This is a genomic window from Pseudobdellovibrionaceae bacterium (assembly GCA_020635075.1).
Taxonomy (GTDB): Bacteria; Bdellovibrionota; Bdellovibrionia; order Bdellovibrionales; family UBA1609; genus JADZEO01.
The window spans coordinates 861,641-918,742 of the sequence record JACKAM010000002.1; the positions used below are offsets into that span (position 1 = coordinate 861,641).

Below are 57,102 nucleotides of genomic sequence, written 5' to 3' on the forward strand. Positions count from 1 at the left end.
GATCCGTGCCTTCTTCTTGCCACCCGCTGCCGTGGATTTCTTTTTACGTACCAAAAACCCACTGAGTGTTGGCCCCGAATCTTCCTCCGGAGCCGCATCGAAGTCCCCATCTTCATCATAGGATTCCTCCTCATCGACGGAAAGAAAGCGTCCACCACTGTCAGGGGTTTCTCGTCCTCGCAGCGAAAACCTTGCCCCCCTCGGACCGCCTGCAGCTGCCGTTTGATAGGCATGAACCGGAATTTCTGCACTCTCTCGGGCCTGGGCCAGCTTGCTCTTAAACCACTCAAAGGCGCGGACAACCCAGCCTCCCTCACCGACCAAGTGGTCGGCTCCCCCCTTAGCAATCGCGATTGGTGAACGAAGAAGATCCGAAACTGTTCTCTCCGTGTAAAAGACCATAAGAACTGCCGCCGCCGTCCACAGGATGACTGCGACCCCAGCAAAATTGAATACCCTGACCAAACCTTTTGAGACGACAAGTCCCATCACCCCACCGGACGGAACCTGCTGGGCAAAGAGCCGCGCTTCAGGGAAGTAAAGAGCAATCAAAGAACAACTGGTAACAAAGAGCAGAAGCGCCCAGAGCCAACGAAGTTTACCACTATAGGACTCGCGACCAAGAAAACTCATTGCAGCCTTGCGAAATGCCGCGATCACCAGAATCCAGGATGAGATACCCAACAACTGATAGAGGATGTCTGCGAGAAACGAACCAAAGTACCCGCAGTAGTTTGCAACTTTAATGCTTCGACCAATGGAATTGAAGGAGGGGTCCGTTGGATGGTAGCTCATCAACGACAGAGCCAAAAATAGGCCCAGGGCCAACCAGATGAGGCCCACGATATCACGCCGAAACTTTCTGAATAGGTGATTCATTACAATAGCTTAAGCGACATATTTCAGAAGAGCCAGTCTGGATTTGACTTTTACTACAAAGAGTTTGATGAGTGGAGACACCTTCTGGGCCCGAACCCCGAGTCGCACTATTCTTTTGTCTAGCAAGATGACCAGGAAAGCCGTAATGGAGCAGATCAAAATCAATGAAATCTTTTACTCCATCCAGGGGGAGTCAAGCTGGGCCGGATTCCCCACTGTTTTTATCCGCACCTCTGGATGCCATTTGCGCTGCACTTATTGCGATACCAAATACGCGTACGAAAAAGGTGACATGATGAGCCTGGATGAGATTCTAAGCCAGGTTGCTCGTTTCAACTCCAGGTATGTGTGCATAACAGGTGGAGAGCCCCTGCTTCAAGACAATGCATATCCCCTTATGAAGACCTTATGCGACCAGAATTATCATGTTTCCCTCGAAACAAGTGGCGACATTGATTGTTCCAAGGTTGATCCGCGGGTTAAAAAAATCATTGATGTCAAAACGCCGGACAGTGGCGAACCAAATGCCTTCTCGACTGAAAATTTGAAATTCGCCGATGATGTCAATACGGAATTCAAATTTATCATTTGCTCCGCCGCCGATTTTGATTGGGCCGAGAACTTTGTCCGCGAACACGATTTAAATAAGAATTCAGCCGTTTTATACAGCCCATCATACGGAGATATTTCGGAAAAATGGCTTGCAAAAAAGATTCTTTCTGAAAACTCACCTGCGCGGTTGCAATTGCAATTACATAAGTATATTTGGAATCCGGACACACGGGGAGTATAAGCGGTCGCGTGGGTCTTAAGGTGGTTAATGGGGCTTTTTTGCAAGGGGGGTGAGATTCGCATGGCACCGAATCTCAATAATTCAAATCATCTATTTGTCGCCAATCTTCAATCCGTCAGCTTGGAAAAATTGGTCAAAAGCAAATTGGAAGTGTTTTTTGCCCAGCAGCGTGACGCACAAATTGAACTCAATGATTTCTACAAAATCTACCTAGAGCAGGTGGAAAAACCATTGTTGGAAGAGGCGCTGCGCGCCAACTCTGGTAATCAGGTTAAGACTGCCAAGATGCTCGGTATCAATCGCAACACTCTGAAGAAAAAGATTGATACCTACAGGATTCGGATTAGAAATATCAAACACGCAGAAGCATAGTCATGGGCACCAGCGGGTGCTTCCTCGACATTCAACTTTGATAAGACCCGCGCTCTTTGCGTCTTAGGAAATGTTTTTCCTGGACTACGTTCAGACCAATTTAGCAACTAAGATCGACACAGGTCTCCTGATGTCATGGCATCAACATTTGATTGAGGTTCTACTATGATGGACAAGAAAGTCCCGCCGCAAAACATGGATGCCGAGAAGTCAATTCTCGGTGGTTTGTTAGCAGACCCTGAAGCCTGGGATGAGATTGCAGATCAAATTTCTGAGGAGGATTTTTACAAGCCGGCTCACCGCAAGGTCTTTGCCGCTATTCGTGAGCTGGGCAGGAGAAACCTGCCGGCTGACCTTGTGACCGTGGGCAATTGGCTCATGGAGAAGGGTGAGCTGGAGGCAATTGGGGGCTCGCCCTATTTGGTTGAACTTTTTGAGGCGACTCCGACCACAGCTAATATCACTTATTGGTGCAAGATCGTTCGCGAGAAGGCCCTTTTGCGCAAAGTCATTCACTCGAGCCAGGGCTTTATTGAGAAGGCCTACGATCAGGATTTTGAGGATATTGAGGGTTTCTTAAGTGGAGTCGAATCCGAAGTCTTTGCTCTGGCGGAAAAGAAGCAGGCAAGTGGCCTGGTTGCCGCTAACGACATCGTGAAAGCCAGTCTGGAAAAGCTGGAAGAGCTCTATGCCCAAAAGCTCTCCGTCACTGGGGTTTCCAGTGGGTGGCCCGACTTGGACAATTTGACCAGCGGATTTCAGCCTGGGGAATTGATTATTATTGCTGCGCGCCCCTCTATGGGTAAGACCGCTTTGTGCCTGAACGTGGCCTCCCATGCCGCCCTGACCGACAAAAAGAAGGTGGCTTTCTTCTCCGTGGAAATGGGGAAGGAGTCCGTCATGCTGAGGATGCTGGCAAGTGCGGCCCGTATCTCTTTGAGCGATTTACGGGTGGCTCATATTTCTGATTCGGCTTGGCCAAAGCTGATTAATGCCGCCGCCACCCTCAGTGATTCAGGCCTCTATATTGACGATACTTCCGGGGTCAGCCCATATGAGATTCTTGCCAAATGCCGCCGCCTAAAGGCGAAAGATGGCCTGGATATGATCATCGTCGACTACCTTCAGCTCATGAGCCTCAAGCAACGGGTAGAGAGCCGAGAGCGTGAAGTCTCTGAGATTTCTAAAATGCTCAAGGCCATTGCCAAGGAACTCAAGGTGCCGGTGATAGCCCTTGCCCAGCTCAACCGTGGGGTAGAAGGTCGACAAAACCGGCGACCCATGCTTTCAGACTTGCGGGAGTCCGGCTCCATTGAACAGGATGCTGACGTGATCATGATGATCTACCGCGAAGATTACTATGAAAAAGACAATCCCGACATTCGGGGTATTGCCGAAATCATCATCGGCAAACAGCGTAACGGACCAACTGACACCGTAAAGTTACTGTGGAAACCAGAGTTTGGTCAGTTCAAAAGCTTTGAAGAACAACAGCGAGGCCCAAACCCTCCCCCTCCGGAAAGTCCTAGCCCTGGCGGCTATAGAAGAGGAAACCCTGACAGCGGACAGTCGGGGGCCTCGTCCGGAGGACCCTCAAAACCCCGGAACTTTGCTCCTGGAGCGGAAATCTGAGGATCTCCCTAGCTTTGTGTCCAGAAGTCAGGGCATTTGCCCTGGCTCTCTTGATGTCGCTTTAACCGCCTGATCTAATTGTTTTGTCGTTACTTATGAAGTCTCAAGGAATTGGCCAAGGACGGCCAAAAAATCCCAAGGAGGGGAGACCTATGAGGGGAGCCGAACTTCTAAACGTGGTAGCGGAAGCAACAGGACTACCTCAATCACTCATTGTTAATGAAATTCATCGGTTGGCTGTGAAATCCGGTATGAGCGTCGAAACTCTGACTTTGGACGACCTGCGAGACCTCCTAGCGGAGTACCTACAGGACGTCTTGATTACCGCAAAGTCCCACTACAGCCCCTACCCTTAGGGGCTGCGCCGTGCTTTCCGGGCCCTAGCAAGTTCCAATTCCTGAGCAATTACTGCTCTTCACGCTCAACACTGATGGAGATCTCAGCTTCCAAACCATCACCAAGCTTTACTGTAGCTTTGTGTTGTCCCAAAACCTTGATCACGTCGTCCATGTGAATGTCCCGTTTATCGATGACAAATCCCTGCTTTTCCAGCTCAGCAGAAATATCCGCAGGAGTCACACTTCCGAACAGCTTTTCCGTCTCACCTGCAACACGCTTAAAGGTGACAGAAACACCACTTAAGCTGGACACAACAGCCTGCCGATCACTCATCGCTTTCTTGGCTTTGATTGCAGCAACCTTTTTCAGGTGATTCCATTCTTTTTCACGCTTTTCAGTGGCCTCAACCGCCAAGCGCCGAGGAAACAGGAAGTTACGGGCAAAACCAGTTTTCACAGAAACCAGGTCTCCCACCTTTCCCAAGTCCTTTACATCTTTTTGCAAGATCACTTTCATAACTTACTCCGTCTCTCAAAGAGTCTTTTTAATTTGCGTCATTTTCTTTTTTAAACGATGCCGAAAATCCATCCAGTAATCGATGATGCCTATCACGCTCACCATCAAAAATAGTTGAATAACCATCAACACCAGCCATAGCGTCCGCCAAAAGGGGGACATCTTCATCCAGTCAAAGATGTAAATCACCACGGCCATGCCCTGAAAGAAATAAAGCAGAACACAGATGTTAAGCAGGTTCATCGACAGAACCTGAATCCACTTATATTCCGTCTGGACAAAGCTTCCCAATAAGGAGGCTATGGTAATCCACACAAAAACATCGGGCAGCCTAAACTCCTTCAAATACTGAAGGGAGGTTCCCTTTTCGAGTCCCGCCCATTCCTTGAGTCGAGGCTCCATCACCAGTAGCAGAGCCAGAGCCACCATCATCAGCACAACAAAACCCGAAGGCGCCTGCAGGAGTAAATCCTCCACGCTGACTTTTAAGCCGCCATTCAACAAGGGTGATTGGCCAAAACTCTTTTGGATTGATTCAACCAGGTGGCCATGCCAGCCCTGCCCTTGTCGAACCACCCACATTCCAAAACCAACTCCACCCATCATCGTCGTCAGGGACAGAGCCACAGCCCCACTCGAAAGCGGCGACCATTTATTTTCAAGGAGCTCGCTGTAAAATCCCACCAGCATTGCCAGCAAAACGAACAACAGAGCCAGGGCCTTCCAGCCAAATCCAAACAGCACCAGACCTATACCGACAACCGACACCCAGTAAAGGCCTCTGCCCATCACCAATCGCAAGATCCGGAGCGGAGGAGCCCCGAGGACAACTGTGATCGTTGTCATTACCAAAGCCCAAAGGGCCAGGAAAGAGGATCTAAAAACCACCCTCCTAGATAGAGACAAGTCTCCTCCTCACCTCACTTACTTGCGAGGTCCAAATAAAATTCGGCCTTAGTTTCTGTCTCTGCGAGCAGCGGAAGCCGCCTTGCGGGCTTGAATCTTCGCTTCACGCTCTTTTTCACGATTAGCTGTCTCTTGCAGAGCCGCACGATAACGCTCAAGATATTTTGTTAGGCTCTCACGATCATCCAGGCGCGTATGCATAAAACGCAGAACTTTGTCGTTAATACGCATTGTTCTTTCCAACTCAGATACCACGTCCCCTTTAGCTTCAAACGTAGAGTGGAAGTAAATGCCAAGAGTGGTCTTGTTAATCGGGTTCGCAAGACGACGCTTGCCCCACGTGTCCAAGTGATTGATGCTGCCACCAAAATTCTTAATTGTTTCAGAGTTCTTCTTCATGATGGCCTTTTGATCAGCCTCAGTCGCATCTGGGTGAAGAATAACAACGGCTTCATATTTACGCAGGGTATTTTGAGATGTTTCCATCAGGATCCTTTCGGTTTCGGCCCCCATCGGAGCAAGGATTTACAGGTTTTTAAAAACTGCCCATGTGTATCATGGTTGCCGCCAGACGACAAGAGTCCGGATCAATGTCTCCGGCCTCAACGGAAGGCGGGCTGGGCGCCGTTTTTCGTAGTAGTTCTAGATATTTGGAGTATAATTGGGGTATGAAGCTGGCTTTGGTGGTACTTCAGGGCCCGGTGGCGGGCAAAAAATTCGTCCTCAGATCCGGGCAGATCATTGGCCGTCTGGACGGCGACATCATCTTGCAGGACCCGAAGGTATCGGGAAAACATGCGATTGTGGAGGAGGGTCAGGGAGGAGAGCTCGTGCTCGTCGACCTTGGATCTACCAACGGCATCAAACTCAATGGCCAAAGGGTGCATACTGTAACTCTCAACCCAGGGCTTAAGCTTCAATTAGGTCGCTCCCTCGTCGAAATTATCCCCTACGCCGAAAAGGGGGATATCGTCGATAGCCGGGAGCAATTCAGAGACGCTCGTAAAGCCCCTCGCCCTAAAGTGGAGCCCGCTGCGGAAGAGCCCATCTACAAGAACTTGAATAAAAAGGAGCCCCAACCCGAGCTCGAACCGCTCACCTGGACCGAAATCCTCTATGAACACCTGGGTTCCAAACGTCGAAAAATCAAGGACCGTCCAAAAGTGGTGGCCCCATTTACTCCCCCCATAACCTTGACCTTTTTAAGAGGCTTACAGTTTGAGACTTCATGGGTGCTGGGTTATGGGCCTCGAAAGATCGGCGCCAAATCCATCGATCTCCCCATTTGGGAGGCACAAGCCCCCGATGTTTGTTTTGAAATAATGCCAACTCCTCAGGGACCTGGGTTTAAAACCTCAAACTCTGGTATGGTCCTTCTCAATGATAAATCGACGCCCGCTGCGACCTTGAAATCGGGTGACTTGATCTCTATATTTGATTGCCTGATTGAAGTGGGATTCGATGAAGCGAGTGAGTAAAAATACCGGATATTTTAAGAGCTTTGATGGCACCCGGCTCTACTATGAAGTTCGTGGAACGGGGAAGCCCCTGGTTCTCTGCTATGGAATCGGTTGCCTAATCAATCATTGGCAACAGCAGCTGAAGTACTTCTCCTCTCGCTACAAGGTGATCACCTTTGACTACCGCGCTCACCACCTGTCGGAGGTCCCACAGGACAGAGCCCATCTAAATGTGGATAGCATCGCTCGTGACGTGCGTTGCCTACTGGACCACCTTGAGATTGAAAAGGCCAGCCTGTGGGGCCATAGCTTTGGAGCCCAGGTTATTACTCGAACCTATGACATGTATCCCGAGTCTGTTGCCAATCTTGTTTTTATCAATGGCTTTGTATCCGATCCAATTAAGGGAATGTTCGGCAACGAAATGGCTAGCTCATTCTTTAACGTTTTTAAGTCGGGCTACAAAACCTTACCGGAAACCCTTTCCTACCTGTGGAAAAAAGCCGTTACCAATCCTCTTGCCATTCAGTTTACGGCCCTTACCGGTGGTTTCAACCTCAGCCTGACCAGCCTTAAGGATGTGGAGATTTACGCCCGCGGCGTTGCCTCTATGGATTTGGATTCCTTCATCACCTTATTTGAGTCGATGATGAAGTTTGATGGTCGGCCGGTGCTGGAGAGAATCGAAGTCCCGGTATTGATAATTGCTGGAAGCAAAGACTCCGTAACTCCTCTTCGGTTTCAAGAGGAGATGAATAAAAGAATCCGCAATAGTCACCTGTTAGTGGTCCCCTACGGATCCCACTGTACACTTCTGGATATGCCTGAATTCGTAAATCTACGGATTGAAAAATTCCTCAAGGAAAACACATATTAAAAAAGCGGACCTTTAAGGTCCGCTTTTTGTGAATTCGATGGAGTGAAGCATAGCCGTTAACGGTAGGCAACTGCCTCAATATCGAAGCCGTACTTACTAACACTGCCGTCAGAAGTCATGGTGATCACCATTGTGTCGCCATCAACAGACGGCGAGAAGGTTTCATCACGCGCTCCAGACCACACGCCGACCACATTGCCGGCGGCATCTTTGAAGGTCACCTTGTCATAACCTCTCTCGGTATCAAACTTCAGGAAATAGACGGCAATCTTGGTCGCACCAGGAACGGTGACGGTCCAGGACTGGCTGAAGTTGTCTGTGTATGGGTGAGGTGAAGAGAGCTGATAACTCTCCTGTGCCCAGTTAAAGGGGTCTTCCTGGTCAGGAGGAGGCGTGGTGTTTGTCAAGGCATGGTAGGCATTGGTCATTCCGGCAACGGTCTTTCCACGTAGTCCGCCGATTGGCTTAGCAGTAGCAATTAATCGCTCTTTTAATTGCACAGGTGTTAAGGCCTCATGGGACAACAGTAGAGCCGCCACTCCTGAAACGTGAGGTGTCGCCATCGAGGTACCAGACCAGGACTGGTACCCGGTCGGAGTGGTGCTCAGCACGTTCACACCAGGAGCTCCCACATCGACAGTGGTTTTACCGTAGTTGGAGAAGCCTGCCAGCTGTCCTTGGTTGTCGACCGCGGCCACCGACAAGACGTTGTCGACGTTGTAAGTTGCAGGATAAGTCGGGTTGACGTCGTTGTTCATCGAGCTATTACCGGCTGCTGCAATAAAGATAATTCCGGCATCGTTCGCGCGCTGAATGGACTCTTCAAGAGCACGACTGTAACCGCCGCCGCCCCAGGAGTTGCTCATAATATTGGCGCCCATTTGGGTCGCATAATCGATAGAGGCAATGGCGTCATCCAGACTGCCACCACCTTGAGCGGTCAGGAACTTAACGCCCATGATGCTCACGTCCCAAGCCACGCCAACCAGACCCTGACCGTCGTTTCCTTTCGCGCCGATTGTACCCGAAGTGTGGGAGCCGTGACCATGGTCATCCATGGGGTCGCCGTCTTTGTTCGCAAAGTCATATCCATATATGTCGTCGACAAAGCCGTTGTTATCGTCGTCAACACCAGGAGTTCCGTTGAGCTCAGCTGTGTTTTTCCACATATTGGGTGCGAGCTCGGCGATATTGTAGCCAACACCGGTATCGATCACAGCAACAACAATGTTTTTTGAACCAGTAGAAATGTCCCAGGCCCTTTCTGCATCAACGTCCATTGTAGCAACGCCTTGGCTTCCACTGGAGTCGGCTTGACCGGAATTGATGAGACCCCAAAGTTCAGAAAGCTTTGGATCATTTGGAACCGCATCTATCGTATATATATAGTTGGGCTCAGCGTACTCCACGAGAGGATTCTCAGAGACATTGCTGATAACGTAATCAGCACGCTCTAGGGTTTCCCGCTTAAGTAGAACTGTGTTGGATTGTTTGGAAATGTGGCGAACCACTTCTCCGCCCATAATTTTCGATAACTGACTCAGGGGCAAATGGGTTGCCTTATCTGACTTCAGCTTTACAACATACTCACCAGGAACTGCCGGGTGTTCCGTACTTGCCAGCGCAACTGACCCCATAACGAGGGTTGCCGCCAGCAGAATTCCCTTTCTGCCAAAATATCTTCCTTGATTGGGCATTGAGACCTCCGCAAAATTTTGTTGAGGAAGAGCCTTCCATCCTGGAAAGGTGCCAATTCCTTTGGCAATTCCACCTCTGGTATTCAGTTCCAAAATGGTACCAACAAAGGGAATGACCACGAACGAAGATTTCTCTTGTGCGGAGTGAATTGGACTAAGGTGAAGTCGGCGGGGGCTTTAGCCCTGGAAATCACCCGGTTTTCTTTGAATCATCAAAGTTAAAGGACAATTGCTCGAATTTTTTAGGCTCTGGTTGAGCCTCTTTGGCCGAATCACTTGGCGAAGGCTGAGGAAGTTTTGTCGGCGCTTGTTCCATGCGATTGGCCTGCTGGATCAGGTGGCGAACAAAGGCCTTTTGGGTCCCCAGTGGGGAGTCGGGATTGAATCCAAGTTCTTTGAGCAATTCTCCAATGTGCCGCATGGCGTTCTCCTGATCTTTCTTTTCGGAGTTTGATGCGGTTCACTGAAGCTGATTCACGATGTTGTCGTCGGGGAAGATCTCACACAACCACTGACTCAAATCGAGGTATGTTCGGTTAATGAAGTCTTTTTTTGTGGATAAACTTGTGGGAAATGCTATGTGTTGTGGATAAGTCAGTGGATCAATGTCGATTACTTCCTAATAATCGGGTCTGACTCAATAAGTTATCCTAAATAGAGGTATGGCAAATATCAGCGTTCCAAAATGGACGCACGGAGGAATTCCCGATTCAAAATCGCGATATGCTCCAAGCTGATTTCTTTTGGGCAAGCCGCCGAACAAGCTCCTGTGTTGGTGCATCCACCAAAGCCCTCCGTATCCATTTGGCGAACCATAGCAAGCGCGCGCTTGTTCCTTTCCGCCTCTCCCTGAGGCAGTAGGGCCAAATGAGCCACCTTAGCCGATACAAATAGACTCGCAGAGGCATTCTTACAGGCAGCTACACAAGCCCCACAACCGATGCAGGCTGCCGCCTGGAAGGCCCGGTCTGCATCTTCTTTGCCCACAGGAAGACAGTTGGCGTCTTGAGCTGTGCCGGTTGCCGCCGACACAAATCCACCGGACTGAATCACTCGGTCCAGCGAACTGCGATCCACAACCAAATCCCTCACCACGGGGAAGGCCCCAGCGCGAAAGGGCTCAATAGTAATTGTGTCCCCATCTTTAAAACGCCTCATATGAAGCTGACAGGTGGTAATGGCTCCGTCGGGTCCATGGGGATTGCCATTAATAACCAGGGAACACATGCCACAAATGCCTTCGCGACAGTCGTGATCGAATTCAACCGGGTCTTCACCCTTTTTTACTAGTTCTTCATTCACCACATCCAGCATTTCCAAAAAGGAGGCCTCTGAAGAAACATCCTTAATGTCGTACTCCATAAAGAAGCCCTTTTCCTTAGGACTCTTTTGCCGCCAGATCTTTAGTTTAAGATTCATTGTCGTTTGTGAAGCGCCGCCCACGATTTGCCCCTGTTATTTATAGCTTCGTGTTGTCAGTTTAACATATTCAAAATTGAGTGACTCTTTGTGCAGAGCCCAGTGTATTTTGCCGCCATCCTGATTGTATTCCCAGGCAGAAACATGACAGAAATTCGTATCATCCCTCAGAGCTTCATTTTCAGGCGTCTGGTACTCTTCGCGGAAATGTCCACCACAGGATTCATTACGTTCTCCGGCGTCCTTTGCCATCAGCTCGCCCAACTCCAAAAAGTCGGCTACTCGTGACGCCTTTTCCAACTCGGAATTCTTAAAATTTGGCTCACCAGCTACGCGAACCTCCTGCCAAAAACGATCGCGTAACTTGACGATTTCCTCTTGAGCCTTCTGCAAGCCATCTTTTTGGCGCGACATTCCCACGTATTCCCACATGATCTTGCCAAGGTCCCGGTGGAATTCATCCACCGTCCGCCCACCTTTGATACCCAACATTCGGTTCAATCGCTGAGTCACCTCTTCTTTTGAGGCCTTAAAGGCGTCATGGTTTTCGTCAACCTTTGGAAGGCTCGTCGAAGCCAAAAAATTTCCGATGGTGTAGGGAATGACGAAAAACCCATCCGCCAACCCCTGCATCAAAGCTGAGGCTCCCAAGCGATTGGCCCCGTGATCAGAGAAATTCGCCTCACCCAGGACATGCAATCCTGGGATTGTGCTTTGCAGATTGTAGTCCACCCACAGTCCGCCCATGGTGTAATGAACTGCTGGATAAATCCGCATGGGCACCTGGTAAGGATCTTCACCGGTGATTTTTTCGTACATTTGAAACAAGTTGCCGTACTTTTCAGATACGGCATTTTTCCCCATACGCTGAATGGCATCTCGAAAATCCAAGTACACGGCTACGCCCGTGGTGCCAACTCCACGTTCCTCGTCGACCCGAAATTTTGCCTGACGGGAGGCAACATCGCGAGGCACCAGGTTGCCAAAGCTGGGATAGATTCTTTCAAGGTAGTAATCCCGATCACTATCAGGAATTTGTGAGGCCGGTCTGTTGTCGCCTTTGTTCTTAGGAACCCAAACCCGACCGTCGTTTCGAAGTGATTCTGACATCAAGGTCAGTTTGGACTGATAGTCACCGGAAACGGGAATACACGTGGGATGAATTTGCGTGAAACAGGGGTTGGCAAACATAGCACCTTTTTTGTGACAACGCCACGCTGCCGTTGCGTTTGATCCCTTGGCGTTGGTGGAGAGAAAGAAGGTGTTGCCGTATCCCCCCGTGGCCAATACCACTGCATCTCCAGCATGCGATTCAATTTCGCCTGTGACCAAATTACGAACCGTAATTCCACGGGCCACTCCGTCCACCAATACCAGATCCAGCATTTCCCGCCGTGAATAGAGCTGAACCCGTCCCTCATTCACCTGCCTCATCATCGAGGCATAAGCACCAAGCAATAGCTGCTGTCCTGTCTGGCCCCGGGCGTAGAAAGTTCTCGAAACCTGGGCTCCACCAAAAGAGCGGTTATCCAACATCCCACCGTATTCGCGGGCAAAGGGAACGCCGATGGCCACACAGTGGTCAATAATCTGCGTAGACACCTGGGCCAGACGGTAAACATTACCTTCCCTTGCGCGGAAATCCCCGCCCTTTACTGTGTCGTAAAACAGACGATAAACCGAGTCGCCATCGTTCTGATAGTTTTTCGCCGAATTGATCCCTCCTTGAGCGGCAATTGAATGGGCGCGCCGGGGAGAATCTTGAATACAAAACGATTTCACATTGTAACCCAGCTCAGCCAGGCTTGCCGCAGCCGATCCACCGGCCAAACCCGTACCCACCACAATGATGGTGAACTTTCTTTTGTTGGCCGGGTTCACAAGCTTGAGATCAAACTTGTGCTTATCCCATCTACTTTCAATTGGTCCGCTCGGGATTTTGGAGTCCAGATTAATGCTCGCCATAATTATCCCTTGTAAATAAAGAAAACGTAGAGAGGTTGAGAAACAAATCCAAGTACCACCAGAACTGCATACAAGAAGCCAAGAGCCTTAAACTTGCAGAAGTGCCGTGGATGGTAAATTCCCAACGTCTGGATGGAAGAACTCACTCCGTGGCTCAAATGAAATCCAAGGGCGAGGAGACAAATTAGATACCAGCCGACGTAAAGAGGGTCTTGAAAGGTTTCCACGACCAAGCGATGAAGATCACGGATAATGGTCCCACCGTAGTCCACCTCATAGTGGGGCCCGTATTTGAAAGTTATGAGGTGGTGAATGGTGAAAACCAGGAGAAGAATTCCCTGAGCCCACATGGATCGAGTGGTGAGGCTCGTAGACTTGTCCCCAGTCGCCGTGACCGCGTAGGGAACAGGGCGGGCCTTCCAATTCTCCCTCGTCAGCTTCATGGCCAATGCCATATGAACGACAAATAACCCCACCAAGCCCAGTTCAGCCAAGTAGATAAATGGATTGGAAATTAGGGCATGGCCGTAGTTGTTGTAGGCCTGAGGGCTCACCAAGATGAGCATATTCCCCAACATATGTGAGAGCACAAAAAAACTGAGACCCAAGCCGGTTAGGGCAACGAGATACTTTTTCCCAATTTTGGACCCAAAAAAACAAAAACGCTGCTGCTGCATGAGTCGTGTCCCTGAGTGGAGTTCATTTTAGATGAAGGCTAACTTAACTCCATCAGGAGAAACTGTCCATCCCGTCAAAAGGCACTCAATATAAAAGAAGCGGGGAGTCATTTGGGCCCGGATTGCCTTTTGCCTATCTATAAAATATAAAAATTCAACTTTTCTTAGTGAGCGAGGATGAAATGAAAATCTATGTTTGCATTAAACAAGTTCCCGATACGGAAACCAAAATTCGCTTAAAGGCCGACAACAGCGGGATTGATGAAACTGCCATCAAGTGGGTGATGAACCCCTATGATGAGTATGCCGTTGAAGAGGCTCTTAAGATTAAAGCCGAAGTCCCTGATACCACTGTAACTGTCGTCAGCCTTGGACCCAAAAAGAGAGTCGTTGATTCAATCCGCACGGCTTTGGCAATGGGTGCCGATGACGGGCTGGTGGTGGATGCTCCCGAAAACCTGGATGGTTACCTGACAGCCAAAGCGTTGGCGGCAGCAATTAAGAGCGAGGGCCAACCCGATATGGTGCTGACCGGCAAGCTTGCCATCGATGACAACAACGCCTATGTCAGCCAGGCTCTGGCCGAGTTCTTGGGAATTCCTCATGCCACAGTGATCTCCAAACTGACCCGCGAAGATGGAAAGGTCACTGTTGAGCGGGAAGTCGAGGGCGGTAGTCGTGAGGTTATTCAACTTGTCGGACCAAATCTCATTGCTGCAAACAAGGGATTAAACACTCCTCGTTATGCCAGTCTTCCTGGCATCATGAAGGCCAAAAAGAAGCCACTTAAAGAGCTCGATCTCGCCGGCCTGGGGGTCGATGGCAGTGACGAGCGAATTGGGTTCAAGGATTTTCAAATGCCTCCGGAAAAGCCACCAACAAAGATGATTGATGGGGATGCCGGTCAACAAGCCTCTGAGCTGGTTCGCCTGCTCAGAGAAGAAGCGAAAGTACTGTGAGGTCTGAAATGTCGAGCGTATTAGTATTTTGTGAACACCAAAATGGAAATCTTAAAAAAGGCGCAATGGAGCTTTTGACGGCGGCGACTACCTCAGGGCTTGAGGTTCACTCATTGGTTGTCGGTCCGGGGGCAAAAGACATTGCCAACCAGACTTTTCACTACGGCGCCACCAAGGCTTTTGTCTGCGAGAGTGGTGATTTGACTCATTATAATTCTGAACTCTACACCTCGCTGATGGAGAAGGCCCTTCAAGCCTCAAACCCAAATGTCCTTCTTGCCTCCTCCTCAATGCTCGCTCGGGATCTTTTCCCTCGCGTAAGTGCAAGGGTCAATTCCGGGATCGTGAGCGACTGCACAGAGCTTTCCTTTAGCGGAGGGGATGTAGTCGTGCGAAAACCCATGTATGCTGCAAAGTGTACGGCTGGCGTTGAGTTTAAGAATAGCCCGGTTAAAATGGTTTTAATGAGACCAAACCAGCTTCCCGTCGGAACTCCAGATGCGGGAAAATCTGGCGAGATTGTTAACCTAGAATTGGCTCCAATTGATCTTAAGACGCTGATCAAGGAGGTGGTTAAGGGCACGTCCGAAAAGCTCGACCTCACAGAAGCTAATATTATTGTTTCTGGAGGACGTGGCCTGAAGGAAAAGGAGAACTTCAAGCTACTCGAAGACCTGGCTGAAGTTTTGGGGGCAACTGTAGGTGCCTCTCGGGCAGTGGTTGATACTGGGTGGGTGCCTCACGGTATGCAGGTCGGTCAGACAGGAAAGACTGTCGCACCTAGCCTGTATATTGCCGTCGGTATATCTGGTGCCATTCAACACCTGGCGGGAATGACCGGAAGCAAAGTGATCGTTGCAGTAAACAAGGACCCGGAAGCTCCCATTTTTCAAAAAGCCACCTATGGAATCGTCGGCGACTTGTTTGATGTAGTGCCAAAGCTCACCGAAGAATTCCGCAAGGCACTGCACTAGCTCTTTATGATTCGCCAGTTCTTTTTATCTCGAATGGCCTGGTTGTTTTACCGGGCCCTTTCATGGACCTGGCGAATTCAACTTGTTGAAGATCCGGAATTGATTCGACGCCGACAACAAAAAGAGCCCGCGCTTTTGGCTCATTGGCATGGCGATGAGCTTGCCATTCTCCATCTGGTTGCTCATTTTAAATTGGCGACTATGACTTCAACAAGCAAGGATGGGCAGATCATTGACCTGGTTATTCGGCGTCTTGGCGGTGTAACCTCCAAAGGCTCCTCAACCAGGGGTGCTGTTCAGGCATTAAAGGGTCTAGTTCGCCTGGGTAAGGAGGGTCACCCGATTTCCATGGCTGTGGACGGACCCAAGGGGCCCATTTACCAGGTAAAAAGCGGCGTTTTCGAGTTGTCCCGGCTTCTCCATGCACCCATTTTTCCCATAGGTGTCATTTGCCCTAAGAGGCATCTTTTCACAAAATCCTGGAACCAGACCTATCTGCCAAAACCCTTTTCAAAGGTGGTGATCCTTTTTGATTCCCCACTTCCGCCTGTCGGCAAGGGCGCAGACCCCAGGTCACCTGAGCTAGCGGAACGATTGACTTTGGCCCTCGCTAGCGCGAAGCAGCAAGCCTCTAAATTCATTGCGGACCCTACCCCCTGATGCTAGCGTTTTTTAAGGAGAATAGCGTCTTCAGAAGAGGTTTACTCTATGCTTCATAAGTGGTTTCTCGCATCCATTTTGTTGGCCCTTGTGGCTTCACCAGTGTCGGCCCAAGTCGTGGCAAAGGTTGGCAGTAAGTCCATCACTCTTCAGGACTTCAAGACCAAATACGATGAGGTGAAAAGACAAACCATCAACCCCCCTGATCCAGAACTGTTTTTGGAAGATCTGATTCGCTATGAAATCGGCGTCCAGGAGGCAGAAAAACGTAACCTGAGAAATGATCCTATTGTTCAAGAGCGGATCAACCAGGAAATGTATAAAGCCTTGTTGGAGAGGTCTATCGGGGATAAAGTTAATAAGATTAAGGTCAATGAAGGGGAGATGAAAAAGTTCTACAAGGACAACCCCGAAGTGCGCCTCAGCCATATCCTTATTGAATTCAAGCCCGGAGCCTCTGCAAAAGAAAAGGCTATCGCGGAAAAGCGGGCCAATGACATATACAAGGAAGTCCAAAAGAGTAAACGTCCCTTTCAAGAACTGGTGAAGCTCTATTCCGACGATACCTTGAGCAAGGAAAACGGTGGCGACATTGGGTTCCAATCAAAGGTAACTCTTGTTCCGCCTATCTACGATACCGTATTGAAGATGAAGGTCGGTCAGGTTCGGGGAATCGTGGAAACCCGCTATGGATTTCACATTCTTAAGCTGGTTGAAAAGGGCTCCTATGACAATGCGAACAAACGACAGATTCGGGCGGCTGTTTTCGATAGTAAACGTAAAGATATTTTCGATGACTTTTTTGCCGGACTTAAGAAGAAGTACAAGATTTCCACGAATAAGAGTGCTCTGAAAAAGCTGAAGTGAGGTTTCTTTATTTGAATTGGATTTCAGGACGCCCTGCGCTTGTTGCCGCAGGGTTTTTCATTTTGCTATCGGTGCTTAGCGGTTGTTTTAGCCGCAAGGCCGACATTTCTGATCGAACCATCGTAAAAGTAAACGAGTCGTCTCTGCTGGCAAAGGACTTCGCGGAACTGCTGGCTCACCGCCTTAAGGATTTTGACGCGGTCAGCGTAAAGGATCAGAGGGTGGTTTCCCGGATTCGTGAACAGCTGATCAATGATTTTGTTATTGAGATCGTGACTCTCGACTGGGCGACGGAAAAGGGCATCTTTGTTCGCCGTGAGGACCTAGAGGCGGAGGTCAATTCCATTCGCAGTTACTATCCCGATGATCTCGCCTTTCGCCGGGCATTGAGTGAGCAAAGTCTGACATTTGACGAGTGGAAGGAAAAACTGAAGTTTTCCATGCTGCAGAAGCTGGTTCGGGCGGATCTCAGCAAATCGGTGGAAAAGCCAAAAGACGCGGAAGTTTCTGAATTCTATAACGACCATAAGGATCAGTTTCAGGAACCTGAACAGGTGAAGCTGAGACAAATCGTTCTCGACTCGGAGAGCAATGCCAAGCGTATTTACCAAGAAGTCAAAAAGGGGCGGCCCCTTAAAGAGTTGGCTGCCAAGTTTTCCATTGCCCCGGAGGCTGAAAATGGAGGGGACTTGGGGTGGATTGGCAAAGGCACCCTGGATATTTTTGACGCGGCCTTTTCCATGAAAGTCGGTCAAAAGAGCGATGTGGTGAAGAGCCCCTATGGCTACCATATTTTTGAGGTTCTTGGTAAAAAGCGTGCTGCAGTTGCGCCACTGAAAGATGTTAAGCAACGGATTGAACGTCAGCTACAGGAACAAGCCGAGCAAAAGGTGTACTCCTCATGGCTTGAGGAAAGATTGCGGACGTCGAGAGTTTTTCGGGACCAGGACCTGATCAACTCAATTTCGGTTGAAACAAAGGATGAGTAATGAGAACTCTTTTTTTGCTCTGTTTACTTCCTCTAGCGACTTTGGTTTCGTTGTCGAGTGACGCTCGGGTCATCGAAAAGATTTTTGCCATCGTCAACGACGAGATTATCACCCAAACCGATATGCAGCGATTTCGCTCCAAGCTTTCCTCCGGGGGACTTGTCGATGATGCTGTTATTCGCCTTGCCGACCCGAAGGTTCTCCTTAAGGATGAAAAGGCACTTATCAACCATTTGATTGACGAGCGCCTGCTGGATTCCGAAGTTAAACGGAAAGGGCTTTCTGTCACAGTCGAAAAGATTGAGCAGGAGATTCGCAACATTACCCGCCGTAATGGCATTTCTCGGGCTCAATTGAAATCTGCCCTTGCCGAAAAAGGAGTCAAGTTTTCCGAGTATCAGGATTTCATTCGCACCAGTCTTGAGCGACAGTCTCTTATCGAGAAAGAAGTGAGCTCAAAAATCAAGATCTCAGATGATGATGTCAGCTCTTATTACGTCACCCAGATGGGCGACAAGAATGCCAATATTTTCGAGTTCACATTGGCTCATATCCTTTTTCTTCCAAAGCAGGGGGAAAAGGAGGCTCGAAATCGGGCGAAATTAGTTGAATCAAAGCTGAAGTCTGGATCCATGACCTTTGAAAAGCTGGCCAGCCAATTCAGCGAAGACCCCAACTTTTCTCAAGGTGGCGTGTTGGGAACCTTTAAGGCTGGCGAAATGCTTCCCGAAATGGAGCAGGCCGTAAAGGGAATGTCGGTTGGTGACACGACGGGCATCATTAAAACCCGTGTTGGACTTCATCTCGTCAAATTACTCAAAAAGACCCTTGTCCCCAATCCGGCATTTGAGGCTCGCAAAGAGGAGTTACGAGGATTGCTTTTTGGTCAGGCGTTCAAAAAGCAATTCAGAAACTGGCTGGACGATAGACGACGGGATTCCTTCATCAGGATTAATTGATTGTGAATCGGCCTTTAAGAATCGTTATCACCACCGGGGACGCCGATGGCATTGGCACTGAAATTTCAGCAAAAGCATTAGAAAAGCTTAAGCCGCAAAAGGGCGTTCACTTCATTTTTTGGCGAACACCTCGATGTCCGCCAAAACACCTGAGATTGATCGATAGCCAGTTCTCCCGAATCACTGTTGCGACCTGGCCGGAGGCCCTTAGGCTCGCCCCAGGCAGCCACAAGGAAATCATCGATATCAACTCCAATTTGCGACCACCGAAGTGGGTGGAGCTGGCCGCAAAAGGAAGCCTTTTTGGTCACGTTGATGCCATCGCCACCGCGCCTCTTTCAAAAACCGAAATAGTTGCCTCTGGGTTTAACGTCGTTGGCCACACGGAAATCCTGAAAAAGGTTTCGAGCTCGCCCCATCTTTTTATGGCCTTTGTCGGCAAACACTTCAATGTCCTCCTTTGCACGGGTCACCTAGCGATCAACGAGGTGGCTCCAGCCCTCTCTTCTGAATTGGTGGGGGAAGCCATACTTGCAGCCAATCGCCTGAGAAGACTCCTACCAAAAAGGCAAAAGGACAAACCCATTGCCTTACTGGGTCTTAATCCCCATGCCGGTGAGGAGGGGATAATCGGAGACGAGGAGATTGAAATCCTTGCTCCCGCACTCAAGGATGCGCGGCGCCACAAAATTCCAGTCCAGGGTCCCTTGGTTCCAGATGCCGCCTTTTTTAAGGATAATTGGAGCAAGTACAGCGTCTTTGTTTGTCCTTATCACGACCAAGGATTAATACCTTTTAAGATGATTCATGGCCAAGACTCTGGCGTTCATATCACCATGGGGCTGCCTTTTGTGCGAACCAGTGTTGACCATGGTACGGCAAAAAATATATTTGGTAAAAACCGAGCTAATCCAAGCTCAATGATTGAGGCCCTAAAGTGGGCGATCATGTTGGCGAAACAGGGCGATAACAAACTTTCGACCTAATTGAAGGAGATTTCGATGAAAATGAACAATGTCATTTTCCGCGAGTACGATATTCGGGGTGTCGTAGATTCTGATTTTGATGCCGATTTTGCTCACCATCTGGGCCGCGCCTATATCACCTATCTCTTCCAGGAAAAGGGTCTTAAAAACCCAAAGATTTGTATTGGACACGATGCCAGACTTTCGAGTCCACAACTTGTTAAATCCTTGTCTCGCGGAATGGCAGAGTCAGGAGCTCAGGTTCTCTTACTTGGATTGGTTACCACTCCAGTAACATATTTTAGTACGTTCTCAGTTCCTGATGTGGCGGGTGCCATTATGGTCACTGGTAGTCACAATCCACCCGAATATAATGGTTTTAAGATTTCTGTTGGAAAGTCGACCATTTTTGGCGCCGAAATCAAAAAACTGGAAACCATCATCAACTCGGGAGATTACGTTAGCGGTGATGGTAGTGAATCCACCTATGATATATTTCCGGAGTACGTCGCTCGGTACGAAAGGGAATTTGGTAAGCTTCCAAAGGTTCCTGTTGTGGTTGACTGCGGAAATGGTGCCGCTGGCTCTATTCTGCGCCGACTCTATTCTGCCGTTGGGGTTAGTCCAACGATTCTATTTGAAGAGCCAGATGGTACTTTCCCAAATCACCACCCCGATCCAACTGTTGAGGAAAATCTTACCGACCTGGTTGCAGCCGTTAAAAAAGAAAATGCTTTGATTGGAATTGGTTTTGATGGGGATGCCGACCGAATTGGAGTCGTCGGCAGAAACGGAAGGATGTTTTACGGTGACGAACTGATGGCTCTTGTTAGTCGGGATATCCTCAAGGATAAGCCTGGCGAAAAGATCATTGGTGACGTCAAGTGCTCAGACCGACTCTACCATGATGTCGCCAAGTATGGTGGTAAACCGATTATGTGGAAAACGGGCCATTCCCTGATCAAGGAGAAGATCAAGGTTGAAAAAGCTCCCTTTGGTGGAGAGTTGAGCGGCCATATCTTTTTTGCTGATAGGAACTATGGCTTTGACGATGCTCTCTATGCGGGCTTACGAATCATCGAAATTCTTGGCAAGACCGGAAAATCCATTGAGGATTTGTTGGCAGATTTTCCTCCGGCGTTTAATACTCCAGAGATTCGAATTGATACAACTGAGGAAAAGAAACATCAGATTGTAGACAAATTAAAAGAGAGTTTTGCCTCTGAAAAGCCCGGCATTTCCGTCAATCTTATCGACGGCATTAGGGTGAGCTATCCTTTTGGCTGGGCTCTTGCCAGAGCTTCTAACACTCAACCTGTTTTGGTGTTGAGATTTGAGGCTGACAGCCAGGAACACCTGAATCAAATAAAGAAGGAGTTTGAGGATATCGTACAACCTTTGCTTAAATGATAGATCTGGCAAGGCTTTAAGCGATTTCCTAAAAACAAAATTGTGATGAAATTCAGATACCTGACCGAAAAGACTGTATGGGTTGGGTATTCAAAGTTTTCATTTACGGGTTTCTTGCGACGCTATTGATGATTTCTCATCGGTCTCTGGCTTGTGAGCCGGGGATGGAGGTGCCCGGAGAGTACCTGGTACGCTTCCAAACCTCTTCCTCGTCGTTGGCCCAGGGAAAGGCTGTTGCCGACCCTGCCAGCCTTTTGGCGAGTAAGGGAATCCCCTTCGAGGTTCTCCATTCGGGCAAGGCGTCAAAGCGGGCCATGTCCCTATCAAGCAAGCTCACAGCACCAGCTGTCCGTCCCGCACTTTACCACCTGAAGAATGTTCAGAAGGGAAGTAAGGAAATCTCCGATCTCCCGGGAGCTTTGTCTGTTGAACCCAATTGTTATATTCGTCCGTTTTTGACGACCAATGATTCTGAATATTCAGAACAATGGGCTCATCAGGTGATGGAGTCCGAAAAGGCCTGGGATATTTCCACGGGTTCAAAGGACATTATCGTTGCTGTATCTGACACCGGGGTGGACTACCTCCATCCGGACCTTAAGGACCAGATGTGGGTGAATCAGGCTGAGGCACAGGGGGCTTCTGGTGTCGATGATGACAACAACGGATGTGTTGACGATATTTACGGGTGCGATTTCGCTGATGAAGACGGAGATCCCAAGCCCGCCACCAGCACTGGCGGCGAACACGGAACCCATGTGGCAGGTATTATTGGTGCCGTTGGCAACAACGGGCTGGGGGTCGCTGGGATTAATTGGAATGTTAGAATTATGGCGGTTAAGGGGTTTTCTGACTCCTCTGAGTTGGCCAAGACCGATGACCTGTTGAAAACGGTCTATTACGCTGCGGACAACGGAGCCCATGTGATCAACTGTTCATGGGGTGCTAACCAAAGTCCCTCCTCGGCTGAACGTGACGCCTTCTCCTATGCTCTTGATATGGGAATGGTCGTTGTGGTTGCTGCAGGAAATAGTGCCGCCAACGCCCGGGAGTTCTCACCAGCTGGTATCTCCAAGGTCATTACCGTCGCCTCCTCAAATTCGCGAAATGAACTGTCCTCCTTTTCAAACTATGGGACGGGTATCGATGTGATGGCCCCGGGGGGAGACGCTCCCCAGTTTGGTGGACGAGATGAAAAGATTCTTTCGACTGTTCCCGGTGGCCGCTATGTTGGGCTACGGGGTACAAGCATGGCTGCCCCTTACGTGGCGGGTCTGGCAGCCCTGGTCCTGTCAATCAATCCAGATCTAACAAACAGCGATGTTGAGGACATTATTGTTAAGTCTGCTGATGAATTTTCAGTGACCGTGCCAAGAAGCTCGAACCTTAAATACACCTATGGCCGCATTAATGCTCGCAAAGCCGCCGAAGCGGCCCTTGCCAGTCTTCCTCAACCCGATCCTGTCCCTGACTGTCCTCCCGGGCAGCAGTGTTCACAACAGGGTGGGGGAAATCCTGCCTCTCGCTCCGCCGACGTTTCAAACGCCATTACCTCAGGATTTGGTGGCTGCAGCAACGAAATGCGGGCCAGATCCAATACCAACAAGGCCGAGGCCCCTATGGCTGCTTTTTTCCTGCCCCTGATCATCCTCATGATCCTTCGTCGCAAGAAGTAAGGCGTAAGGTACCTTACGCAGACTGCGGTTCGGATTGTTGTTTATTGAATTTTCGCACGAGGTTGCGGACTTCGACTTCTGCAAGGTAGCGAATGAACTTTTCGAAGTCTTCCTCGTTGATATGCAATCCTGGGACTTTACTCTTTTTGAGTCTGTCTTTTTGCGAGGAAAGAATTTTTCGCCCCTCCGTCAAATAAAGAACATACTTTTGATTGAGTTCCATCTTTAAATAAGCCTTGAACGTCACCGGGTCTTCCGTGGAAAGATCATCAACCTTAATGTTGACCATTTTGTCCACGGCCTTTTTTACCCGGGTTTTATTCTTTTCGCCCTCGAAAAAAGCTACTCCGACTTCAATTCCTTCGTGCTCTCTGACAATTAAAAATTGGGAGTCCCCCTCGGCCAGTTTGAGGAAGTGAATGTCCCCAACTTCCATGACAAACTCCTGATCCAAAGACGCCTGCACGCCCTCCATGGGAAGGAAGTTCATCAATGAATAGCGGAGAGCTTCGAGAAATCCTTGCGTGCCTTTATGATGATGATCTGCCCATGCAACAGTCACAAACCCATGTTGCTTAGAGGAACGATAGGGAATAATTCCTAACACCGGGGCACGCACCAGATATTTGGTATGCTGATTGTTTTCTCGACAAACTTCATCAAGAGCCTTTTTTACCGCCTTGGCCAATCCAATCATGTCTTCAGTTTGAGGGGCAACTGTGGCATCGAGTTCCTTAATCTGAGCCTCCAGTGAGGCCGAGCCGTCAGTGTCCGCTCCCACCATATGGTCTTTACCATCTTTGCTGGATGCACCTTGATAATCTTGATCCCCTGTGGTTCCGCGGCCTGGACCATGAACATCTCCAGATGTCTCTGAGGACTTTTGGTTAGCATGTCCTCCACTGCCCGCCGCAGAGTTCTGCCTGGCCTGATGCGATTCCGCTGTTAGTTGGCCATTTTGACGGGAATTTAGCTCACTGCCAGACCCTTCTACATTTTGATCAGCTCGATGGCTTTCACCCTGAAGTCCATCTTGCTGAGCGCTGTGTTCAGCTCCTAATCCAGTTTCGCCCTCAGTGGCTTGGTGAAGTTTTCCGGCACCGGGTCCCTGTTCTTCAGCCTGTCCTCCTATGCCTTGGCCATCCTCGCTCTTATCAAGAAAGTCTCCGGCCCTGGGTGTTTTGCCCTCTTGCTCGGCCTCCTCCTCTTTGACCGGCTTGATCGCCTTCGGCTGGGAAACTTCAAAAGAGCGTCCAGCTTTGCTACCTGGCTGAGTCGTAGTTCGACCAGAGGCCTCACTGGATCCCGTACCTGGAGAAGTGCCGTAGGGACTTTGTGATCCAGAGGATTCTTGCTCGCGGTGTTCATCTGCCTTTGCTCCTCTTGGATCCTGAGAGCCAGGTCCGCGAGTCCCCTTTTGAAAATGAATCTGGGCCTTTCGCCCAGATAGGGTGCCTCCTTGACTTTCCTGGTAGATGAGGGAATCGCTGTCAGACTCTTCTCCCTCATCACTGTCATCACCTGATTCCGCGAGCATTTTCATAAGGCTTGCGGCATTGGGTTTCTCACCACGAATAACGGCCGGGCCCCTTTTTGCTCGTCGGCCCTCGCCAAGGTTTTGCTGGTGGGAATCGTGGCTACCGCCGGCAACATGGATTGTTCCTTCTTCGCTGTGACCAGCCAAGGTGGGGTCTGACTGTCTCTGCGGCTTGGCCGCATCGTATTCGTCTTTGATTATTTTTTTGATCTGACGATGAATACTTGGTCCACTCAGTTGACCGAAGAACCGATGGGAAACCCTCATGGCATTCAGTTGTCCAACCGAGTGTCCGTCGTTCTTTTCAGCGAAGCCAATACACTTGGTATTGAAGGCCTGGGCAACAATCAATGGTAGCTTGGCAATTTTCGGGTTCGGATGATTCGCAGAAATCAGAACAAAATTTGGCTGATGAGCCACCAATGCTTGAATGGCTTCCGGCAGAGAAGACACGACTGTTGTCGGCCAGTTTCTCCGTGTCAGAAAGGTAGCCGCCGATTCAAACGGCGGCTTGTTTTTAACAACGATCAATACCGAAAGCTCAAGTTTGTCGAGCTCTGCTATATCAGCAATGCCATATTCATCTAAGACAGCCAGTTGAGGATCATGAAACTCCTCAGCGGACTCCTCAGACGGGACATCAGGTTGTTGGTCGTCTTCTTTTTTACTCTCGTCCGACATTTGACCTCTCAGTAATATCAGACATTTCCGTCTCTATCTTGTCGGTAAATGCGAGTAGAAAATCCAACAACCTGGACCTCTCTGAATCAAAATACGGAAGGATGGAATATTCTAGATCGTCCTTTAGTCCGTATCCTTGGCAAAAAAAAAGAGCTCCAGAAGGAGCTCTTTTTTTTCACTCGACCTTTGTCAGGTCGCTGCCCAGAAATTGGAATCAACCAATCTTTCCAACGAGCATGAATGCGATTACAAGTGAGTAGATCACCAGAGACTCAATCAGAACCAGACCGATAATCATGGATACAAACATATTACCTTGAGCCTGAGGATTGCGAGCGATTCCGTCCATAGCTGAGGAACCAATTTTACCTTGAGCCAAAGCTCCGCCCAAAGCAGCCATACCGATCGCCAAGCTCGCACCAATTGCGAAGTAGGCAGAGTTTCCAACAGCTGAAGCCGAAGAAACCATTTCCTGAGCAAACGCCGGCAGAGCGCTGAACAGAGTCGCAAGAAGGATTGCCTTTTTCATTTACCTTACTCCCTTGTAGTTAGTGGTCATGGGAAATCGCCATGGACACATAAATCATCGTTAACATCATAAAAACAAACGCCTGCATAAAGCAGACAAACATACCCAAAAAATAGAAGATAACCGGCACAAAAAAGTACCCGGCCAAATCCAAGAAAATGGAGAGTACCGTGTGGTCACCAACCATATTTCCGTACAGACGAAGTCCTAAACTAAAAGGACGTACTATGTGAGAAATCAACTCAATGATGACCATTAGAGGAGCCATCAAAAGCACAGGGCCCAGGAACTGTTTTAGGTAGCCAATTCCATGCTCTCTAAACCCATAGAAGTTATAAGCAAGGAATGAAAACAAACCGACTGCAATAGTCGTATTCAAATTATCGGTTGCTGGAGTCATTCCTGGAAGCAAACCCAACAAGTTGTTGATCAAGACAAAGAAAAAGATCCCCGCAAACATGGGGGCAAACTTTTTTCCTTCATGGCCAATCACTTGTTCGCTCAGACCAACAACGAATTCGTGAACAACCTCAAAGAAGCCCTTAATCGAAAGCTTGCCAGCCGGAGCCACGGCCCTTTCCCCGGAGCCAAGGGCTAGTCGACCCAAAAACGCCATTGCAATGAGAATTGCAGTTGCCAGAATAGCGGTGGCCACATGAATGTAGTGGTGACCGACGCCAGGAATTAGTTGTGTCCAATTAAAATGTACCATTAAGGTCCCGATTTCTTTCTGACGCTATCAAGAGCTCTACCACCTAAAGCAAACGCGACTGCTGTTATAATCGCGGTGGAAATTCCAATTAAAAATCCAGCCACATCCCAGTGTCCGCTGGTGATGACGTGATAGAGAATCAGCCCTAAAATTGCGTACTTGATTACAATGACACTGACGCCTAATGCAATTGATTTTTTGAGAAATATCTGCTGCCAGGACCATATCAAAAGCACCCAATTCACCCCCATAAGGGCCGAACCAAGAACCACTCCAGGAACTTTTTGCGACGCATCAAGGATCAGGCAAAGGCCTACAATGATGAGGGTGACGGCGATGTGCCAATATAAGACCCTGACTGCAAGTTTCATTGCGGTCCCTTCTGCTGCTGATCATCCATGAAGCGCTTGAGAAGTATGATCAAGTGGTAAATCCACCCTCCGGTGGCCAGAAAGATCATGCCGGCAACGCCCAGCCCCCCCCAGCCATAGATTTCATCGATTTTTTGGCCAATATAGAGTCCAGCCAAGACCACGCCGACGAGCTCAAAGCCCATGCCGGTAAAAATTAAACCCTTGGATTTCATGCTTCAATCCTTACTTGGTCAATCCCTTGGCTCCGGGAAGATTTTCAATGCGCTCCCTCAACCTTTTGATTCGAAGTTCGATGAATTCTGGTGATGGATGAGTCTTTTTGACCTTTTCCAACACCGCCACAGCCCTGTCAAACTCGCCCTTTTCCTCGTAGGCTACGGCCAGGGAAAGGGGAACATTTTCACGCAGAGACTCTTCAGGGTAGTTTTTCATCAAATCGATAAAAATATCGGTGGCTTCCTCAAGCTTCTTTGTGGTCAGCAGGATGTTACCCCTAAAGGCTAAGTATTCGAATTTGTCTTCGTCGTCACTCACGAGTTTTAGAAGATCTTTTATCTCTGACGATGCCTGATAGAAGTTATTCAAATAAAAATACGATTTGGCGATATTAAAACGAAAGAACTTCTCTTCATCTTTGGAATGGGGGAGATACAAAAGTCTGCTGTATTCACGAATGGCGCTAGCATAATCCGAAATCTTCTCAAAATAGACTGAGGCAATTTTTTTCTGGGCGTCTATCCGCTCAACCTCATCAGATGAATACAATATAAGATGGCGATAGAAACTGATCGCGGTGATAAATTCTGCCGTTTCCAGATGTGCTATCCGCGAACCCCGACGGGCAGCCTCAAGTGCTATCTCCGTACGCGGGCGGCTCTTTACGGCACGATCAAAATGTTTCAATGCCTTGGTGAATTGCTGTTTTTCCGCAGCCTCTTCGGCTCTCTGAAATTCCAGAGTTTGATAATTAAATCGGCAGCCGGACAGGATAAGGGCAGATAAGAGCAGAATGACAGGCCAACACCTTATGGGGTTGGCTTTATTCTTCGTCTTCCCGGTCATCTTCACTCACGAGAGCCAAGCCAGTTACATACTCACCATCCTTCAAGTTGATGAGTCTAACACCCTGAGTGTTTCTTCCTAAAACAGAAATGTCCGTCGCCTTCATACGGATTGCCTGACCCTCATTGGTCGTAATAATGACCTCATCCTCATCCTTAATGGACCGGGCAGCCACAACCGGGCCCACTTTATCGGTAATTTTCTGGGTGATGACTCCAACCCCACCCCGGCTTTGCACCCGGTACTCAGGTAGGGCTGTACGTTTGCCGTATCCACCCTCAGTGACGATCAAGATGGTTTCGGTGCATTCTTTTTCAATGACTTCCATGCCAATGACACAATCCTCTTTGCCCAGGGTGATTCCCTTTACTCCGCGAGCTGAACGACCCATGGGTCTGACGTCACCTTCGTCAAATCGAATCGACATGCCTTCCTTTGTAACGATAAACACGTGATGGCTACCACCACTAATCTTGGCATCAATCACATTATCCTCAAGATCTGTGGTCAGGGCGATAATGCCTGAAGGTCGTGGACGGGAATAAGAAGAAAGCTGGGTCTTTTTGATAATGCCCTTTTCCGTCAATAGAACAACAAAGCTGTTCTCATCAAATTCCTTCACCGGCAAAAGAGCCCTGACCCGTTCACCACTCGAAAGATTGACTACGTTATTGATAGCCTTTCCCTTGGTGATTCTGGATCCTTGAGGAAGTTTGTGAACTTTTTGCCAGTAGACTTTTCCTCTATCGCTAAAGGTCAACAATGTTGTCAGAGTGTCTGCTGTAAAGATTCTCCACACAAAGTCCTCTTCGCGGGATCCAGCGCCCTTTAAACCCTTACCCCCACGCTTTTGCACTCGATACTCATCAATGGGAATGCGTTTGATATAGCCACCGAAAGTCATGGAAACGACCATTTCCTCATTGGCGATTAAGTCCTCATCCTCAAGCTCTTCGCCACTGGATTCAATTTTAGTCCTACGAGGGGAGCCAAAGCGCGTCCTAATGTCATCCAGCTCCTCGGTGATAATTTTGTAGATCTCGGCAACATCACCCAAGACCTTCTTAAGCCAAGCGATTTTCTTATTCACTTCCTCAAGCTCATTGACGATCTTGTCACGCTCAAGTCCAGTTAGGCGCTGTAGGCGCATTTCCAAAATCGCCTGGGCCTGTTTCTCAGAAAACTGAAACTTGTCCATTAAGGCCTGGCGGGCTATTGATGCCTCCTTGGATGCGCGAATGGTCTTAATGACTTCTTCGATCTGATCCAGGGCCTTCTTCAACCCTTCCAAGATATGAGCTCGCGCTTCGGCCTTCTTTAGCTCGAAAATACACCGACGAGTCACCACATCTTTACGGTGCTCAATAAAGGCCTCAAGCATCGCCTTAATGTTAAACTGCGTTGGCTGATTGCGAGCGTCCAAGGCCAGCATGATTATTCCAAAACTAACCTGGAGGTTGGTAAACTTATAAAGTCTGTTTAAGATGACCTGGGCATTTTCGTTTCGCTTAAGTTGAATGACAATTCTCATTCCCTCACGGGATGATTCATCTCTAATATCCGAAATACCCTCGACCCTTTTGTCTTTAACCAAATTGGCAATACTCTCTATCAGTCTTGCTTTATTCACCTGGTAGGGAATCTCAGTAACAATGATCTCTTCTCGATCTTTTTTCAGTTCAATCTCTGCAACAGCCCTTATGGTTATGACACCACGGCCCTTTTTGTATGCTGAGTGGACTCCTTGGGTTCCAGCAATCACGCCCGCCGTTGGAAAATCCGGTCCGGGTATAATCTTTATTAGCTCGTCAATTTTGAGCGATGGGTTTTCGATTAACGCCTTACAGCCATCAATCACCTCAGCCAGATTATGAGGTGGAATATTCGTGGCCATACCCACCGCAATTCCCGAGCTGCCATTGACTAACAGGTTTGGAAATTTAGCCGGCAAAACCAAAGGCACGAGCAAAGAATCATCGTAGTTAGGACCAAAAGGGATGGTGTCCTTCTCAATATCCTCGAGTAACTCCTCGGCAAGCGAGGTCATGCGAATTTCGGTATATCGAGGTGCGGCGGCCGCATCCCCGTCGATCGAGCCGAAATTGCCCTGTCCATCTACTAAGGGTTCCCGTAAGGAAAAATCCTGAGCCATCCGCACAATGGTGTCATAAACCGCCATATCGCCATGTGGATGATATTTACCGATGACGTCACCCACAACACGAGCTGATTTTTTATAGGGTTTATCATGAGTGTTTTTAAGCTCGTGCATTGAAAACAAAATGCGACGATGAACTGGCTTCAATCCATCACGAACGTCGGGGAGAGCACGTCCCACAATAACGCTCATCGAATACTGGAGGTAGGCCTCCCGCATTTCCTTGTTAATATCAACATCGGTTAGATTGAGATTTTCAGTATTTTCCATCTATCCAGGACCTTTTTAAACGTCGAGCTCACGCGCTAACAGAGCGTTATCTTCAATGAATTTTCTTCTTGGCTCCACTTGATCGCCCATGAGAATGCTAAATGTATCATCAGCCGCCATGGCGTCATCGATGGTCACTCTTAGCAAATGGCGGTTCTCCGGATTCAAAGTGGTTTCCCATAGCTGTTCAGGGTTCATTTCGCCCAATCCCTTATAGCGTTGGACGTAGCTTCCCTTTTTACTCTCTTCCATGATGAAATCATAAAAAGACACGTAATCATGAAACTCAAGATCTTCGCCATTGCCTTTAAGAGAAATTGGCAGCTTCGCTACAGAATCTAAACTCTGCCAAAGTTCTTTAAGCTCTGCCCATTCAGAAGACTCCGCCAACTCCGTACCCAATGTAGAAAAGAACTTGTGACCAAACTTTACTGTTTCCACAATGGCTTTATGGCTATTGTATTCTTCGTCCTTTTTGGTCTCTACCTTTGAGTCCGTTATACCCAAAGTCGGGTTTGCCTTTGTAACATCTGCAAACTCAGAAAATACCGATTTAATATCGGACTCGCTCCTAAGAATTTCAGCAAGAGTTTTCTTTTGGGCCAGAAGATGGATTATCACCTGACGATCGAAGCGGTTTTCTAGGGCCCGTAATAGGTTGTCCCACTTATGGATCTTGGTAATAAAGCCACGCAGCTTATCTTCCGTCGTGCCTACCGCCAGGTTTTTGATCTCCAAGTTACTCAGAGAACTCTTCAAGAGATGATCCATTAAAGCCTTATCATCTTTCAGATAGGTTTCGGAGTTGCCCTTTTTCACCCGATAAAGAGGTGGCTGAGCAATGTAGACGTGACCATTTTCAACCAAGTCGGGCAATTGACGGTAAAAGAATGTTAACAGCAGGGTGCGAATGTGGGAGCCGTCAACATCGGCATCTGTCATGATGATAATCTTGTGATAACGAAGTTTATTCATATTCACATGATCACGACCAATTCCTGTTCCTAATGCCGAAATCATCATTTTGATTTCTTCATTGGAAAGCATCTTATCGAAACGCGCCTTTTCAACGTTGAGGATTTTACCACGCAATGGAAGAACGGCCTGAGTTCTTCTATCGCGTGCCTGCTTAGCACTGCCACCCGCAGAATCCCCCTCGACCAGATACAATTCGCAAAGAGCTGGGTCGCGCTCCTGACAGTCGGCCATTTTGCCAGGTAAAGTTCCGCTATCAAGAGCGGTCTTTCTTCGCGCAAGGTCCCGGGCCTTGCGTGCTGCTAGTCGAGCCCGCGCTGACTCCACACACTTAGAGACAATGGTTTTAGCCGGACTCGGGTTTCGGTCAAACCAATCAGCGAGCTTGTCGTTAACCAAGGACTCAACGACACCCTTGACTTCGTTATTGCCAAGCTTGGTTTTGGTTTGCCCTTCAAATTGGGGTTCCATCACTTTAACACTGACTACTGCAGTGAGCCCCTCGCGAATGTCCTCACCCTCAAGACTGGTCTTAAGGTCCTTAAGGAGGTTTTTCTGGCTGGCATAAGCGTTAGCTGTGCGGGTGAGGGCACCCTTGAAACCGATGAGATGAGTCCCACCCTCTATGGTGTTAATGTTGTTACAATAGCTGTAGATTGATTCTGAATAAGAATCATTCCACTGCATGGCAATTTCCACTTCAACACCGTCTTTGTCGCCCTTAAAATGAACAACGTCGGAATGCAGGGACTTCTTAGTTTCGTTCATGTACTGGACAAATTGCACCAGACCATCGGAATACTGAAAATCCTGACTCTTACCTGTTCTCTCGTCCAATAGGTGAATATGAAGGCCCGCATTTAAAAATGCCAGTTCGCGAAACCGCTTGGCTAATACGCTAAAGTCAAAAGTGATGGATTCGTCCTTAAAAATTTCCCGATCTGGCTTAAAAGTTGTTTTGGTCCCTGATCTGTCCGTGTCACCAATCTTTTCCATTTCCCCAGAGGGGTGTCCCTGCTGATAGGCCTGACGCCAAATATGACCATCACGCTTAACCTCGACAGCACATCGACTGCTCAATGCATTGACCACAGAGGCACCGACACCGTGTAGACCACCTGACACCTTGTAGCTGTCCGAATTAAACTTTCCGCCCGCATGGAGAACTGTCATTACAACTTCGAGAGCGGATTTCCCGTCCTTGTGTTTATCGACAGGAATTCCCCGGCCGTCGTCCTCGATGGTAATTGAATCATCGGCATGGATGCTGACTTTGATGTGCTTACAAAACCCTGCTAATGCTTCGTCGACCGAGTTATCCACAACTTCGTAGACCAGATGATGGTACCCACGCGAGGTGGTATCGCCAATATACATTCCGGGTCGCTTACGAACAGCTTCCAGTCCTTCCAACACCTGAATGGAGTTGGCATCATACGCTTTTTTTTCAGTCACTTCGCCTACTACCTGTCCCTGTTCAGACACAACCATCTTCCCTTCAACTTGCCGACTCGACAATTTCACCCTGAACAACCTGGTAGACGGCGAGATCCCTATTTCCAAAGTCCAAGGGAAATGAAAGATCTGTGGTGGTCACTAGAATTTGAGATCTAATGCCTCTCAGCGCCTCAATCAGGTTGGTCCGCTTCTGCTGATCCAGCTCAGATAGAACATCGTCTAAAAGCAAAATCGGATACTCTTGATGAACCTTGTAATGATACATGATTTGGGCCATCTTGAAAGACAAAATTAAGCCCCTTTGCTGCCCTTGGGAACAATAAAATCGCGAATCATTTCCACTAAAAAGAAACTGGATGTCATGTTTTTGCGGCCCCACAAGAGATATCCCAGAATCCAATTCGGCATTGCGTAATTCTCTTAGTCGCGACCCGAGAGTTGTGTAAATCTTATCACGTTCAGGTGAGCGATAGGTCTTCCCTGAAATCACGTAATCCACGGAAATATCCACATTTTGTGAGGGAAATAGGGTTGCCATGGTTTCTCCAAGATCTGGAAGGATAGCCTGAATAGCCTCCAATCGCGAAACCGTCACTTGAGTCGCCAGGTCCAAGAAGTTTGGTTGCAAGGAGTCGAGAACTCGGTGGATTTCGCTCTGGTCAGCAAGTAGGCCTTTTTTGCTATCTCTCAACCAGCGATTTCGCGAGCGAAGCGCTCTCTGGTATTGTTCAAGGATGGTCGCCTGCCTAGGAGAATGAGAAATCACCAAATCATCGATCAGTTGGCGACGGGCATCGGGGCCTTCTTTGATTGCGCCCAGACTTTCGGGGCTGAATAAAACGCAGGGAAACCTGGCCATAAGGGCCGCTTTTGTGCAGCGCTTGTTGTTGATAGAGAATTGGCGCCTTTTGCCCTCAATGACCAATTTTATTTCATCGGTTTGTCCGCCTTTTCCTTCGACGGAAGCTATAATGGTAGCTGAGGGTAACTCGGATCGACCCAGCCATGAATTGGTATCGCCGGGTCGAAATGATCGTCCCCGACAGAGGAGATAAATGGACTCCAGGAGGTTGGTTTTCCCCTGACCGTTCTCGCCCAACAAAATATTCACTCCCGACCTAATGGGTAGATTGAGAGTGGCATAATTGCGAAAGTTTCGGATTTTGAGTCGATGAACAACCATTTATATTCGCATTGGCATTACAACGCATGTATAGCTGTCATCATCTTTCGGACGCACAAGTCCTGGCGAGAGTTGATCATTGAGCTGAATCTGTACGGTCTCGTCGTTCATGCTGCTTAAGACATCGAGGATGTATTTGGCATTAAAGCCAATGCGGATATCTTTACCGGCATAATCAACATCGATGGTTTCTCTTGCGTCACCCAATTCCGGATTATTAGAGGAAATTTCCATTCGTCCATTGGTCAAATTCAGGGTCACACCTTTGGATTTCTGGTTTGAAAACAATGAAACCCTCTTCAGTGAGGACAAAAGTGCGTCCCTCTTAACCGACAGCCTTTGATTCAAGTCCCGTGGAATAAGCTGTTGATAATTTGGATATTTTCCTTCAATAAGGCGGATCATTAGAATCGTGGTCCCACTGCGCACAACCAGTTGAGCACCTTCGATAGCCATTTCAATTGGCTCATCGACGTGGTCCAAGAGCTTGCGAATTTCATTGAGTCCCTTGCGAGGAATAATCACTCCGTTCGCACTTAATTTGTCGGCTTCATCACCAGTACTGCGCTCAATCAAACTAAGACGGTGTCCATCAGTGGCCACCATACGGAAGCCCTTACCACCGTCTTCATCGAAACGATGGAAGTAAACACCGTTAAGGTGATAACGTGTTTCGTCGTTGGAAACACTGTAAATGGTTTTTTCAATCATCTCGGACAAAACCTGGGAATCAATCTTCACGAAACTTTCTGTCGAGTAACTTGGGAATACAGGATACTCATCAGGTGAAATTCCAACGATGTTGGATTCAATTTGGTTTTGCCTGATATGAAGCCAATTGTTCTCACGTTTTTCAATTTCAATTGGCCCTTCAGGCAGTTCCTTAAGAATATCAAAAAGACTCTTAGCATTAACTGCAACACGTCCAGGTTGCTCAACAACAGCAGAAACTTGATCCGTAAGACTCACTTCCAAATCCGTAGCGAAAATTTTGAGTCGATCTCCCTCAGCATCCAAAAGCACGTTGATGAGGATGGGCATGGCGTTACGTTTTTCTACGATGTTCTGTGCTCTTGAAAGAAGGGTCACGAAATCCGCTTGTTCAATTTGCAATTTCATTGGCCTCAATCCCCTCTTAAATAACTAGTAAGTTTATATAATTAAAAACAAGTAGTAATAGTAGGGCTGTGAATAACTCATTTAATAACCTAAAAGCCCGAGAACATTTAACTTTCGTTGTGGATAAGTACCTAACAATTGTGCCGGATTAAAGTCATTCTTTTGTTGATAAGATTTTTTCCCCAGCTTTCTCACAAACATCCGCACAAAGTTATCCACAATACCTATTCACAGCCCTGTGATATTGTGGATACGCCCCTCTAAATCTTCGATATCTCTCTTTAAATCCGAATCCTTTTGGAGGTGGAGATTAATGCGCCGGATTGCATTAATCACAGTCGTATGATCTTTGCCACCCAACAGTCGACCGATCTCAACTAAGGATTTGTCTTGGTGCTTCTTAATCAACCACATCGTGACTTGGCGCGCGACAACAATGGGTTTGGTTCTTGTTCGCGACTTGAGATCACTGATTCTGACCTTAAAATGATCACTCACTAGCTTCATAATGTCTTCGCTGGTCAAAGTTGCAGTATCGTCATTGACGGCGAGAACCTTTTTGGCCAACTCAAGATTGATCTCCAAACCTTGAAGGTCAGAAAACATTTTGACCCGGTTCAGGTTACCCTCAAGTTCACGAATCGACCGTTTGGATATGCGGGCAATATAATTAACGACTTCGTTAGGCAGACGAATTCCTCGTTTCTCGGCCTTGTAACGAAGAATAGCCACGCGGGTTTCTAATTCCGGCATCGTGATATCGGCAATCAGCCCCCACTCTAGGCGGGTGCGGATGCGATCCTCTAAGCCCTTGATATCTTTAGGCATTCTATCTGAAGCTACAATAACCTGATGGCCTTTCTCGAAAAAATCATTGAGAGTGTGGAAGAACTCCTCTTGGACAGCTTCACCGCGGCCCAAGATCTGAATATCGTCCATCAGCAAAATGTCACATGATTCTCGATACCTACGGCGAAATTTATGCATCTCTTGGCGGCGGATACTGGAAATACATTCGTTTAAAAACCTCTCGGCTGAAACGTAACAGATCCTAAGATGTGGAAATTTCACGCGAATATGGTTTCCAACGGAATTTAATAGGTGGGTTTTTCCCATTCCCGTGGGTCCACATATAAATAGAGGGTTGTAATTTTCCTGCCCAGGGTTCTCGGCGATGCTGTAGGAGGCGGCATGGGCAAACTCATTGTTTCGGCCAACGACAAATGTGGAAAAGGTGAATTCCGAATTTAGGTTGTCCTTAGACACCCCAGGATTGACTGCCGACCGAGGATCTGAGCCAAAACCGCCCTGTTTTTGATAGTTTACACCTGGCGAGGAGCTTGAATTCTCATTTTGAGAGGGTTCAGGTTCTGCCACTGGAGTTATATTGGGTGAGCCGGTGACGACCATTTCGATTTCATAGGGCGACTTATAAATAGCTGAAATTTCACTACAAATCCGGTCAAAGCAGAACTCAGAAATCCACTGGCGGTGGAGTTCTGAGCGAACCCCCAAGCGAAAACAGGAGATCCCATCGTCTCTCCTTTCAATATCGAGGAGATCTGTCTCCTCAAACCAAGCCTGAAAAGGCTTGTTGTCACGATTCTTTGCTATCAGGCTGGACTTGATTTGGTTCCACAGGTCTTGCGTATCGGTCACCGACGCCCTCGTGATTAAGAATGGTTGATCTTTTCCCCTGGAGTGTGGATAAGTGGGGGACGATTAGCACGGGATTGGAATTCTTTCAATACCTTGACGAGGGTGCTGCCTTGTGGTTTTATGGCGCACCAAATCTAAGTGTTTAATAAGACGTAGGAAACCAGTCGTAAAAGTGGAGATTGGAAAATGAAAAGGACTTATCAACCAAGTCGTAGACGCAGAAAAAAGACCCATGGCTTTCGTTCACGTATGGCAACGAAAGATGGGCAACAGGTTCTATCTCGCCGCCGCGCCAAAGGCCGTAAGCGCCTGACGGTTTCTGTTGGTGGTAAGTGATTCCCAGAAGAGATTAAAAAGTCTTAGAAGTCGTTCTGAATTTCTGGAGATATCACGAACCGGTAACCAGGTGAGACCTTGTGGTTGGTTAATCCTGGCCTATCGCCAAAACACCTTAAAAGAAATGCGTTGTGGGTGGACAATTCCTCGCTATGTGGGAGGAGCGGTGGTGAGAAACCGGTTGCGCCGATGGTGCCGAGAGTATTTCCGAACAAAAACGTCTCTAAGATCCAGGTCTCTGGATATCAACATCATTTTTCGTAGGCGGGAAAAGGACTTTTTTAAGAATGTCGAGCGAGAAGAGCTGTACAGTTGTCTGGACCGGGCAGTCGGAAAACTGGCAAGAAAAGCTAAATAGGATCTTTCGCACAATTCTGTTGGGACCGGTGCAATTCTATCGGGTCTATCTCAGCAGTTGGTTGGGTGGAAACTGTCGCTTTTATCCTTCATGTTCTGAATACGCCGTTGAAGCTCTTAATACCCAATCGCCAGGCCGAGCTTGTCGTTTAATTTTTCATCGATTGTGTAAATGTCATCCTTTTGGGGAATCGGGGTACGACCCAGTACCTTGTAATGAGAGGACCAAATGAGCCAAGAGAAGCAGCCATCTTTTCTGGATAGCAAAACCATTCTCGCGATTGTATTAGTGGGCATGAGTTGGATTGCTTGGCAATCCTACATGAAAAAGAAGTACCCACATGCTTATGAACAAAAGGCCCAGGTTGAACAGTCAGCTGAGGCGACCAACAATGCTGAAGGCGGCGGATCACCTAACCAGGATACAGCCGGAAATGTGGAAAACCCTGGGAGTACTGTGGGTGATTCCAATGATCTGACAACGCCAGTGGGCATTCCCACTCCGTCAGATCGAGCCGAGTCTGTGGTACACTACGAAGACGAATATTGGTCCTTTGATATTAGCTCAAAGGGAATGGGTATTCGCAATCTTCACCTGAAGAAGTATACAGACCGTAAGAATGAGCTGGTTTCCGTGGGTCGGGGAAGTCTTGAGCCGATTTTTGCCACCAACCTCAGTGGACGCAGAGGAGAGCTTGACTTCACCATTGAGACAATTGGTGAAGGGCAGTTCAAAGGAACGGCGGTCACAGAGTCGGGGCAGATTACCAAGTTGGTGAGTCTGAGATCATCTCAGTATCTTTTCGAAACTGAAGTGGTGGCGACAGGCCTTAAACCCTCATTCGTGGGACTGACCGTCACCATGGGCGATAAGCTTTATGAGTCGAAGAAAGGGGGCTTTATGCTTCCGGCCTTTGATCACCAGGAGTTTTTTATTCGGTCGAATTCGGGAAAGGACCGACTTGCCATTAATGTAGAGAAGCTGACAGAGCTTGATAAGACGATAAATCAGGTTAGAGTGGCAGCATTGGGGACTCAGTATTTTGCTCAGGGAGTTATCGATAATTCCGATGTTATTCCCGAAGTTAAGACCTACGGAGACATCCAAGCCGGTATTGTGACGGGTCGCCTTCAGTACACGATGCTGAATAAGGCCGATGCCTTTAAGATTAGGTACAGGTCATTTGCTGGTCCCAAATCTTTCGAGATGTTGGAAAGAATTGACTCTGAATTTGCTGAGATCGTCAATTTTGGCATGTTCAGTTGGATTGCCAAGTACATCCTGCACATGATGAAGTGGTTTTACACTTTGTTGGGCAACTGGGGTCTGGCAATTATTCTTCTGACGATCATCGTTCGCCTTATCGTTTTACCTTTCGCGGTAATGTCCTACAAATCCATGAAGAACATGCAGAAGATTCAGCCTCAGATCAAAGCTCTCCGTGAGAAGTACGCTGAGGATAAGCAGCGCTTAAACCAGGAAATGATGGGACTGATGAAGAATCACCGGGTTAATCCCCTAGGTGGATGTCTTCCCATGCTGCTGCAGTTTCCAGTGTTTATTGCTCTCTATCAGGTGTTGGGTCAGAGTATTGAGCTCTATCAGGCTCCTTTTGGATTGTGGATTCATGACCTGAGTTTGAAAGATCCTTTCTATGTGTTGCCTGTATTGATGGGCATTACCATGTTTATTCAACAAAGGATCACACCCAACACTATGGATCCGGCGCAGGCCAAGGTGTTGATGTTTATGCCACTGCTGTTCACCTTTTTTATGGTGTCCTTACCCAGTGGACTGACTCTGTACATTTTTATCAGTGCGCTGTTTGGTATTTTGCAACAGATGTACTTTATGAGGGAAAAAAAAACTGAACTGAAGACAGTTGAGGTCACAGCTAAATAGGAGAATTCTGATGACTGGTTTTTTCGGTAGACTATTCGGTGGGGGAAAGAAAAAGGAATCTCTTGATGGAGATGCCGTTAGCATTATTAAAGACGTAATGTCTGGTCTGACAGAGAAGGGCGGATTTGATTTTGGTTATGAAATCTACGCGGACTCAGACAATGAGCTTCGGGTCGAGCTTACGGGTAATGATGTGGATCTGATAAAAGGGCGTGATGGCCAGCTGTTGGACGCCATTCAGTTGTTCCTTAAGCGCGTTCTGCAGCATCAGCTGCCAGAGGAAAACGTGTATGTTGCTGTCGACTGCGAGGGCTATCGTGAAGAGGCGAATCAGGCTCTACTTGATCTGGCTGACAAGCTTAAAGGCATTGCTCTTAGCAAGGGTAAGTCTGTCTATATTCGTGCTTTGCCTCCCAAAGACAGGAAAGTCGTTCACCAGTATCTGGCTGAAGATGGACGGGTGAAGAGCCGCTCTATTGGAGATGGGCATTTTAAGAAAATCAAAATATACCCGGCGAAAGATGCCGGCCGCTCAACCGAGGCAATGGCTGACTCGGTGATGTAATGATGGATAGAGGAAATGGGCATACTGGCTCGCGATCACGATACGATAGCTGCGGTGTCGACACCACCAGGTGTTGGGGGCATCGCAGTTGTCCGCATCAGTGGTGGCGGAGCGCTAGAGATCAGTCAGAGAGTCTGTCCATTTCTGCCTTCCCAGCCTGAAAGCCATCGTATTTATTATGGCTTTGCCCAAGATATAGTATCAAAAACTGACATTGATGAAGTTCTCGTCTCTTATTTTGCGGAGGGACGTTCTTTTACCGGTGAAGGAACTCTAGAGATCTCCTGCCATGGTGGAACTGTGGTAACTGCCCAGCTGTTACAAGAGCTAATTAAGGCTGGGGCTCGACTGGCCGAACCAGGAGAGTTCACCTATCGGGCCTTTCTCAATCAGCGTATAGATTTGGTGCAAGCGGAGAGCGTGTTGGGTCTGATTGAAGCCAACTCCAAACGGTCTTCCCGCTTGGCGCTCAGACAGCTAAAAGGTGAGTTGTCCAAGTTCCTGGTCGAACTTGAAGATCGCATTCATTGGATACTAGCCCACCTAGAGGCCAATATTGATTTTGCCTATGAGGACATCGAAACCGCCTCAGACCAAACTCTCATTGATCAATGCGAAGGGCTTTGGACGAGGGTAAAAGGTGTCGTCGCCAGCTATGCCCAGGGGCGGATGATTCACGACGGTGTGAGAATTGCGATTGTGGGCCGGCCAAATGTGGGTAAGTCGAGTTTGATGAACGCGTTTTTATGCGAAGACAGATCTATCGTGACCGATATTGCCGGCACCACCCGGGATCGGGTGGAAGGGTCCTGTTTGTTTAATGGGGTCCGCATTAATCTGGTTGATACCGCTGGTCTACGCGAAACCCAGGACGTGGTTGAATCCCTGGGGATCGAGCGCGCTCAAAAGGCATTGGCTGAGGCGGATCTAATTTTGTTGGTCGTCGATTTGACGGATCTCGGAGATTTTTCAGAGTTAAGGTTTCTCAAGGAGGGGTGTTCCTCTCCTCTTTGGCTGTTTGGCAACAAATCTGATCGAGTGGGCAGCGGTTCGTCAATGGAGGTTTTGCAGTCTTGGTGGGGCGAGGCCAAGAAAAGACTCAGTGATAACGAGGACTCTCAAAAAGAAGTTCGCTTGCTCGTAGGTAACACCCTGAGTGAATCGGGCCTTAATGAGTTTAGGGAAAACCTGACCAGGTTTACCGCCTCTGATTTTGCCGGTGCCTCGGCGGTGCTTAGTAATTCGCGACATTTTGAGCTGTTCACGACGATTGAAAAGGGGCTTTGCCGAGCAGTTGAACTGCTCAAGGCCGGTGAGAGTCCGGACCTGGTCGCATTTGAACTGAGAGATTCTCTTTTTGCGGTTCACGAGTTGATCGGCAAGCAGTTTGACGACGAGGTTTTGGATCGGGTTTTTAAAGAGTTTTGTCTTGGAAAGTAAACATGAGCGTATGCGATAGCGATTTTGACATTTTGGTCATCGGTGCCGGGCATGCCGGGATCGAGGCTGCAGCTGCGGCTTCCCGCTTGGGCGTGTCAGTTGGGGTGGTGACAACCAATTTGGATCGAATCGGCTATATGAGCTGTAATCCCTCCATCGGCGGTTTGGGTAAGGGCCACATCGTTAAGGAAATTGATGCTCTCGGCGGTGAAATGGGCATGGCCGCTGATTTGAACTGTATTCAGTTTAAAAGACTTAATTCCCGAAAGGGTCCTGCCGTTAGGGGTTCGCGAGCTCAATGTGACAAGGATCTCTATTCCGCCTATATGAGTCGGTTTCTGGGCGGCCTTGGTGGCGTGTCTTTGATTGAGGCTGAAGCGAAGAGTTTGTTATTGGATGGAAATGTGTGTCGGGGTGTGATCATTGAGGATGGTTCCCAGGTTCGCTCCCAGGCAGTGGTTTTGACGACCGGCACTTTCATGGGCGCCGTCATGCATTTTGGACTCAGGCAAGTTGAAGGTGGTCGGGTTGGTGACAAGGCCACGGTGGGTATTTCTGATCAGCTTAGAGAGTTTGGATTCGATGTCATTCGGTTAAAGACCGGGACCCCGCCACGCTTAAAGCGGTCGAGTATTGATTGGGAGGTGTTGGAGAGCCAGTCCGGAGATTCTCGGTTTGTTCCTTTTAGTTATCGCAGTGAAAATCGTCTGCAACTTCCGCAAATTGAATGCCATTTGGCATATACCAACGAGAAGACCCACGAGGTTATTCGCAATAACCTTCATCAATCTCCAATGTATTGTGGAGTCATTGAAGGAGTTGGGCCCAGATATTGTCCCAGCATTGAAGACAAGATCACCCGCTTTGCAGATAAGGATCGACACCAGACTTTTTTGGAGCCTGAGGGTTTGGACACGGACTCAATCTATCTCCAAGGGATTTCCACCTCTTTGCCTGAAGAGGTGCAGTATGAATTCCTCCATACAATGAAGGGCCTTGAAAAAGTGGAAATGCTCCGTCCCGGGTACGCAGTAGAGTATGACTGTGTGGAGCCAACTCAGATTTTTCACACTTTGGAATCGCGGCCGATTGAGAATTTGTTTTTGGCCGGTCAGATCAACGGGACGAGTGGATACGAAGAGGCTGGTGGACAGGGCTTGGTGGCTGGAGCGAATGCAGCCTTGAAGTTTCTCAATCGGGGTGAGCTAATTTTGAGCCGGGATCAGGCCTATATTGGAGTACTGATTGATGACCTGGTAACGAAGGGAACTAAGGAGCCTTATCGCATGATGACGGCCAGGGCTGAGTTCCGCTTGAATCTTCGAGAGGACAACGTTCTTGAGCGGCTCTCTGGTCTTGGAGCGAGGTCAGGATTGCTGAGCCTTGAGGCCAGAAAGCGAGTTGATGACATTTTGCAACGACGAAAGGCGATGCTCAGAAGCCTGGATTTGGGTCGGTTGGTTCCAAATGAAGCCACTCAATCTCGGCTTCGGGCAATAGGTACTGCGGTTTTAACAAAACCCTTAAGTTTCAGTGACCTACTGCGGCGGCCCGAAATTAGCTGTTTTGAAATGACGCAGCTAGGCATTGAGATTGATAACGACGAGCGAGTGTGGGAGCCGGTGGAAATTCAAGTAAAGTACTCGGGCTACATTATGAGACAGCAGGAAATGATTAATCAGGCGCAAAAAATGGAAAATGTGTTGTTGCCTAACAATATGCGCTACAATGAAGTGCTTGGCTTGTCGAGAGAAGAGGTTGAAAAGCTCGCTCGAGTGCGTCCTCGGACCTTGGGCCAGGCCGGTCGGATTAGTGGAGTGAATCCTTCTGCAATTCAAGCCTTGGTTGTTTTTTTGAAGGCAGCTGAACGTCGTCGGGAGCGGGATGTCATTGGGAACCCAAAGTGAGTACGAAAACAAGTTGTGGAGAATCAATGAGTGGTTTCCTGAGCTCTCGGAAGACGCCAGGCGTCAACTAAGAACCTACCACGTCGAGTTGATTACCTTTAATCGTGCAATCAATCTGATTTCTAATCGATCTGAGGAGAACGCGGACTTGGTCCATTTTGCGGACTGTGTTCTTGGCTGTCAGCTGCTTCTTAAGTCTTGTACGGGCCCGACCGTTTATGATTTTGGCTCGGGGAATGGCTTGCCTGGTATCGTACTGGCGATTTTGGCTCCCGAATTTGAGATTCGTTTGGTTGAGAGTGATGCGAGAAAGGTTGAGTTTCTGAAGCACGTGGCTAATCGGATTGGCCTCCCCAATGTCACTCCACTGCATATGCGGGCTGAGGATGTGGCGGACAACAGTGTTCAATGGGGAGTTTCTAGGGGATTCGCTTCTATCTCAAAGTCGTTGTTGTTTGCTCGCAAAGCGTTTCAGGTCGGTGGGCAGTATTTTCACTTTAAATCCGAGTCTTGGGTGCGCGAAGTGGCTGACATCCCCTCTCAGATGTGCAGGTTTTGGGTACCCATGCTTGTGGATGATTACTCTTTACCCGTAGGCAATGTCCGACTATCCATTGTAGTGACTAAGAAGGTTGGATAGGTAGGAGTGTTCCACGTGGAACATTTGGGCCTATTTTTCGGATTTTTGTGCCACAAATCGGTCGGTCATTTTGGGAACGCGTACGCTCCAGCTTCGAGGTGCCTCTCGCAAGCGCTTATTGACCAAGTAAAGCTGGTATTCTTTTGGATCGGGCCAGCTTTCACCATTGTCAAAGGCAATTGAGTAGGCACGCCTACCCTCCACCCGTCTTCGTTCGGCGCGAATTCGATAGTAGTTAGTCATTTGAGTATAATAGGTGATCTTTTTTGCTGATGAGGAGATCTTCTTCCTCGCTACTTTGAGGTCCATTCCATTGGAGCCGGCCAACTCCAACTCTTCCAGATTCTCCTCTTGGGTTTTCGTCTCTTCTTTCAGTTTTTTCTCATAGTCCTTATGCAGAGTAGTCATGTCTTTGTAGATGGGATCCTTCAGCTCAGGGTTCGGGTCCCGACTTCTGCAGGAAACCAGGGAAAAAACGAGCGCGACTGCTCCTATTGAGAAGAAAACTCTCTCACATTTGAACATTTTTTCTAGACTCCCTATGTTCCACGTGGAACAATCGGACGATTCCTAGGTTTTTTTGAGTCAGAAGCATCATAATGAGACACTTACAATCGAGGAAACTATGGCCAGGACCATTTGCATAGCCAACCAAAAGGGCGGAGTAGGCAAGACGACCTCATCAGTGAATATCGGTGCGGCGCTTGCTGCCATCGGCAAAAAGGTTCTTATCCTAGATATGGATCCCCAAGGGAACGCCTCTTCTGGGCTTGGCGTTAAGCGCTACGAGAACCAAGAGAACAATATTTATCATGTCCTAATAGGAGAGAAGACCCTTCCCGAGGTCATCCAAAAAACCGACAACCCAAATTTATGCGTTGCGCCAGCAAATCCAGACCTGGTCGGGGCAGAAATAGAGCTTGTTGACGTTGCGCATCGTGAATATCGCCTCAAAGAGGCCATTACTAAGGTAGCCGACGACTATCATTATATTGTTATTGATTGCCCCCCCTCCCTTGGCCTTTTGACAGTGAATTCACTGACAGCGGCAGATACCTTTCTGGTTCCACTTCAATGTGAATATTACGCCCTAGAGGGACTCAGCCAACTCCTCAATACGGCGGGATTGATTAAAAAGAACCTCAATCCTCAGCTCAAAATCGAGGGAATTTTGCTGACCATGTTTGATACGAGAAACAATCTCAGCCACCAGGTTGTCACCGAAATCCAAACGCATTTTGGCGATAAAGTATTTAAGGCGGTCATCCCTAGGAATGTGCGCCTCAGCGAGGCCCCGAGCCATGGGAAATCCATTCTTGATTATGACCCCAAGTCTATTGGAGCACGAAAATATCTGGAACTTGCCAAGGAGCTGGATGCCAAGGTGTACGGTCCAAAAAAGCCGTTGGATGCGGACTCAGAGACGGAGATTGTTGAACCTGTCTTGAACCAAGCGCCCGAGGAGCACAGTCATGTCTGAGCAGAAAGAGATTACCGCCAAGAAAACTCCAAAAAAAACGGCTCTCGGAAGAGGCTTAGGAAGCCTGCTTGGAAACTCTACCCCCATTGAAGAGGAGCCTCTCACTAAGCTCCCACCCATGAAGTCAGAAACCAACTCTGCTTTAAAAGAAGGATTTATTGAATCACCTGCTCAACCGAAGATTCCAGATACAGCACGTGTCTGGAAGATTGCGGTAGACAAGATCTATCCAAATGTAAATCAGCCCAGACAGGTATTTGACGCAGAGCCACTTAAGGAGCTGAGTGCCTCCATTCGCGAAAAGGGAGTCCTTCAGCCAATTGTTGCTAGAAAAATGCCTGACGGTGGATATGAAATCATAGCCGGTGAGCGCCGATGGAGAGCCGCTCAGCAGGCGGGCCTCCATGAAGTGCCAGTCATTCTTAAGGAATCCGATGACCAAGAGGCAATGGAACTCGCTCTCATTGAAAATATCCAAAGAGCGGATTTAAATCCAGTTGAAGAGGCTGAGGCCTACGCTCACCTGATCAAGAAGTATAACCTCACACAGCAAAAGCTGGCTGAACAAGTGGGCAAGGATCGTGTCACCATAGCCAACACCATGCGTCTCCTCAATTTGGCTCCTGAGGTGAGGGTTATGGTGTCAAAGGGGGAGATCTCCATGGGGCAGGCTAAGGTGTTGTTGTCCGTGGACGACCCCAAGGTCCAGCGCCAATTGGCGAAAAAGGTGTGCAATGACAAGTTATCTGTTCGTGCGACTGAAAAGCTGGTTCTCAAAAGATTCAAGCAACCTCAGGGCAACAATGGAGTGGAAGAGATCGACATTTCCGGGCGCTTGGCTAAAGGCCTTGCCGATGAGTTGCAAAAGATCATGGGAACCAAGGTCGCCATTGATTACTTTGGCGGTAAAGGTAAAATAGCCATTAGTTTCTATTCGGATGATGAACTCAACCAGATGGCGGATAAGTTTCGAACAGCATGGCAGAAGTAGGTCGATTTCCCTCAGATCAAATTCAAGAATCCGTACAAATGGGCCAGGTCACTGCCCTTCTGGACCATGGAGCCTCATTCGATGGTCGCCTCACCTTCGAAGGCACCGTTAGAATCGGCGGACATTTTCATGGTGAAATCTTTACCAATGACACTCTGGTGATTAATCCAGGAGCCAAGGTCGAAGCCCAAATTGAGGCTGATGTCGTCATCATTAGTGGAGCAGTTAAGGGAAATATTTTTGCGCGGAGTCGCGTCATCATGCACCCGCCTGCGATCTTCAAGGGCACAGTCACCACCCCGAGTCTGAGAATCGACGAGGGAGTGGTATTTGAGGGCGCCTCCTATATGCCCAAAGTCTAAAGGAAATACCCACCATTTTGGCTTGACCCCTTTGCTGTGGCGTTGCTAAATCCTATCAAATTTTTCACAGGGATTTCAATGCTATGGAAATTCTGACGGCTCTTGGTGTGGATTCCACCCTGGGAATTCAGTTCATCATTTTCATCGTCGCTTATATTTTTCTAACGACCTTGGTCTTTAAACCCTATCACCGTGCTTATGAAGAACGGGTCAGGCGCACCGAAGGCAATACCGATTTGGCTGAGAGAATTCTCACTGAGTCCAAAGACCTTGAAGTTCAGTTTGAGCAAAAGGCCCGGGCTCTTAATAATGAAACCAAGATTATCTACGATCACTCCAGGTCCGAGGCCATGAAGGAGTATGATCGCATGGTCTCTCAAGCCCGTGAACGAGCCAAATCAATCATGGAAAAAACGCGCCTGCAGATCGCACATGAATTTGAAAATGCACGCTCAGAAATGAATAAAGAAATTCCCGGAATCACCAAATCCGTAGTGCAAAAAATGATGGGACAAGAGGTTTGACAGTGAAGAAGTTGGTTATCCTTATTTTAGTAACTCTCGCACCCATGCTGGCCTTAGCGGCATCAGGTGGCGGTGGCGAACATGATGCGCATCATATTCCTTGGGGTGCGTTGGGGCCTCAGTTTTTGAATTTTGGGGCGGTTTTGATTTTGATTTTGGTGTTTGGCCGTAAGCCCATCATGGCCCACTTCCAGCAACGTCATCAGCAGTATTCCGATTTGGTAACTAGAGCAGAAAAGGCCAAAGATGAGGCTGAAACTCAGAAGCGTAAAATTTTTGAACGCTTGACCAAACTGGAAAAAACATCAAACGAAAGCATTGAAAAGGCCCGGGCGGAGGCTGCAGACCTAAAAAATCACATTATCAAGGACGCCGAAAAACTGTCTCAAAAACTAGAAACTGAAGCAGGCCGTTCCGCCTTATTTGAACTTGAGCGCGCTAAAAACGAACTTCGTAGTGAAATGATCCAAATTGCTATCTCGGCGGCCAAGGAAGCCTTGGTGGATGAGGTCGACGATGGCAAGCAACAAAAGCTTCAGACTGAATTTGTTGAGAAGATACAGGTGGTAAGATAAATGGCCGTTTCAGAAGTTGCGACCAGGTATGCGAAGGCTTTATTTGATCTAGCGGCAGAGAACAACAACGCCAAGCCAGCTCTTGAGCAAATGCGCGCGCTAAAGAACATTTTTGAGAAGGACCAGGAGTTGCTGGGCTTTCTTAAATCCCCACTGATCAAGACGGAAGAAAAGGAGAAGTCTCTGGCCCAAGCCTTAAAGGGGGCAGGTCTCTTGAATGAGGTTGAGTCCTTTCTTCTCCTTCTGGCCGGTAAAAACCGCTTACCTTTGTTTAGCGAGATACTTACCGCTTACCAAACCCTTACGGATGAGGCGAATGGAGTCACCCGCGGGGTGGTCCGGTCGGCAACAGTTTTGAGTCAGAACGACCGCAAGCGGATTGAAGAAACGGTATCTAAATATACCAATAAAAACGTGATTTTGACTTATAAAGAGGATGAGGAGTTGTTAGGTGGCCTGATTGCTGAGGTTGGCAGTTACACATTTGACGACACTCTGACGTCGCATTTGAAAAGATTAAATGAAGAACTTAAGAGGAGTGCTCACTAACGATGGAAATCTCAATCAGAGCTGATGAAATTAGTCGGGTTCTTAAAGAACAAATTAAAAACTACAAGAAAGACGTCGAGGTCAGCGAGACCGGAAGCGTATTGGCTGTGGGTGACGGTGTGGCCCGTGTTTACGGACTCGACAATGCCATGGCGGGTGAGCTAGTGACCTTTCCAGGTGAAATCGCCGGAATGGTATTGAACCTGGAAAAAGACTCTGTCGGTGTGGTAATTTTTGGTGAAGACAGAGGAATTAAAGAAGGTGACACGGTCAAGCGCACCGGAAAAATCGTTCAGGTTCCCGTAGGTGAAGCCCTTCTCGGGCGGGTTGTGAACTCTCTTGGTCAGGCAATTGATGGCCGTGGACCAATTGAAAGCCCCCACTCCCGAGTCGTGGAATTGAAGGCCCCTGGAATCATTAAGCGTCACCCTGTACACGAGCCCTTGCAAACGGGCCTTAAGGCGATCGACTCCATGATCCCAATTGGACGTGGGCAGCGAGAGTTGATCATTGGTGACCGGCAAACTGGCAAAACGGCAATCGCGGTGGACACCATCATCAATCAAAAAGGAAAAGACGTTCAGTGTTTTTACGTGGCTATCGGACAAAAGCAGTCAACGGTGGCTCTGGTTGTGGAAAAGCTGAGACAAGCAGGCGCCATGGACTACACAACTGTCATTGCGGCGACCGCAAATGAACAGGCGCCATTGCAGTTTATCGCTCCATACACGGGATGTGCGATGGCTGAATATTTCCGCGATACAGGCCGCCACGCCCTGATTATTTACGATGATTTGACCAAGCAGGCACAGGCCTATCGTCAAATGTCACTGCTTCTTCGCCGCCCTCCTGGTCGTGAGGCCTTTCCTGGAGACGTTTTTTATCTACACTCTCGCCTGCTAGAGCGTGCGGCAAAGCTGAGTGAAGATGCAGGCAGTGGTTCATTGACGGCACTTCCGATTATTGAAACTCAGGCAGGCGATATTTCGGCCTACATTCCTACTAACGTAATTTCTATTACTGATGGACAGATCTTTCTTGAGTCAGATTTGTTCTATAAAGGTATTCGTCCGGCAGTTTCGGTCGGTAAATCAGTGTCTCGTGTGGGTGGTGCGGCGCAAATTAAGGCTATGAAGCAGGTTGCCGGTACACTTAAACTTGAGCTGGCCCAGTTCCGCGAGCTTGAGGCTTTCGCGGCCTTTGCATCAGATTTAGATAAAGCAACCCAGGCCCAGCTGGCTCGTGGACGTCGGTTGGTTGAGATTCTTAAGCAGGGTCAGTATAGCCCCTACTCTGCGTCTGAGCAGGTTGTTCTGATTTATGCTGCAACAAATGGCTACATTGACGACGTTCCAGAGGCGGACGTTCCCCGTTTCGAATCTGAACTGATGGATTTTATCCAACAAAAGTACAAGAACGTCGTTCAGTTGTTGGACGAGCACAAAGCCATCAAGGACGAAGTTAAGAGTGCGATGGTTGAGGCTCTGGAAGAGTTTAAAGCCGTTTTTAAAGCAGCGGTTAAATAATAAGGTTTATAAAGCATGCCGAGCTTAAAGGACATACGAGTAAGAATTGCGAGTGTTAAAAACACTCAGCAAATTACCCGGGCCATGAAGATGGTTTCGGCGGCCAAATTGCGTCGGGCGCAGAACAATATTGTGAATCTGCGGCCCTATGCAAATAAGGTCCTTTCGGTGATTGCGGACATTGCGGCCACGCACCGGGTTTCTCACCCACTGCTGAGCCCCAGTCCTCACCCGAAAAAGATCCTGTTGGTTGTGGTCACCAGTGACCGGGGATTGTGCGGTGGATTTAATGCCAACGTGAATAAGTTTGCCGAGCGCTTTTACAAGGAGAACAAAGATCAGTATGAAGTACTGGACTTTTTGTTTGTCGGACGTAAAGCGGGCGATTACTTCAGGCGGCGTCATATCACCGGAATCGACACTATTACAAATCTTGCCAGAGACATTTCCTACGTGTTAGCTGCGTCAGTTGCCGAGCGATTGATGAAGAGCTACAGCGAGGGCGGCTACGACGAAATTCGCCTGGTCTACAATGAGTTTAAGTCGGCGATTGCACAAAATCTTGTCTGTGAAACCCTGTTACCGATTGATTTGAGCCAGGGAACTCTTCATGAGCAAACGGATTCCAAGTTTTCCAAGGACTTGATCTTCGAACCTGCGCCTGAAGAGATCATCGACGAGCTTCTGCACAAGCATTTTGCTGTGCATGTGTATCGTTGTATGTCTGAGAGTGTGGCTGCTGAACATGCCGCTCGAATGACGGCGATGGAAAACGCCACAAATAATGCAAAAGAAATGATCGATAGTCTTACACTCACCTATAACAAACTCCGCCAGGCCTCGATTACGAAAGAGTTGATTGAGATCTGCAGTGGAGCTGAAGCGTTGAAGGGATAAAGGGAGCGAAGAATGGAAAATGGAAAGATTGTTCAAGTAATGGGTCCAGTTGTGGACGTGGAATTTCCCGGAGGAGAACTCCCCCCGATTTATACAGCCTTGAAGGTTACAAATAAATCTATCGATGACCGCGACTGGAACCTGGTTTTGGAAGTTGCCCAGCACCTTGGCGACCGAGTGGTAAGAACGATTGCAATGGACTCTTCGGAGGGTTTGGTTCGGGGTACGGCAGTTCAAAATACGGGCGACACCATTACCACCCCGGTTGGCCCTGAAGTTTTGGGCCGAATTCTTAATGTGGTTGGTGAGCCCATCGATGAGAAGGGTGAAGTCAAGGCAAAGGAGCGCTGGCCGATTCATCGTCCGTCTCCAAAGTTTGAGGATCAGGCAACAGCTCAAGAAATGCTCATGACTGGAATTAAGGTTATTGACCTTCTCGCCCCCTACGCAAAGGGTGGTAAGATTGGTCTTTTCGGTGGTGCCGGTGTGGGTAAGACGGTTCTTATTCAGGAGCTGATCCGCAACATCGCCACGGAGCACGGCGGTTACTCTGTTTTTGCCGGTGTGGGCGAGCGGACTCGTGAAGGAAACGATTTGTATCGTGAGATGACGGAGTCAGGAGTTATTAACAAAACCGCTCTAGTGTTTGGACAAATGAATGAGCCTCCTGGAGCCCGTGCCCGCGTGGCCCTGACCGGCCTGACGCAGGCGGAGTACTTCCGTGATACCGAAGGACAAGACGTTCTACTGTTTATTGACAACATCTTCCGTTTTACCCAGGCAGGTGCTGAGGTATCAGCTCTCTTGGGTCGTATTCCTTCGGCGGTGGGTTACCAGCCGACTTTGGGTACAGAGATGGGAGCCATGCAGGAGCGGATTACTTCTACTAAGAAGGGTTCTATTACATCTGTGCAGGCAGTCTACGTTCCTGCGGATGACTACACGGATCCGGCACCAGCGACGACATTTACTCACTTGGATGCGACAACAAATTTGGATCGTGATATTGCGGCCCTTGGTATTTATCCAGCGGTTCACCCACTGACCTCAACGTCGCGAATTTTAACTGCGGACGTTGTTGGTGAGGAGCATTACCGTACGGCCCGAGACGTACAGGCCCTGTTGCAGCGCTATCGCGAACTGCAAGACATTATCGCGATTTTGGGTATGGATGAGTTGTCTGAGGATGACAAATTGGTTGTGGCTCGTGCCCGTAAGGTTCAACGCTTCTTGTCTCAGCCCTTCTTCGTTGCAGAGCAGTTTACAGGTATGCAAGGTAAGTACGTGGATATCAAAGAAACAGTTCGTGGATTCCGTGAGATCCTTGATGGAAAACATGACTCGGTACCTGAGCAGGCGTTCTATCTTGTGGGTACGATTGAAGATGCGCTCGAAAAGGCGAAGCGCCTGTAATGATCTGGCAGTCTAGTGAGGCTGTGAGGAGCTGAATATGTTTAAGTTAACTCTGGTAACTCCGGAGAAAAAGATACTTACTGATGTCGAGGTCGACGAAGTCGTGGTCCCGGCCTTCAAGGGCGAGATCAACATTCTTCCCGGCCACGCTCCCCTGATGTCGACTTTGGGAGTGGGAGTTTTGCGCTATAAGCTAAAGGGAGGCAGTGGGTTTTCCTCAGCCGCAATTAGTTGGGGGTATTGTGAAGTGAACCCTCAGGGCGTCAGCATTCTTGCTGAAACTGCGGAAACTACAGAAGAGCTGGATCGCGAGAGAATTGAAGCTGCTCGGAAAAAGGCCGATGAAATGTTGCTATCCGGAAAGCTGGATGCGGAAGAGATCGTTAAGTACCAGCGCAAGATTCGTCGGGCAGAGACTCGTCTGGCGCTCCTAGATAAAAAGTAGATTGAATCACAGGTTTCACTCTGACAAAGGGCTGCTGATCTGCGGCCCTTTTTAGTTTTGCAGTCGTAGTTTACGCTTTCTTAAAACGCGCAGCCGGGCTTCATTTGCCTCAGAGGTTGGTTCGCGAAGCTGATCAAGACTGGGCTCTTTTTTGAGGTACTCCGCAATCCATGCACCAGAACGGAAATTTCTGGAGTTTAGATTCACCACCGCCAAAAACTGATTGGTGTTAAAAATTGCTCCCGGGTTGGTCGTGTTAACAACCAGCATCCTGGCCTTGGATGTCTCGTCAAGGTTGTTCAGAATGCGGACTGTCCCCGTACCAGTTGCGTAGTAAATGGCAATTGCGTCGGGTCGAATGGCGAGGGCTTTGGAAATCTTGGGATCGTACTTTGGAGAGAGGCCGCGAAACTTAGCCCCCTGTCCCCAGGCATCCCTAAAGGTGTAAAAAAATCTTGGATCGGCGGTAAACACCAGGGCATCGGTGAGATCGCGGCCAGCTCCCTCGAGGTAAGAGTATCCACGCATGGATTTGTCCAAGTTAGCTTGGCTCACTCGGTTGGTAATATCTTTGAGTTCACCAACAAGCTGGGTAAATTGGGTGAGAAACTCGCTACGAGGTACCTCAGCCTTTTCTTTGGGATTTAGTGAGAGTTTGACCCTCAATATCCGTCTCACACTTTCATCAACACGAGCCAATGTGATACGCCCACTTTCCACAGCGTCCCTGACCGCAATTAAGGCCTCTCGTTGTTTGCGCGGAGTCCAGGCCACCATCACCTGGTCGCATCCAGCAATAATGGATCGCACGGCACGCTCCCCAACTCCGCCGATAGTACCGGCGGCACTCATTTCGATGTCATCCGTGATAACCAGGCCTGGATAATTAGCCCTTTTTCGTAACACATCTTCGATCAGCATTTTGGAAAAGGTGGCTGGGACCCCAGAAGGATCAATATTTGGGAACGCAATGTGGGCGACCATGATTGCACTTGGGTACTGAAACTTTGCAAACCAATCAAAGGGAATCAACGCAGACTTTTCAAGCTGTTCGAGGGTGTCGAGCTTCTTTGGAAGGGCTAGGTGGCTATCGGTAATAACGCCGCCGTGCCCTGGGTAGTGTTTAGAGGTGGGAATGACTCCAGAGTCCGCCAATCCTGTCGAATAAGCCTCGCCATAGAGCTTCACCTTCTGCGGATTCTGCCCAAATGATCTATTACCGATGAAGGAGTTTTGGTAAGGATCAGATAGGTCCATCACCGGCGCCAGATTCATATTAAAACCTAATAGAGAGACGATCTTTCCAGTAATAGCTCCAGCATCGCGCACTAGTTTGGTGTCTTCGGTCATACCTAGGGCAAGGGCACTGGGAGGTGCAGGGTTCGTCTTAATGCGGGTTACAGTGCCTCCCTCCTGGTCCACCATTAGCAGCATGGGAAGGCCGATCTCTTTTAGCGAGAGCTCCTGGATTTGCTTATTGAGAGTGAAAATTTGCTGAGGAGTTCTAATATTGCGACGAAAAACAATAAACGATCCAGGCTTAAATTTGTGAATTAAACCTCTGATATGGCCGTCAATTTGTTGGCCACGGAAGCCTAAGACGAACATCTGACCGACTTTTTCTTCCAAGGTCATGCGGGCGAGCTTCTCTTCAATCTTGCCTTTGTCCACCTCATTGAGGGGTAGAGCCTGACCGTAAGCCGAGAAACCTGAGATCAAGGTCACCACGACCAAGGACGGGATTATGAACCGATACAGCCAACCACCCAAAACACAAAGGAGATTCCAAAATTTCTTGGGTATAATATTGGCCATGATCAACAGATTCCAGTTAGTTAAACGCATTCCTCTCGCTTTGTTGATCGGCATATTATTGATAGGTATTGATAGTTTGGCCGAAACACCGGACCTCCGTCTTGCCAATCAGGAAAGGCTACCGGCCAGTGAAAACGATCCTAATGACGGCCTTGTTGTGGTCGAACCAACAAACGTGGTGCCCATCAGCCGTAGCGGGGAGTTCAAGCTATTACCCTACAAGGACAGGCGCCGGAAGTGGGGCAAAACCTTCAGCATTTCCTACAGCATGTTCGCTCCGGTCTACTATGAACCAAATTTTTATGCGGTTAACTTCGAGGAGATCTACACCTCTGATGACATTCCATTGATTGAACTCAACTTCAGCTGGAAGAGGAATTATGGATTTGGTTCACTCGGCATTGAGTTCGGCCTAGGAATCTACGAAAATGAATCCGACGTCGTTGAACTTCCTTCGCGTCTGAAGATCTACCCGATTAGACTCGGGGCGGTGTTCGCCATGGACAACCTCTTTGAGGAACCACTGTTTGTTCCATATATTTCGGGAGGAGCCTACACAGTTCACTATGCCGAAGAGGTGGCTTCAAGTTCAGTTAATGGATTTACCCAGGCCTCATTTTACGTGGCCGGAGGCTTGATGATGCAACTCAACTGGATCGACAAGCAGGCTGCGCTGGAATCCTATGTTGATTCGGGAATTGAAAACACCTACCTTTTTATAGAAGGGCGCAAATTTTTTGCCTCGTCGGCGACGAAAGACCCTGACTTTGAGACAGACTTACACGGGACGGCCGGGTTTCGGGTTGAGTTCTAGTGTTTTGTTGGCAATAAGCGCTTAAGTAAAACCAGTTCCTCGTAAACGTTGGGCCAAGTGATATCATTCATGCGTACGATCAGACGGCTGTCAGGCGTAAGAGCAAACTTTTTATTTTCCCGGGAGGTCAATTCGATCACCTTATCAACCGGAAGGTTGGTTTGATCCGTAAAGGCCAAAGAGATTCGCTTGGCTCCTGCATTTAAATCTTTTACCCCCAAATCACAACAAAGCCGTCGGATCAGCATGATCCCGAGTAGGTTTAAGACCTCATCGGGAGGTTTACCAAATTGGTCTCGGAGCTCCTCTTCAATTCTCTCCAAATCCTCTGGAGAGCGAATTTCGGTCATGGATTTGTAATAGAAAAGACGTACACGGATATCAGATATGTAGCGGTCGGGGATAAAGGCGGGAATTCTAATGTTGATCTCGGGCTCCAAGTCTTCCATTTGCTTGGGATCACCTTTGGCATTGCGAACCGCCTCATCAAGTAGCTCCATGTAGAGCTCGTAACCGATGGCATTGATATGCCCGGACTGGTCTTGTCCAAGCAAATCCCCTGCTCCACGCAATTCTAGGTCGTAGTGGGCGATGCGAATCCCGCTGCCAAGAGCCGTGTTTTCCTGGAGAACCCGCAGGCGCTCCTGGGCGTCGGGATCAATCCGCCGATTTGGTGGAATCAACAAATAGCAGTAGGCGCGCTCCTTACTGCGCCCTACCCGTCCCCGCAATTGGTATAGCTGACTCAGGCCAAAGTGGTCAGCCCGGTCGACAAACATAGTGTTTGCCCTGGGAATGTCCATTCCAGATTCAATGATGGTTGTACAGATTAGAACATCAAGCTCGTGGTTAAAAAACTGAATCATGGTCTTCTCTAGCTGGTCTTCTTCCATTTGACCATGAGCCACGGCCATGCGCACATCGGGTAGGAGAACTCTCAATTCATCAGCTAATGCATATATACTCTGCACGCGGTTGTGGATGAAAAAAACCTGGCCACCACGACCAATCTCAGCCATCACCGCTTTGCGAATAGTCTCCTTATCAAACTTGCAGACGAAGGTTCGCGTTGGTAGACGATCGAGCGGAGGAGTATTAAGAAGGCTTAGGTCCCTAATCCCTACAAGACTCATGTGCAAGGTTCGGGGAATGGGCGTGGCCGAGAGGGCCAAGGTATCCACACTGGCCTTCATTTTGCGCAGGGTCTCTTTGTGTTTGACGCCGAACTTTTGTTCTTCATCGACAATCAACAATCCGAGGTTTTTGAATTTTATGTCTTTACTCAATAGCCTGTGGGTGCCGATGACAATATCGACCTTTCCCTCTTCCATCTCCCTGAGTGTTTGTTTGATCTCCTTTGCTGGAACAAAGCGATTCAACGACTTAACTGTCACCGGCCACTGAGCAAATCGTTTGCGGAAGGTCCGCGTGTGTTGAAAGGTCAGAACCGTGGTGGGAGCGATGACAGCCACTTGTCTCCCATCTTCGACAGCCTTAAAGGCTGCTCGCATGGCGACCTCCGTCTTGCCAAACCCGACATCACCACAAAGCAATCGGTCCATGGGTTGAGGGCCGGTCATGTCGGACAGGACATCGCCGATCACCTTGTTTTGATCTTCAGTTTCCTCATAGGGAAAGGCATTTTCAAAGCTAAAAAAATTCTCATCGGCCTCAGAAAAAGGCGGGCGTTCTACCTGAGCTCGTTTTGCGTAGAGCTGCAGCAGGTCCAAGGCCATATCACGGAGATGTTTTCGAACCTTGGTTTTGGTCTTTTCCCAACCCGTGCCACCGAGTTTGTCCATTAATTTCGGCGAGGCCGGCCCCGAGTATTTCTGAATTTGACCTATGCGATAAA

At 48.5% G+C, this 57,102-nt stretch carries 57 protein-coding genes (2 of these 57 only partly in view); 34 read left to right on the forward strand and 23 right to left on the reverse strand.

The features are described from left to right. Positions 1–879: the 5' portion of a DNA translocase FtsK 4TM domain-containing protein gene (locus H6624_13830; protein ID MCB9085420.1), read on the reverse strand. It extends 1,524 nt beyond the left edge of the window; the window shows 879 of its 2,403 coding nt (coding positions 1–879); it begins with the start codon at positions 877–879; the stop codon falls past the left edge of the window. Between the two features lie 127 nt (positions 880–1,006). Between H6624_13830 and H6624_13835 the strand changes: the two genes are divergently transcribed. From H6624_13835 to H6624_13850, 4 genes are all read left to right on the forward strand, one after another. Beyond that, the gene (locus H6624_13835; GenBank protein MCB9085421.1) at positions 1,007–1,672 is read left to right on the forward strand and encodes a radical SAM protein; all 666 of its coding nucleotides are present in this window, start codon (positions 1,007–1,009) and stop codon (positions 1,670–1,672) included. A gap of 60 nt (positions 1,673–1,732) precedes the next feature. Continuing rightward, positions 1,733–2,044: a site-specific DNA inversion stimulation factor gene (locus H6624_13840; GenBank protein MCB9085422.1), complete on the forward strand. Its 312-nt coding sequence runs from the start codon at positions 1,733–1,735 to the stop codon at positions 2,042–2,044. A 168-nt stretch (positions 2,045–2,212) separates the two neighbouring features. Beyond that, positions 2,213–3,676 carry a replicative DNA helicase gene (dnaB, locus tag H6624_13845; protein MCB9085423.1) on the forward strand — a complete coding sequence of 488 codons (1,464 nt, stop codon included), beginning with the start codon at positions 2,213–2,215 and terminating at the stop codon, positions 3,674–3,676. Between the two features lie 152 nt (positions 3,677–3,828). Then, positions 3,829–4,032: a hypothetical protein gene (locus tag H6624_13850; GenBank protein MCB9085424.1), complete on the forward strand. Its 204-nt coding sequence runs from the start codon at positions 3,829–3,831 to the stop codon at positions 4,030–4,032. 49 nt (positions 4,033–4,081) lie between these two features. On the opposite strand, the gene H6624_13855 is transcribed toward H6624_13850, so the two are convergent. The 3 genes from H6624_13855 to rpsF form a co-directional block, all read right to left on the reverse strand. After that, positions 4,082–4,531, reverse strand: coding sequence for a 50S ribosomal protein L9 (locus H6624_13855; protein MCB9085425.1), 450 nt, complete (start codon positions 4,529–4,531; stop codon positions 4,082–4,084). 15 nt (positions 4,532–4,546) lie between these two features. After that, positions 4,547–5,377: a DUF2232 domain-containing protein gene (locus tag H6624_13860; GenBank protein MCB9085426.1), complete on the reverse strand. Its 831-nt coding sequence runs from the start codon at positions 5,375–5,377 to the stop codon at positions 4,547–4,549. A 108-nt stretch (positions 5,378–5,485) separates the two neighbouring features. Further along, positions 5,486–5,923 carry a 30S ribosomal protein S6 gene (rpsF, locus tag H6624_13865; GenBank protein ID MCB9085427.1) on the reverse strand — a complete coding sequence of 146 codons (438 nt, stop codon included), beginning with the start codon at positions 5,921–5,923 and terminating at the stop codon, positions 5,486–5,488. Positions 5,924–6,105: 182 nt separating this feature from the next. Here rpsF and H6624_13870 point away from each other — a divergent pair, with 182 nt between their 5' ends. Next, on the forward strand, positions 6,106–6,915 hold the full coding sequence (locus H6624_13870) for an FHA domain-containing protein (protein MCB9085428.1): 810 nt from the start codon (positions 6,106–6,108) through the stop codon (positions 6,913–6,915). Then, positions 6,899–7,774, forward strand: coding sequence for an alpha/beta hydrolase (locus H6624_13875; protein ID MCB9085429.1), 876 nt, complete (start codon positions 6,899–6,901; stop codon positions 7,772–7,774). The genes H6624_13870 and H6624_13875 overlap by 17 nt, the downstream gene beginning before the upstream one ends. 56 nt (positions 7,775–7,830) lie before the next feature. Here H6624_13875 and H6624_13880 read toward each other — a convergent pair whose 3' ends face one another. From H6624_13880 to H6624_13900, 5 genes are all read right to left on the reverse strand, one after another. Beyond that, entirely contained in the window at positions 7,831–9,471 is a 1,641-nt protein-coding gene (locus H6624_13880) for a S8 family serine peptidase (protein MCB9085430.1), read from the reverse strand. Positions 9,472–9,661: 190 nt separating this feature from the next. After that, complete coding sequence (locus H6624_13885) at positions 9,662–9,892, reverse strand: hypothetical protein (GenBank protein MCB9085431.1); 231 nt, start codon at positions 9,890–9,892, stop codon at positions 9,662–9,664. A 251-nt stretch (positions 9,893–10,143) separates the two neighbouring features. Continuing rightward, positions 10,144–10,890 carry a succinate dehydrogenase/fumarate reductase iron-sulfur subunit gene (locus tag H6624_13890; protein ID MCB9085432.1) on the reverse strand — a complete coding sequence of 249 codons (747 nt, stop codon included), beginning with the start codon at positions 10,888–10,890 and terminating at the stop codon, positions 10,144–10,146. Between the two features lie 36 nt (positions 10,891–10,926). Then, positions 10,927–12,846 (reverse strand): fumarate reductase/succinate dehydrogenase flavoprotein subunit, encoded by a 1,920-nt coding sequence (locus H6624_13895; GenBank protein MCB9085433.1) that lies wholly within the window; start codon positions 12,844–12,846, stop codon positions 10,927–10,929. An 11-nt stretch (positions 12,847–12,857) separates the two neighbouring features. Next, entirely contained in the window at positions 12,858–13,532 is a 675-nt protein-coding gene (locus tag H6624_13900) for a succinate dehydrogenase cytochrome b subunit (GenBank protein ID MCB9085434.1), read from the reverse strand. Positions 13,533–13,714: 182 nt separating this feature from the next. Between H6624_13900 and H6624_13905 the strand changes: the two genes are divergently transcribed. The 9 genes from H6624_13905 (at position 13,715) to H6624_13945 (ending at position 22,991) form a co-directional block, all read left to right on the forward strand. Then, entirely contained in the window at positions 13,715–14,491 is a 777-nt protein-coding gene (locus H6624_13905; GenBank protein ID MCB9085435.1) for an electron transfer flavoprotein subunit beta/FixA family protein, read from the forward strand. 8 nt (positions 14,492–14,499) lie between these two features. Further along, positions 14,500–15,465 (forward strand): electron transfer flavoprotein subunit alpha/FixB family protein, encoded by a 966-nt coding sequence (locus tag H6624_13910; GenBank protein ID MCB9085436.1) that lies wholly within the window; start codon positions 14,500–14,502, stop codon positions 15,463–15,465. Positions 15,466–15,471: 6 nt separating this feature from the next. Further along, positions 15,472–16,125 carry a lysophospholipid acyltransferase family protein gene (locus H6624_13915; GenBank protein ID MCB9085437.1) on the forward strand — a complete coding sequence of 218 codons (654 nt, stop codon included), beginning with the start codon at positions 15,472–15,474 and terminating at the stop codon, positions 16,123–16,125. Positions 16,126–16,173: 48 nt separating this feature from the next. Further along, complete coding sequence (locus H6624_13920; protein MCB9085438.1) at positions 16,174–16,992, forward strand: peptidylprolyl isomerase; 819 nt, start codon at positions 16,174–16,176, stop codon at positions 16,990–16,992. 11 nt (positions 16,993–17,003) lie between these two features. Next, complete coding sequence (locus tag H6624_13925) at positions 17,004–17,981, forward strand: peptidyl-prolyl cis-trans isomerase (protein MCB9085439.1); 978 nt, start codon at positions 17,004–17,006, stop codon at positions 17,979–17,981. Further along, positions 17,981–18,940 carry a peptidylprolyl isomerase gene (locus tag H6624_13930; protein MCB9085440.1) on the forward strand — a complete coding sequence of 320 codons (960 nt, stop codon included), beginning with the start codon at positions 17,981–17,983 and terminating at the stop codon, positions 18,938–18,940. The genes H6624_13925 and H6624_13930 overlap by 1 nt, the downstream gene beginning before the upstream one ends. A 2-nt stretch (positions 18,941–18,942) precedes the next feature. Continuing rightward, positions 18,943–19,926, forward strand: a complete 984-nt coding sequence (locus H6624_13935; protein MCB9085441.1) for a 4-hydroxythreonine-4-phosphate dehydrogenase PdxA — start codon at positions 18,943–18,945, stop codon at positions 19,924–19,926. Between the two features lie 21 nt (positions 19,927–19,947). Continuing rightward, entirely contained in the window at positions 19,948–21,315 is a 1,368-nt protein-coding gene (locus H6624_13940; protein MCB9085442.1) for a phosphomannomutase/phosphoglucomutase, read from the forward strand. 77 nt (positions 21,316–21,392) lie between these two features. Then, positions 21,393–22,991 carry a S8 family serine peptidase gene (locus H6624_13945; GenBank protein ID MCB9085443.1) on the forward strand — a complete coding sequence of 533 codons (1,599 nt, stop codon included), beginning with the start codon at positions 21,393–21,395 and terminating at the stop codon, positions 22,989–22,991. A gap of 13 nt (positions 22,992–23,004) precedes the next feature. On the opposite strand, the gene H6624_13950 is transcribed toward H6624_13945, so the two are convergent. From H6624_13950 to dnaA, 11 genes are all read right to left on the reverse strand, one after another. Further along, positions 23,005–25,209 carry a hypothetical protein gene (locus tag H6624_13950; protein MCB9085444.1) on the reverse strand — a complete coding sequence of 735 codons (2,205 nt, stop codon included), beginning with the start codon at positions 25,207–25,209 and terminating at the stop codon, positions 23,005–23,007. A gap of 214 nt (positions 25,210–25,423) precedes the next feature. Continuing rightward, positions 25,424–25,738, reverse strand: a complete 315-nt coding sequence (locus H6624_13955; protein MCB9085445.1) for an ATP synthase F0 subunit C — start codon at positions 25,736–25,738, stop codon at positions 25,424–25,426. Between the two features lie 19 nt (positions 25,739–25,757). Then, complete coding sequence (gene atpB, locus H6624_13960; GenBank protein MCB9085446.1) at positions 25,758–26,450, reverse strand: F0F1 ATP synthase subunit A; 693 nt, start codon at positions 26,448–26,450, stop codon at positions 25,758–25,760. Continuing rightward, positions 26,450–26,821 carry a hypothetical protein gene (locus tag H6624_13965; GenBank protein MCB9085447.1) on the reverse strand — a complete coding sequence of 124 codons (372 nt, stop codon included), beginning with the start codon at positions 26,819–26,821 and terminating at the stop codon, positions 26,450–26,452. The genes atpB and H6624_13965 overlap by 1 nt, the downstream gene beginning before the upstream one ends. Then, positions 26,818–27,036 (reverse strand): AtpZ/AtpI family protein, encoded by a 219-nt coding sequence (locus H6624_13970; protein ID MCB9085448.1) that lies wholly within the window; start codon positions 27,034–27,036, stop codon positions 26,818–26,820. Before H6624_13970 ends, H6624_13965 begins: the two co-directional genes overlap by 4 nt. Positions 27,037–27,046: 10 nt before the next feature. Beyond that, entirely contained in the window at positions 27,047–27,886 is an 840-nt protein-coding gene (locus H6624_13975) for a tetratricopeptide repeat protein (GenBank protein ID MCB9085449.1), read from the reverse strand. Then, complete coding sequence (gene gyrA / locus H6624_13980; protein MCB9085450.1) at positions 27,864–30,314, reverse strand: DNA gyrase subunit A; 2,451 nt, start codon at positions 30,312–30,314, stop codon at positions 27,864–27,866. Before gyrA ends, H6624_13975 begins: the two co-directional genes overlap by 23 nt. Before the next feature lie 15 nt (positions 30,315–30,329). Further along, positions 30,330–32,780 carry a DNA topoisomerase (ATP-hydrolyzing) subunit B gene (gyrB, locus tag H6624_13985; protein ID MCB9085451.1) on the reverse strand — a complete coding sequence of 817 codons (2,451 nt, stop codon included), beginning with the start codon at positions 32,778–32,780 and terminating at the stop codon, positions 30,330–30,332. 7 nt (positions 32,781–32,787) lie between these two features. Continuing rightward, positions 32,788–33,930, reverse strand: coding sequence for a DNA replication and repair protein RecF (recF, locus tag H6624_13990; protein MCB9085452.1), 1,143 nt, complete (start codon positions 33,928–33,930; stop codon positions 32,788–32,790). Further along, positions 33,931–35,049, reverse strand: a complete 1,119-nt coding sequence (dnaN, locus tag H6624_13995; GenBank protein MCB9085453.1) for a DNA polymerase III subunit beta — start codon at positions 35,047–35,049, stop codon at positions 33,931–33,933. It abuts the gene before it with no gap. A 228-nt stretch (positions 35,050–35,277) separates the two neighbouring features. Further along, positions 35,278–36,690, reverse strand: coding sequence for a chromosomal replication initiator protein DnaA (gene dnaA, locus H6624_14000; protein ID MCB9085454.1), 1,413 nt, complete (start codon positions 36,688–36,690; stop codon positions 35,278–35,280). Between the two features lie 204 nt (positions 36,691–36,894). Between dnaA and rpmH the strand changes: the two genes are divergently transcribed. Genes rpmH through rsmG form a run of 8 tightly spaced genes read left to right on the forward strand, consistent with a single transcriptional unit; the run spans position 36,895 to position 43,856 of the window. Continuing rightward, on the forward strand, positions 36,895–37,044 hold the full coding sequence (gene rpmH, locus H6624_14005; GenBank protein MCB9085455.1) for a 50S ribosomal protein L34: 150 nt from the start codon (positions 36,895–36,897) through the stop codon (positions 37,042–37,044). Further along, complete coding sequence (gene rnpA / locus H6624_14010; protein MCB9085456.1) at positions 37,034–37,402, forward strand: ribonuclease P protein component; 369 nt, start codon at positions 37,034–37,036, stop codon at positions 37,400–37,402. The genes rpmH and rnpA overlap by 11 nt, the downstream gene beginning before the upstream one ends. Then, positions 37,332–37,634 (forward strand): membrane protein insertion efficiency factor YidD, encoded by a 303-nt coding sequence (yidD, locus tag H6624_14015; GenBank protein MCB9085457.1) that lies wholly within the window; start codon positions 37,332–37,334, stop codon positions 37,632–37,634. Before rnpA ends, yidD begins: the two co-directional genes overlap by 71 nt. Then, a complete protein-coding gene (gene yidC / locus H6624_14020) occupies positions 37,631–39,304 on the forward strand; it encodes a membrane protein insertase YidC (GenBank protein MCB9085458.1) in 1,674 nt (557 codons plus the stop codon). The genes yidD and yidC overlap by 4 nt, the downstream gene beginning before the upstream one ends. Before the next feature lie 10 nt (positions 39,305–39,314). Then, complete coding sequence (locus H6624_14025) at positions 39,315–39,869, forward strand: hypothetical protein (protein ID MCB9085459.1); 555 nt, start codon at positions 39,315–39,317, stop codon at positions 39,867–39,869. Between the two features lie 15 nt (positions 39,870–39,884). After that, a complete protein-coding gene (gene mnmE / locus H6624_14030; GenBank protein ID MCB9085460.1) occupies positions 39,885–41,309 on the forward strand; it encodes a tRNA uridine-5-carboxymethylaminomethyl(34) synthesis GTPase MnmE in 1,425 nt (474 codons plus the stop codon). A 2-nt stretch (positions 41,310–41,311) separates the two neighbouring features. Beyond that, positions 41,312–43,216, forward strand: a complete 1,905-nt coding sequence (gene mnmG, locus H6624_14035) for a tRNA uridine-5-carboxymethylaminomethyl(34) synthesis enzyme MnmG (GenBank protein MCB9085461.1) — start codon at positions 41,312–41,314, stop codon at positions 43,214–43,216. After that, entirely contained in the window at positions 43,194–43,856 is a 663-nt protein-coding gene (rsmG, locus tag H6624_14040; GenBank protein ID MCB9085462.1) for a 16S rRNA (guanine(527)-N(7))-methyltransferase RsmG, read from the forward strand. The genes mnmG and rsmG overlap by 23 nt, the downstream gene beginning before the upstream one ends. Positions 43,857–43,886: 30 nt before the next feature. On the opposite strand, the gene H6624_14045 is transcribed toward rsmG, so the two are convergent. Continuing rightward, the gene (locus H6624_14045) at positions 43,887–44,264 is read right to left on the reverse strand and encodes a hypothetical protein (protein ID MCB9085463.1); all 378 of its coding nucleotides are present in this window, start codon (positions 44,262–44,264) and stop codon (positions 43,887–43,889) included. 217 nt (positions 44,265–44,481) lie between these two features. Between H6624_14045 and H6624_14050 the strand changes: the two genes are divergently transcribed. From H6624_14050 to atpC, 10 genes are all read left to right on the forward strand, one after another. Then, the gene (locus H6624_14050) at positions 44,482–45,336 is read left to right on the forward strand and encodes an AAA family ATPase (protein ID MCB9085464.1); all 855 of its coding nucleotides are present in this window, start codon (positions 44,482–44,484) and stop codon (positions 45,334–45,336) included. Beyond that, entirely contained in the window at positions 45,329–46,327 is a 999-nt protein-coding gene (locus H6624_14055) for a ParB/RepB/Spo0J family partition protein (GenBank protein MCB9085465.1), read from the forward strand. Before H6624_14050 ends, H6624_14055 begins: the two co-directional genes overlap by 8 nt. Further along, positions 46,315–46,689: a polymer-forming cytoskeletal protein gene (locus H6624_14060; protein ID MCB9085466.1), complete on the forward strand. Its 375-nt coding sequence runs from the start codon at positions 46,315–46,317 to the stop codon at positions 46,687–46,689. Before H6624_14055 ends, H6624_14060 begins: the two co-directional genes overlap by 13 nt. An 83-nt stretch (positions 46,690–46,772) precedes the next feature. Further along, positions 46,773–47,213, forward strand: a complete 441-nt coding sequence (locus H6624_14065) for an ATP synthase F0 subunit B (protein MCB9085467.1) — start codon at positions 46,773–46,775, stop codon at positions 47,211–47,213. A gap of 2 nt (positions 47,214–47,215) precedes the next feature. Beyond that, positions 47,216–47,788, forward strand: a complete 573-nt coding sequence (locus H6624_14070) for an ATP synthase F0 subunit B (protein MCB9085468.1) — start codon at positions 47,216–47,218, stop codon at positions 47,786–47,788. After that, a complete protein-coding gene (gene atpH / locus H6624_14075) occupies positions 47,789–48,337 on the forward strand; it encodes an ATP synthase F1 subunit delta (GenBank protein MCB9085469.1) in 549 nt (182 codons plus the stop codon). Between the two features lie 2 nt (positions 48,338–48,339). Further along, the gene (locus tag H6624_14080) at positions 48,340–49,863 is read left to right on the forward strand and encodes a F0F1 ATP synthase subunit alpha (GenBank protein ID MCB9085470.1); all 1,524 of its coding nucleotides are present in this window, start codon (positions 48,340–48,342) and stop codon (positions 49,861–49,863) included. 15 nt (positions 49,864–49,878) lie between these two features. Then, complete coding sequence (gene atpG, locus H6624_14085; GenBank protein ID MCB9085471.1) at positions 49,879–50,760, forward strand: ATP synthase F1 subunit gamma; 882 nt, start codon at positions 49,879–49,881, stop codon at positions 50,758–50,760. Between the two features lie 12 nt (positions 50,761–50,772). Continuing rightward, complete coding sequence (gene atpD / locus H6624_14090; GenBank protein ID MCB9085472.1) at positions 50,773–52,173, forward strand: F0F1 ATP synthase subunit beta; 1,401 nt, start codon at positions 50,773–50,775, stop codon at positions 52,171–52,173. Positions 52,174–52,204: 31 nt separating this feature from the next. Then, positions 52,205–52,618 carry an ATP synthase F1 subunit epsilon gene (gene atpC / locus H6624_14095; GenBank protein MCB9085473.1) on the forward strand — a complete coding sequence of 138 codons (414 nt, stop codon included), beginning with the start codon at positions 52,205–52,207 and terminating at the stop codon, positions 52,616–52,618. 51 nt (positions 52,619–52,669) lie between these two features. On the opposite strand, the gene H6624_14100 is transcribed toward atpC, so the two are convergent. Continuing rightward, positions 52,670–54,433 carry a glycoside hydrolase family 3 protein gene (locus H6624_14100; protein MCB9085474.1) on the reverse strand — a complete coding sequence of 588 codons (1,764 nt, stop codon included), beginning with the start codon at positions 54,431–54,433 and terminating at the stop codon, positions 52,670–52,672. On the opposite strand from H6624_14100, the gene H6624_14105 reads away from it, so the two are divergent. Beyond that, positions 54,432–55,247 carry a hypothetical protein gene (locus H6624_14105; GenBank protein MCB9085475.1) on the forward strand — a complete coding sequence of 272 codons (816 nt, stop codon included), beginning with the start codon at positions 54,432–54,434 and terminating at the stop codon, positions 55,245–55,247. The two genes, H6624_14100 and H6624_14105, sit on opposite strands and share 2 nt — an antisense overlap. Here H6624_14105 and mfd read toward each other — a convergent pair. Beyond that, a protein-coding gene (mfd, locus tag H6624_14110) for a transcription-repair coupling factor (GenBank protein ID MCB9085476.1) crosses the window boundary here: on the reverse strand, positions 55,244–57,102 show its 3' portion. It continues 1,705 nt past the right edge of the window; the window shows 1,859 of its 3,564 coding nt (coding positions 1,706–3,564); its start codon lies beyond the right edge, outside the window — the gene reads right to left on this strand; the stop codon is at positions 55,244–55,246. The genes H6624_14105 and mfd overlap by 4 nt on opposite strands.

Excerpts from the sequence above, each read along its gene's own strand:
- H6624_13835 (MCB9085421.1), top strand. The coding sequence starts at position 1,007 with ATGACCAGGAAAGCCGTAATGGAGCAGATCAAAATCAATGAAATCTTT.
- H6624_13840 (MCB9085422.1), top strand. The coding sequence starts at position 1,733 with ATGGCACCGAATCTCAATAATTCAAATCATCTATTTGTCGCCAATCTT.
- dnaB (MCB9085423.1), top strand. The coding sequence starts at position 2,213 with ATGGACAAGAAAGTCCCGCCGCAAAACATGGATGCCGAGAAGTCAATT.
- H6624_13850 (MCB9085424.1), top strand. The coding sequence starts at position 3,829 with ATGAGGGGAGCCGAACTTCTAAACGTGGTAGCGGAAGCAACAGGACTA.
- H6624_13855 (MCB9085425.1), bottom strand. The coding sequence starts at position 4,531 with ATGAAAGTGATCTTGCAAAAAGATGTAAAGGACTTGGGAAAGGTGGGA.
- H6624_13860 (MCB9085426.1), bottom strand. The coding sequence starts at position 5,377 with ATGACAACGATCACAGTTGTCCTCGGGGCTCCTCCGCTCCGGATCTTG.
- rpsF (MCB9085427.1), bottom strand. The coding sequence starts at position 5,923 with ATGGAAACATCTCAAAATACCCTGCGTAAATATGAAGCCGTTGTTATT.
- H6624_13870 (MCB9085428.1), top strand. The coding sequence starts at position 6,106 with ATGAAGCTGGCTTTGGTGGTACTTCAGGGCCCGGTGGCGGGCAAAAAA.
- H6624_13875 (MCB9085429.1), top strand. The coding sequence starts at position 6,899 with ATGAAGCGAGTGAGTAAAAATACCGGATATTTTAAGAGCTTTGATGGC.
- H6624_13880 (MCB9085430.1), bottom strand. The coding sequence starts at position 9,471 with ATGCCCAATCAAGGAAGATATTTTGGCAGAAAGGGAATTCTGCTGGCG.
- H6624_13885 (MCB9085431.1), bottom strand. The coding sequence starts at position 9,892 with ATGCGGCACATTGGAGAATTGCTCAAAGAACTTGGATTCAATCCCGAC.
- H6624_13890 (MCB9085432.1), bottom strand. The coding sequence starts at position 10,890 with ATGAATCTTAAACTAAAGATCTGGCGGCAAAAGAGTCCTAAGGAAAAG.
- H6624_13900 (MCB9085434.1), bottom strand. The coding sequence starts at position 13,532 with ATGCAGCAGCAGCGTTTTTGTTTTTTTGGGTCCAAAATTGGGAAAAAG.
- H6624_13905 (MCB9085435.1), top strand. The coding sequence starts at position 13,715 with ATGAAAATCTATGTTTGCATTAAACAAGTTCCCGATACGGAAACCAAA.
- H6624_13910 (MCB9085436.1), top strand. The coding sequence starts at position 14,500 with ATGTCGAGCGTATTAGTATTTTGTGAACACCAAAATGGAAATCTTAAA.
- H6624_13915 (MCB9085437.1), top strand. The coding sequence starts at position 15,472 with ATGATTCGCCAGTTCTTTTTATCTCGAATGGCCTGGTTGTTTTACCGG.
- H6624_13920 (MCB9085438.1), top strand. The coding sequence starts at position 16,174 with ATGCTTCATAAGTGGTTTCTCGCATCCATTTTGTTGGCCCTTGTGGCT.
- H6624_13930 (MCB9085440.1), top strand. The coding sequence starts at position 17,981 with ATGAGAACTCTTTTTTTGCTCTGTTTACTTCCTCTAGCGACTTTGGTT.
- H6624_13940 (MCB9085442.1), top strand. The coding sequence starts at position 19,948 with ATGAACAATGTCATTTTCCGCGAGTACGATATTCGGGGTGTCGTAGAT.
- H6624_13945 (MCB9085443.1), top strand. The coding sequence starts at position 21,393 with ATGGGTTGGGTATTCAAAGTTTTCATTTACGGGTTTCTTGCGACGCTA.
- H6624_13950 (MCB9085444.1), bottom strand. The coding sequence starts at position 25,209 with ATGTCGGACGAGAGTAAAAAAGAAGACGACCAACAACCTGATGTCCCG.
- H6624_13955 (MCB9085445.1), bottom strand. The coding sequence starts at position 25,738 with ATGAAAAAGGCAATCCTTCTTGCGACTCTGTTCAGCGCTCTGCCGGCG.
- atpB (MCB9085446.1), bottom strand. The coding sequence starts at position 26,450 with ATGGTACATTTTAATTGGACACAACTAATTCCTGGCGTCGGTCACCAC.
- H6624_13965 (MCB9085447.1), bottom strand. The coding sequence starts at position 26,821 with ATGAAACTTGCAGTCAGGGTCTTATATTGGCACATCGCCGTCACCCTC.
- H6624_13970 (MCB9085448.1), bottom strand. The coding sequence starts at position 27,036 with ATGAAATCCAAGGGTTTAATTTTTACCGGCATGGGCTTTGAGCTCGTC.
- H6624_13975 (MCB9085449.1), bottom strand. The coding sequence starts at position 27,886 with ATGACCGGGAAGACGAAGAATAAAGCCAACCCCATAAGGTGTTGGCCT.
- gyrA (MCB9085450.1), bottom strand. The coding sequence starts at position 30,314 with ATGGAAAATACTGAAAATCTCAATCTAACCGATGTTGATATTAACAAG.
- gyrB (MCB9085451.1), bottom strand. The coding sequence starts at position 32,780 with ATGGTTGTGTCTGAACAGGGACAGGTAGTAGGCGAAGTGACTGAAAAA.
- recF (MCB9085452.1), bottom strand. The coding sequence starts at position 33,930 with ATGGTTGTTCATCGACTCAAAATCCGAAACTTTCGCAATTATGCCACT.
- dnaN (MCB9085453.1), bottom strand. The coding sequence starts at position 35,049 with ATGAAATTGCAAATTGAACAAGCGGATTTCGTGACCCTTCTTTCAAGA.
- rpmH (MCB9085455.1), top strand. The coding sequence starts at position 36,895 with ATGAAAAGGACTTATCAACCAAGTCGTAGACGCAGAAAAAAGACCCAT.
- yidD (MCB9085457.1), top strand. The coding sequence starts at position 37,332 with ATGTCGAGCGAGAAGAGCTGTACAGTTGTCTGGACCGGGCAGTCGGAA.
- yidC (MCB9085458.1), top strand. The coding sequence starts at position 37,631 with ATGAGCCAAGAGAAGCAGCCATCTTTTCTGGATAGCAAAACCATTCTC.
- H6624_14025 (MCB9085459.1), top strand. The coding sequence starts at position 39,315 with ATGACTGGTTTTTTCGGTAGACTATTCGGTGGGGGAAAGAAAAAGGAA.
- mnmE (MCB9085460.1), top strand. The coding sequence starts at position 39,885 with ATGGGCATACTGGCTCGCGATCACGATACGATAGCTGCGGTGTCGACA.
- mnmG (MCB9085461.1), top strand. The coding sequence starts at position 41,312 with ATGAGCGTATGCGATAGCGATTTTGACATTTTGGTCATCGGTGCCGGG.
- rsmG (MCB9085462.1), top strand. The coding sequence starts at position 43,194 with ATGTCATTGGGAACCCAAAGTGAGTACGAAAACAAGTTGTGGAGAATC.
- H6624_14045 (MCB9085463.1), bottom strand. The coding sequence starts at position 44,264 with ATGACTACTCTGCATAAGGACTATGAGAAAAAACTGAAAGAAGAGACG.
- H6624_14050 (MCB9085464.1), top strand. The coding sequence starts at position 44,482 with ATGGCCAGGACCATTTGCATAGCCAACCAAAAGGGCGGAGTAGGCAAG.
- H6624_14055 (MCB9085465.1), top strand. The coding sequence starts at position 45,329 with ATGTCTGAGCAGAAAGAGATTACCGCCAAGAAAACTCCAAAAAAAACG.
- H6624_14060 (MCB9085466.1), top strand. The coding sequence starts at position 46,315 with ATGGCAGAAGTAGGTCGATTTCCCTCAGATCAAATTCAAGAATCCGTA.
- H6624_14065 (MCB9085467.1), top strand. The coding sequence starts at position 46,773 with ATGGAAATTCTGACGGCTCTTGGTGTGGATTCCACCCTGGGAATTCAG.
- atpH (MCB9085469.1), top strand. The coding sequence starts at position 47,789 with ATGGCCGTTTCAGAAGTTGCGACCAGGTATGCGAAGGCTTTATTTGAT.
- H6624_14080 (MCB9085470.1), top strand. The coding sequence starts at position 48,340 with ATGGAAATCTCAATCAGAGCTGATGAAATTAGTCGGGTTCTTAAAGAA.
- atpG (MCB9085471.1), top strand. The coding sequence starts at position 49,879 with ATGCCGAGCTTAAAGGACATACGAGTAAGAATTGCGAGTGTTAAAAAC.
- atpD (MCB9085472.1), top strand. The coding sequence starts at position 50,773 with ATGGAAAATGGAAAGATTGTTCAAGTAATGGGTCCAGTTGTGGACGTG.
- H6624_14105 (MCB9085475.1), top strand. The coding sequence starts at position 54,432 with ATGATCAACAGATTCCAGTTAGTTAAACGCATTCCTCTCGCTTTGTTG.
- H6624_14100 (MCB9085474.1), bottom strand. The coding sequence starts at position 54,433 with ATGGCCAATATTATACCCAAGAAATTTTGGAATCTCCTTTGTGTTTTG.